Origin of the sequence: Thiomonas sp. UBA7699 (assembly GCF_002482605.1) — a bacterium.
Taxonomy (GTDB): Bacteria; Pseudomonadota; Gammaproteobacteria; order Burkholderiales; family Burkholderiaceae_C; genus Thiomonas; species Thiomonas arsenitoxydans.
In genome coordinates this window covers 57,531-113,888 of the sequence record NZ_DLGH01000013.1, presented here as the reverse complement: position 1 = coordinate 113,888, position 56,358 = coordinate 57,531, and the positions used below count along the sequence as shown (strand labels likewise).

Sequence of the window (56,358 nt, the reverse complement as noted above, 5' to 3'; positions counted from 1 at the left end):
TGGGGCTGTCGTCGGTCTTCGTGCTCGGCAACAGCCTGCGGCTCAAACGCCTTTCCCCCTGGCAGGCGCCGCAAGTCCATTCCTCGGCACAATCAGCCCCACTTTCTGCCTTGATCCACACCCCCTAAAGGAGCTTTGACATGCCCTCCATCGTGTTTTCCGCCCAAGCCTGCTGCGCCTTCGACGACGCCATCACCCGCACCACCGAGGCGCTGAAAGCGCAGGGTTTCGGCATCATCAGCGACATCGACGTATCGGCCACGCTCAAGGCCAAGCTCGGCGTTGACCGCCCGCCCTATCGCATCCTCGGCGCCTGCGCGCCGGGCTATGCCATGAAGGTGCTCGACTTCGATCCGCACATTGGCGCGCTACTGCCCTGCAATGTGGTGGTGCGTGAAGACGTGACCAACCAGCAGATCGTGGTCGACTTCATGAACCCCACCTCGGTGCTCGGCCTGATCGACAAACCCGAAGTGCACGCCATTGCCAAGGAAGTCTGCGAAAAGCTGATGAAGGTACGCGACGCCCTCGCCCAACCCGCCTGATCTGTAGCCACCACAATAGGAGAAAAACTCATGAACACCGTGCAACTTCAAGTCACCGGCATGACCTGCGGCCACTGCGTCGCCGCCGTGACCAAGGCGCTCAAATCCGTCCCTGGCACGCAGGACGCGCAGGTCGATCTGGCCAGCGGCCGCGCCACTGTGCAGGGCAGCGCCGCACCCGAAGCGCTGGTCAAGGCCGTCGCCGATGAGGGCTACGGGGTGACGCTCAAAGATTGAATCCGCGTTTCACGCGTTTACCGCAACTGCCTGTGGCTCAACAGCGGCGGACGCTGGACGGCCGAGCAGGAAGAAGCCTTGCACGCGGTCGGGCGCATGGCAACGCAATTGGCTACCGGTTAAGAGAACCTCTCAAGGAAACGCCGGGCCGCCCGAAGTTTCCTTGACCCACGAGTGGGGTGGAATGGGGTGGGGATTGCCCGGCCCTGGAGGCGCTCCGAACCGTCAACGCGTTCGACCGATCACACCCCGCGCGCCCGGTCGGCGTGGAACTGAGCGACGAAGGCGTCGAAAGCCTCGGCGTCGAGCGCGGTGCGCATGTCGCGCATGAGTTGCAGGTAGTAGTGCAGATTGTGCGTGGTGGCCAGCATGCCGAACAGCATCTCGCCGCAGCGGTCGAGATGGTGCAGATAGGCGCGAGAGAACTGTCGGCAGGTGACGCAGGTGCAGGTGTCGTCAAGCGGTCGTTCGTCCTGCTTGAAGCGGGCGTTGCGGATGCGCAGATCGCCGAAGCGGGTGAACAGATGGCCGTTGCGCGCATTGCGTGTGGGCATGACGCAATCGAACAGGTCGATGCCCGTGCTCACGCCGTCCACCAGATCTTCCGGCGTGCCCACACCCATGAGGTAACGCGGCTTGTGGGCGGGCAGGCGCGGCGCGGTGTGGCGCAGCAGGCGCAGCATGTCTTCTTTGGGCTCGCCCACGCTCAGGCCGCCGATGGCGTAGCCGGGCAGATCGAGCGCGGTGAGGCCGTCGAGCGAGGCGTCGCGCAGCGGCTCGAACATGCCGCCCTGCACGATGCCGAACAGAGCGTTGGGGTTTTCCAGCCGCGCGAATTCGGTCTTGCAGCGCGCGGCCCAGCGCAGCGACAGTTCCATCGATTCGCGCGCCTCTGCTTCGGTAGTGATGTGTTTTTGCCCGGCGCGATCGACGTCGTAAGGCGTGCATTCGTCGAACTGCATGACGATGTCGGAGCCCAGCACGGTCTGGATCTGCATGCTCACCTCGGGGGTGAGGAACAGCTTGTCGCCGTTCACTGGTGAGGCGAAACGCACGCCTTCCTCGCTGATCTTGCGCATCGCCCCCAGGCTCCACACCTGAAAGCCGCCGCTGTCGGTGAGGATGGGCGCGTCCCAGCCGATGAAGCGGTGCAGGCCGCCGAACTGCCGCACCACGTCGAGCCCTGGGCGCAGCCAGAGGTGAAAGGTGTTGCCCAGAATGATCTGCGCACCCGCCGCTTTCAAGCCCTCGGGCGTGATGCCTTTGACGGTGCCGTAAGTCCCCACCGGCATGAACTGCGGGGTGTCGATGACGCCGTGATTGAGGGTGAGCGTGCCGCGGCGGGCCTGGCCTGCGGTGTGGTGAACAGTGAATTGCAGCATGGGCGGTATTGTTTCAGACTTGCCGTGGCGCGCTTCGTCCGATCCGCTAACCTATGCACGCCATGACCGCCTCTTCAACCGCCTACGCCCCCGCCACCCTGAACTGGATGGCGCAGGAGGACGCGCCTGAGCGGCGCGTGTGCCGCCTGCAGGGCGCGTGGAATGCGCAAGGCCTTGCGCGCGAGCCGAACACCCATCTGCCCGCAGGCACGCGGCACGTCACCCTCGACGCCAGCGCCACCACACTCGACACACCCGGCGCGCTGCTGCTGGTGCGCAGCATGGCGCAGTGGCAAAGCGCCGGGGCCACGGTGGACGTCAGCGGCCTGAGCCCGCCGCAGCAGCAGTTGCTCGATCTGGTGCGCCAGCGCGCGCTGGCGTTGCCGCCCGCCGCGCGCCGCCTCGGCTTGCTGGGCGACATCGGCCGCGCCACGCTCATTGCGCTGGACGAACTGCGCGCGCTGCTGGCCTTCGTCGGCGAACTGGTGTGGCGTGGCGCGCCGCTGCTGCTGCAGCCCTGGCGCGTGCGCTGGCGCGAAGTCATCCACGAAATCGACGCGGCCGGGCTGCGCGCCATCGGCATCATCGGCCTGCTGTCTTTTCTCATCGGCATGGTCATGGCGTATCAGGCCGGGACCACGCTGGCGACCTATGGCGCCAACATTCTCATTGTCAATCTGGTGTCCATCATCACCCTGCGCGAACTCGGGCCGCTGCTCACCGCCATTCTGGTGGCCGGGCGCACCGGCTCGTCGTACACCGCGCAGATCGGCACCATGCGCATCACCGAAGAGGTGGATGCGCTGCGCGCGCTCGGGCTGTCGCCCTTTGAGATGCTGGTGCTGCCCAAGGTCATCGCCCTGGTCATCACCCTGCCTCTGCTGGCGCTGTTTGCCGACGTAATGGGGCTGGCGGGCGGCGGGGTCGTGGCTGCGGTCGGCTATGGCGTGCCGCTGAGCGAATACGTCGCGCGCATTCCGCAGGTGGTGGGGCTCAAGACCCTGGTGCTCGGCCTGGTGAAAGCGCCGGTTTTCGCCGTGGTCATCGCCCTGGTGGGCTGCATGCAGGGCCTGCGCGTTGCGGGCAGCGCGGCAGCGGTGGGGCGCGCCACCACGGTGAGCGTGGTGCAGGCCATCTTTCTGGTGATCGTGATCGACGCCAGTTTTTCGGTGCTCTACAACCTGCTGCACCTATGAACGCAGCCGATCTGGTCATCGACGCGCAAGGCATCGTCAACCGTTTCGGCGACGTGGTGGTGCACGAGGGCCTGAACCTGGCCGTGCCGCGCGGCGCCATCATGGCGCTGGTGGGTGGCTCGGGCTCGGGCAAGACGGTGCTGGTGCGCAGCCTGCTCTTGCTGCGCGCACCCAGCGGCGGCACGCTCAAGCTGTTCGGGCAGGACGCGCTGGCGGCCGACGAAGCGCAGCGGCAAGCGCTGCGCCAGCGCATCGGCGTGCTGTTTCAGGGCGGCGCGCTATTCACCGGCCTGACCGTGCTGGAAAACGTGCTGCTGCCGCTGCGCGAGCAAGGCCTGGTGGACAAACGCCTGCTGCCCGAACTGGGCATGCTCAAAATCGGTCTGGCCGGGTTGCCCGCCGATGCGGCGCACAAATATCCGGCTGAACTCTCGGGCGGCATGGTCAAGCGCGCCGCGCTGGCCCGCGCGCTGGCGCTCGACCCCGAACTGCTGGTGCTCGACGAGCCGACCTCGGGCCTCGACCCGATCGGCGGCGCGGCGTTCGACCAGCTCATCCGCGAGCTGCGCGACCTGCTGGGGCTGACTATTCTGCAAGTCACGCACGATCTCGACTCCATCTGGCACGGCAGCGACACGGTGGCGTTTCTCGCCCGCAAGAAAATGCTGGCGGTCGGCCCGGCAGCGGAACTGGCGCAGCGCGACGAGCCCGAACTGGTTGCTTATTTCCGCGGCAGCCGTTCGGCCGCCTATCTGCACGAAACCCTTTCGAGGTAGGACATGGAATCGAAAGTCAATTACACCGCCGTCGGCCTGTTCGTGGTGCTGCTGGGCGCGCTGCTCGGCGGCCTGGGCTGGTGGCTGGCCACCGGCGGCAAGCAGACCGCCACCCGGCCCTATCTGATCTACGCCACCGACAACGTCAGCGGCCTGAAAACCGACAGCAATGTGCTCTACCGCGGCGTCACCGTGGGCAAGGTGGCGAGCATCGAGATCGACCCGAAAAACCCGGCCCTCATCCGCATCAAGGTCGAGATCGACAGCGCGGTGCCGGTGCGCAACGACACCGTGGCGCAGCTCAGTCCGCTGGGCGTCACCGGGCTGTCGGCGGTGAACCTGATCGGCGGCGCCTCGTCGACACCACTGCCCACCCCGCCCGGCGAGCCTGACCCGGTCATTCCCTACAAGCCCTCGGTGTTCACCCAGATCGAGGGCGGCATCAACGACGCGGCCATCACCCTGGCGCGCATCAGCCAGCGGGTGGATGCGCTGCTCAGCCCGGCCAATGTGCAGTCGATCAGCGACACGCTGCGCAATCTGCAGACCCTCTCCGCCTCTCTGGCGGCCAATCAGAACAATATCAATCAGATGTTTGCCAACGCCCGCCAGACCAGCGCCAATCTGTCGCAGATGAGTGCGCAAGGCAGCGCGCTCATGCAGCAAAGCCAGGCGCTGGTGAAGCGGCTCGATGGCGTATCGGCCCAGCTTGGCGGCTTGATGCCGCAGATCGGCGCCGCCGCCAACAGCGTTGCCCAGGCCGGCGACACCACCACCGCTTTCACCCAGGCTGGCGTGCAGGCCATGACTCAGCTTCAGACCCGCACCCTGCCCGAAGTGGACGCGCTGGCGCGCAATCTGCAGCAGCTCAGCAGCCAGCTCGGCGCGCTGACCGAAAACCTCAAAGCCAACCCCAGCCAATTGCTGTACGGCCCGGCCTTGCCGCCGCCGGGCCCGGGAGAAAAACCATGACCGTCTCTTTTGTTTTGCGGCTGCGCCGCGCCGCCCTGGCCGCTTTGCTGGGCCTGGCCAGCCTGACCCTGGCCGCCTGCGCCCTGCCCGTCAACCGTGCGCCGGTGCAGCAAACCTACCGCCTGACCACCACTGAGATCCGCACCGCGCCGCTGCCGCAAGCCACGGTGATTCAACTCCTGCCGGTCCGCGCCGCTGCCGGATTTCAGTCGCCCGCCATGATGTACAGCCGCAGCCCCGACACGCTGGAACCCTACCGCGACAGCCGCTGGCTCGCTCCGCCGGCCCAGCTGGTGGGCGAAGCCATCGACCGCACCCTGAGCCGCCAGCCGTGGGTCAGCGCCGTGCAACAGCAGGCCGTGCTGGTGAACGCACCGTGGACGCTGCACTGCAAGCTGAACCGGCTGGAGCACGATGTGCATGCGAATCAGGGCACCGTGCACTTGGATCTGGTGTGCGATCTGGCGAACCAGCGCACCAGCCGCATTGCGGCGCATTGGCATTTCGACGGCCGCCAACCCATCGCGGTGAACGACGCCGCGCACTTCGCGCAGGGCGCGCAGACCCTGCTGGATCAGGCGCTCAAAGGCATCATGGAGAACACCCGCTCCGCCGTGGCGGCAGCGCAGTCCTGAAGCATCTGAGACACATCAGCACTCTTCGCGCTCGCTCCAGGCCACGGCCTCGAAGTCGCTCAGACTCAGGTATTGCGGCACATACTCGCCGCGATGCCGCTGCAGATGGCGGAAGAACGCGCGCAGATGATTGCGCGAGCCGCGCTCCAGGTCGTCGTAAACCGCCAGAATTTCCGGCTGACGGGCGCGGCTGCGCGCTTCGACCAGATCAAAAATATCCAGCTCTTCGATCAGCAGCCCAACCTTGATGGCGTCGAGCTCGCTGCGCAGGCCGCGTTCCACCAACTGGTTGTACAAGCTCTGAAAGTCGGGCGTGCGAAACTCGCCCACCGCCAAACCTTGCGCCGGATCAGGCAGGTCGTAATGCGTTAGCAGCGCGGCAATGGCGTCCATATGCGCCTGCTCGGCCCCGCTGATGTTGACCAAAGGCCGCAGCGCCCAGCGCTCGCCGAGTTGCAGATAGACATCGCGGGCGATTTTCTCTTCTTCGCGCATGTGCAGCAGGTCATGCTCTTCCTCGGCGCTGAGCGCCTGGGCGGTGTGCGACTGAATGCGCTGGCGAATGGCCGCCATATGCTCGGTGCGGTGTTGATGCCGGTCCTGCATGAACCGGGGGGAGAGGATTTGTTCCATGATGGCGTTCAGTTTGAAATGGTTTTTCATTCTGGGCGCATGACGCTAGCATGGGTTTGCGTCAGCGCAAATCCTGACGGGTCAGCCACATGGCATCTCCGTAGCTGAAAAACCGGTAGCGCTGGGCAATGGCATGGGCATAGGCGGCGCGGATGGTGTCCATGCCGGCAAAGGCGGACACCAGCATCAGCAAGGTGGACTTGGGCAGATGAAAATTGGTCAGCAGCGCGTCCACCACGCGAAAGCGATATCCCGGCGTGACGAACAGCGCGGTGTCGCGGGCGCCTGGTATCACCGTGCCGTCTGGCGCCCCGGCGGCTTCCGCCGCCAGCGCGGCCGATTCGAGCGCGCGCATGGCCGTCGTGCCCACCGCAACCACCCGCGGGGCGGCGTGCAGCTGGCCTGCCGCGCGCGCCTGCGCTTGCCGCATCCGCACTTCAGCAATCGCTTGCGAGGTCGCCTCGGGCACGGTGTACCACTCGCTGTGCATTTGGTGCTGCCGCAGATCGTTCACTCGCACCGGCTGAAACGTGCCCGCCCCCACGTGCAAGGTGACGGCAGCGCGCTGCGCGCCTATCGCGTCGATTGCCTCCAGGATGGCCTCGTCGAAGTGCAGCCCCGCCGTGGGCGCCGCCACCGAGCCGGGGTGCTGCGCATACACCGTCTGGTAGCGCTGCACATCGTCGCTGCCCGGCGCGTGGGTGATGTAGGGCGGCAAGGGCACCGCACCGTACTGCTGCAACAAGGCCAGAGGCTCGGCTGGAAACTCCAGTTCGAACAAGCCACCATCCGGCCCGGCCCGGCCCACGGTCGTCACGGCGAAAAGCGGCGCCGATGCGTGCGGCTCGTCGCCTGCCGCGGCATCGGGTCGAGCCGCGCCCAGCCACAACACCTGGCCCGGCTTGGGCGATTTGCTCGCCCGCACATGCGCCCAGACCCGGTTGTCCGCCCGCACCCGCTCCACCAGCACTTCCACCGCGCCGCCCAAAGCGGCACCGGCTTCCCCCGCCGCCTTGAAGCCCCACAACCGCGCCGGAATCACCCGGGTGTCGTTGAACACCACCAGATCGCCTGCGCGCAGCAGACCGGGCAAGTCGCGAAACCCACGGTCGATCAGCGCCGGCGGACTGCCCGCATCGAGCAGGCGACTGTCGCTGCGCCGCGCGGGCGGATGCTGGGCGATCAGTTCGGGCGGCAGATGGAAGTCGAAATCGTCTGCGGTGAGGCCGTGCGACATCGCGCCCGACTCGACCGCGGAGCCACGGGGAAGGGAAACAGTCATCAGTGGGAATTAGTTTGAAGCCAGGTTGAAGCCAGGTTGAGGCCAAGTAGCCGGTTGCGCCCGCCGACTCGCCGCGCGCCGGGCGGTTCAAGCGCGTACGCGCCGCAGCAGGTTGAGCAGCCCGGAAGGCAGCATGATCTTAAACAAGGTGCGCAGCGTTTGCCCCCTGAAGGTGTGATAGACAAAGACGCTGCTGGCCAGCAGACCGAAAGCCGCCTCGGGCTGAAGCTCGGCCAGCACGTCGGCCGCGCCGAGGCTGAGCGCACCCAGGTGACGCAGCGAACGGCGATCACGGCGCTGGCCGGGTTGGCTGTCGCGCGCATAGATTTTCTTGGCTACCGCAAGTGAATCCAGCGCCGTGCGTGGGCTGGAGGAAATCTGGGTGGGGCTGCGGCGGTAATCGAGCAAGGGAATGTCGAGATGCGCCACGGGCCCGGCTCGAGCCACGCGCACGAACCATTCCCACTCGCAGACGATCTTGATCTCGGGATCGAACATCCCGGCGCGCTGCAGTGCGTCCCGCCGGAACATCACCGTGGGGGGATGGATGAAATTGCCTTGCACCAGTTCGTCGTAAACCTCTCCCCAGTAAACCGCGATAGAGGCTTGGCCGTTCTGCCGCGCGGTCTCCTCCGGTAGCAAGGCAAAAGTTTCTGCCTGCGGATACCGCGCCCTCAGGCCGCCCCGTTGCGGGCTACAGCGGGAGTAATAGACGCCGCAATACGAGGCGGGCGCCAGGGGCCCGGTTTCGTCGAAGGCGCTGAAATCGGAACTGCAGAGCAGGATGTCGGGGTGCGACTGTAGGTAGCGCAGTTCAATCGCGATGCGATCCGGACGGCACAAATCGTCGGCATCGAGCAGCGCGATGAAGTCGCCCCGAGCCGCCTGCACGCTCGTATTCCTCGCCGCGCCTATACCCGCATTGGTCTGCCGGATCGTCCGCACCCGCCCTGCATAAGCCTCCAGAACTTCCGCCGTGCCATCGGTGGAGCCATCGTCCACGACCACGATGTCGAGATTGCGGTGCGTCTGGGCGAACAGGCTGTCGAGGGTTTGCGCAAGGGTATTGCGGGCGTTGTACGCAGGGATGACCACGGAAACCAAGGCTTCCGGGTCGGTAGTCCCTGACCTGCTCGAATCGGCGTTCATGGGCTCGGCTACTCGGCTACGGGGTGTGCGGTGAGCTTCGTTTCCGCAACGACCATGTCCTCGGCAGGTGCTGCCGAAGCGCGGTTTGCAGCAAGCCTGGCCTTGACTCGGTAAAGCCAGTGAATCAAGCCCGGGCGGTGAACCCGCAAGCCAAAAGTCTCGCGGGTTTGCTGAAAGAAATGCCGCTTGTGGCCGTAGTCGCCCTTAAGCGTGTCAAAGGTCTTGCACCCTTCGCCGATGGCCTGTTCTATCGTATACGCCATCAAGAGCTGACCTGGGCTCAAGCCAGCATGCGCGGGATCGAACCCGCCCTGAAAGTGGTAAAAAGTATCGCCCCACCTGAATCCGTACAACATGGCGATGGTGCTGCCCTCAAGTTCAAGCGCAAACAGCCGCAACCGGCCACGGGCCTGCAGCGCATGCATCACACCTCGATGGAAACCGAGATACCGATCGGAAGTAAAACTCAGTTCCTGCGTCCGTCCCTTCCAACGCAGTTGATGCAGTAAAGCAAGCCGGTCAAACGCCGCATCGACCTCTTTAGCCTGCGTTACCTGATGGAAACGCGCGCCTGGCAACTGCTCGAATTTGCGTCGATACCGTGCCAACGCCTGACGACGATCACGGCTAAGACTGTGGCGATAACGCTCCCAGTCCGGCGGCAAATCGCCGTAGATGATGCGGTTCACCGGCGTGCGCTCGATCGAGCCTGAAATCTGTGTGCTTTGCTGCGTCCAGCAAGCCAGCAAGGCCGAATCGGCGGGCAGATCGACGAGATCTAGTAGTTGCCAACCGGGGACTTTGTTCAGCACATGATCGACGAACGCTCTGGCAACGACCTGTTCGTGGACCGGATCGAACAACATGCCCAGATCGTCGGGCGCGGTATCGCCTCCGGAGCCGATGGGCCTGAGCTTACGCACGCGCAGGATCTTGAAAGCGCGGTGCGTTTCCAGATACAGCGGAAAAATGCCCACGGCCTGACCGCCAAAACGCGCCACCAGAATCCGCAGTTCTCGTCCCTCCCCATACTGCGACCACCACAGACGCTGCCAATCCCAACTGAGAAACAGACTGTTTCGCGGGGTCAGCCCCTCGATGGCGCGCCACTCGGGCTCCAGGGCGTCGAAGGCCCGCGTCGTGGTGATGAGTTCAATTTGCATGGATCAGGCCTGGCACGAAGCGGGGCGGCAATGCGCGAATTCAAGTCTCTCAGGCCCAAGGTCGATGCATGCGCCAGGCCAGTAGGGGAAGATGCGATGTCACAGGAATGCGCGGAATTGCGATTGGATCGACCGCGGCCGACACCATGCCCTCTTCAGTCGTCACGGCCGCGCGGTAGATCGACCGGGCGACCTTCCGCACTCGCTCATCCGTCGAACCGTTGGGGTAGCAAAACAAATCGACCCTTCGGCCCAGCTCTGTCTCGAGTCGCTCACGGCTGTCCTGCAACTCGTGCTGGATTTCATCTTCCGTCAGCGTGGGCAGGATGGGGTGGGTCATGGTGTGCGAACCTATCGTCAGGCAGCCGCGGTCGCAGGCGCGCACCTCATCCCAGCTCATCATGTCGTAAGCCTCGTGTTCTGCAGGGGTGGATACGAAGCGCGGCGTGCAATCGCGCAGAACGTCCTGCGCATGTTGTCTTTGCGGCAGGGACAGAGTTTTCATCCAGGCAATGAAGCCTTCGAGGTGATGCGCAGGCGAATTCAAGGTCTGCGCACACTCCATCAGCCCTTCATTTGATAAACGCTTCAACCGGGCGCGCGCCTCGTGGTTCCACATCCACTGCCTGGCATCCACCAGGCCAGGACAGACAAAAATCGTGGCCGGTATCTCAAGTTGCTCGAGGATGGGGCGGGCGATGCGGTACTGATTGCACAGCCCGTCGTCGAAGGTGATGGCGAGCTGGCTGCGGCCGGCCCCAGCGGGCGCGGGCACACCGTCCAGAATCTCTCGAACCATGAGATCGAGCGGCACGATGGCATAGCGCTGCTTCAACCACGCCAGCATGCGGTGGAAATCTCCCGGAGGCATCGTGCTTCCACCCACGCCGTGCAGCATGAGGATGCGGCGCACAGGATGGCGATGCGCTAGCCAGTGCGACACCCCACTGCCGAGCGCCACCGCTAAAGCGGAGGTGCGCGCGTAGCTTTTGAGTGCGCTTGGAGCCGCGGGAGGGGAATCAGCCATGCGATTCTGGAAAGTTGCTGTACAGATTGTCTTAAGCCCAAAAAAGGCTCGAAATCGTTAAAACCACTATACAAATAATTACGACTGTGAAGAAACCCGCCCCCCTGAATGAATGGCGGGATAAGTACGCCCTTCACCAAGGCTAGGTCGTACGTACGAAAGAACGGCACAAACACGGGAACAGTGAGCCATCATTTCATACAACACCCGATAAAAACAGGAAATAAGTCACCAACTTGCGTCTTGAAGTTGAACCCTGCTGAACCTTCAACCATTTGAACGGCGTCGCAGCAAGGCGCCAATCCGGCTTTTGCCTAGTTTTACTCAATCAATCGAATTAGAACTTTTAATTGTTCTTTTCAATTATTGCGGCCTAAGCTGCAACGGTCGCATCAAGCACCTCGAAGCGATGACAACCTCAAGGAGTCAACCATGTCGAACGATTTGAAATGCCCGGTGGCGCACAGCACCCACACCAAGACTGTCGCTGGGGCGATGGGCAACGCCAATTGGTGGCCCAACCAGCTCAACCTCAAAATGCTGCACCAGCACGCGCCAGCGTCCAATCCGATGGGCGAGGCGTTCAACTACGCCGAAGAGTTCAAGACCCTCGATCTCGACGCCGTGATCCAAGACCTCAAGGCGCTGATGATCGACTCGCAGGACTGGTGGCCTGCGGACTACGGGCACTACGGCCCGCTGTTCATCCGCATGGCTTGGCACGGCGCGGGCACTTACCGCATTGGCGACGGGCGCGGTGGCGCGGGCAGCGGCTATCAGCGGTTCGCGCCGCTCAATAGTTGGCCTGACAACGTCAATCTCGACAAGGCGCGTCGTCTGCTGTGGCCGATCAAACAGAAGTACGGCCGCAAGCTGTCGTGGGCCGATCTGTACATTCTCGCGGGCAATGCGGCCCTCGAATCGATGGGTTTCAAAACCTTTGGTTTCGGTGGCGGGCGCGCCGATGTGTACGAGCCGGAAGAAGATACCTATTGGGGTTCGGAGAACACCTGGCTGGGCGATACGCGCCACGGCACGCAACAGACCGAACTCGAAAACCCGCTCGCCGCCGTGCAGATGGGGCTGATTTACGTCAACCCGGAAGGGCCGGGCGGCAAGCCCGATCCGCTGGCTTCGGCGCAGATGGTGCGTGAAACCTTCGCGCGCATGGCCATGAACGACGAAGAGACCGTGGCGCTCACCGCCGGCGGTCACACCTTCGGCAAATGCCACGGCGCCGGGCCTGCCACGCATGTCGGCCCAGCGCCCGAGGCGGCGCCGGTGGAGGAGATGGGACTGGGCTGGATCAGCAGCTACATGAGCGGCAAGGGCGGCGACCAGATCGGCAGCGGCCTGGAGGGCTCCTGGACGCCCACGCCGACGCAGTGGGACATGAGCTACTTCGAAGTGCTGTTCGGCAATGAATGGGAAAACGTCAAGAGCCCGGCGGGTGCGCATCAATGGGTGCCCAAGCAGAACACCGACAAGAACATGGCCCCGTCAGCGGCGGATGCGTCGAAGAAGGTGCCCATCCTCATGACCGATGCCGACATGGCCATGCGCGTCGATCCGATCTATGAAAAGATCTCGCGCCGCTTCATGGCCAACCCGGACGAGTTCGCCGACGCCTTCGCCCGCGCCTGGTTCAAGCTCACGCACCGCGACATGGGGCCGCGCACCCGCTACCTCGGCAAGCTCGTACCCAAGGAAGATCTGATCTGGCAAGACCCGGTGCCTGCGGTCGATCATCCGCTGATCGACGCGGCAGACATTGCGGCGCTCAAGGCCAAATTGCTCGCCTGCGGCCTGTCCATCCCCCAACTGGTCGGCACCGCCTGGGCCTCGGCCTCCACCTTCCGCGGCAGCGACAAGCGCGGCGGCGCCAACGGCGCGCGCATCCGCCTCGCACCGCAGAAAGACTGGGAAGCCAACCAGCCTGCCGAGCTGGCCAAAGTGCTGTCCAAGCTCGAAGCCCTCCAGGCCGAGTTCAACGCGCAGGCCGCGGGTGGCAAAAAAGTGTCGCTGGCCGACCTGATCGTGCTGGGCGGTTGCGCCGGGGTGGAAGCGGCGGCGAAGAAGGGCGGGGTCAACGTCGAGGTGCCGTTCTCACCCGGCCGCACCGACGCCACGCAGGAACAAACCGATGTGGCGTCGTTCGCCGTGCTCGAACCCAAGGCCGACGGCTTTCGCAACTACACCCGCAAGGGCTATGCCGGTTATGCCGCTGAATTGCTGGTCGACCGGGCGCAGTTGATGAACCTGAGCGCGCCCGAGATGACGGTGCTGATCGGCGGCATGCGCGCGCTGAACACCAACGTCGGAGAGTCGCACCACGGCCTGTTCACCCAGCGACCGGAAACCCTGAGCAACGACTTTTTCGTCAACCTGCTCGACATGGGCACGAAGTGGGAGCGCACCGCAACCGAAGGCGTGATGGAGGGCCGCGACCGCAAGACCGGGGCGCTGAAGTGGACGGCCACCACGGTCGATCTCATGTTCGGCTCCAACGCCCAGCTTCGCGCCATTGCCGAGGTGTATGCCGGCAGCGATGCGCAGCAAAAATTCGCGCACGACTTCGCCGCGGCATTTGGCAAGGTGATGAATCTGGATCGATTCGACCTGGCCTGAACCTTGAGGAAGCCGGTCGAGGCGCAAGCCGAGACCGGCTTGGCTGGACTTCGCCGGGAAGGTTTTTATCCCGGCTTTTTTGTGCGCGCGCGCAAACCCGCCTCTGCGTCGCGCCAGTTAGCCCGCCGCACAAATGCCGCTCTTTCAACCCAGATTTTCCATGGGGACACGGGTTGATGGCGCGGCGGGTTGGGGATCCCCCTCCCGACCTCCCCCACGGCGTGGGGGAGGTGAAATCACTCCCTCCCCACTTGTGGGGAGGGTTGGGGTGGGGTGGGGTGGATTTGGCCCTGCGTGACAAGCCCATCGCCATCGCTATGGGCGCGAAGCGCGGGGGCAAAGACGCCCTGGATTCTCAAACTCGCGCCCGCCAGCGCCCGTGTAGGGGCGAAGCCCCGCCTGATGGAAGATCTGGGTTCAAGGTGAGTAAACTGCGCAGCCCGCTGCATCGCGTGCAGCACTGCGGCAACCTCACTTTTGTTCATGATGTCCCCTCTACACGGCACGCTCGGCATTGATTTCGGCACCTCCAATTCGGCGGTGTCTTGGGCGGAGCCACACGGACTGTCGCGTCTGATTCCGTTGGAGGGCGAAGCGCTGGCCATGCCCACGGCGGTGTTCTTCAATGCGGAAGACCACCGCACGCACTTCGGGCGCGACGCCGTGCGGCAATACCTCAGCGGCTCGGAAGGGCGGCTGATGCGTTCGCTCAAAAGTCTGCTGGGCAGCCCGCTGCTGCTGGAGAAGACGGAAGTCAACCACCAGCAGGTCAGCTTTCAAGACATCGTGGCGACCTTCCTTGCCGAGTTGCGCCAACGTGCGGCGCAGGCGCTGGGCCGCGCGCCCACGCGGGTGGTCATGGGCCGACCGGTGCACTTTGTCGACGACAACCCGCAGCGCGACGCGCAGGCGCAGCGCTCGCTGCACGAGGCTGCCCTGGCGGTGGGGTTCGAGCAGGTGACGTTTCAACTGGAGCCCATCGCAGCGGCGCTCGACTACGAGCGCCGTCTGTCGCGCGAGAGTCTGGTGCTGGTGGTCGATGTGGGCGGCGGCACGTCCGACTTCACCGTGGTGCGACTGGGCCCGCAGCGCAGTGCGCAAGCCGACCGCAGCGCCGACGTGCTCGCCACTACCGGGGTGCACATCGGCGGGACCGATTTCGACCACAAGCTCAGTCTGGAGCGGGCCATGCCCCTGCTGGGCTACCGCCACCTGGGGCCGCAGCAGCGCGAGGTGCCCAGCCGCGTGTTTTTCGATCTCTCGACCTGGCACCTGATCCAGTGGCTGTATCTGCCGCGCGCGCTGAGTCAGGCGCAGGCGCTGCGCGAAGACTATGCCGACCCCCGCTTGCACGAGCGACTGATGACGGTGCTGCGCCACCGCGAGGGGCACCGGCTGGCGCATGAGGTCGAGCAGGCCAAGATCCGCTGCTCGCAGGACGATGCCGATACGGCCATCATGCTGTCGTTCATCGAGAAGGGGCTGCAGGCCTCGCTCACCCCCGCCGATCTGCGCGATCATCTGGCGGATTTGCTCTCGCGTACCGTGGCCTGCGCCCGCGACTGCGTGCAGCGCGCGGGCCTGGGCGACGGCGCACTCGATGCGATCTACCTCACCGGTGGGTCGAGCGCGCTGCGCCCGTTTCAGCGCGCACTGCAGGCCGAGTTCGACGGCGTGGAGCTGGTGGTCGGCGACCTGTTCGGCGGCGTGGCCTCGGGCCTGGCGTACAGCCGCGGTTGATTCGTTGCGCAACTGGCGCGCCTGCACGCGGTACCGCCGGAAAAAAGGCGGGTGCGTTGGCCATTCCGAAAAACAGGCTGCGCTGTGACATTTTTCCGAGACGCCTGCCGCCGAGTTCGGGAACAATGTTTACATTTCCCTCATGAGAAAACGCCGGGCCGCCCCAAGTTTTCTCATCCCCCTCGGGGGGCCTGACGCGAACGCGGCAGGTCTGGGGGCGCTCTCAGCCACCTGATTTTTGCCGTTGCGCACATGACCCCCTGGCCTCGCCGCAGTCTTGAGCCCCGTTCTGCCACCAGCGGCAGCGAGTCGGCACGCCTGACCGGCGAAGCCTCGCCACCCATCGGCCGGCTCGGCCTGTTTCTGCGCAGACAGGACGAGCACGCCTATGTGCATGATCTCTGGCCCGATATCGCCGCGCGGTTGCGCCTGCTCGGGCTGTTGGGCGGTCTGGTGTGTTTGCTCGGCAGCATCGTCGACTGGACCCAGCTGCACGATAGCCCCCCGTTCTTCTGGCTGCTGGCCGTGCGGCTGGCCGTGTTGGCGCTGGGCCTGTATCTCTGGCGCGTGGCGCGACCCGGCGCTGTCGCGCGTCCGGCGCAATTGCGCACGGCGCTGATTCTGTTTGAACTCGGAGCCATCGTCGCCTTGCGTCTGGTCAATTTGGGCTATGGCGAGTTCTCACCCTATCAGGGACTGACCGGCCTGCTCATAGTGGCGTCGGCTTATGCCTTCGTGCCCATGCTCAGCCCGGTCAACTTCTGGCTGTTGCCGCTGGGCACCGCCAGCCTGTTCATTCAGGCCTACGGGTGGCATCACGCCTCGTGGCGCGACCTGAGCGCGCTGCTGGTCATCGCGCTGTATGTGCACATTCTGGGGTGGATGACTGCCGCCCACAACGCCCGCTCCGGCCGCCAGCTCTGGCTCGAACGCCAGAGGCTGGAAAAAGAAATGCGGGAGCGCCGCACCGCAGAGGGCAATCTGCGCCATCTGTTCGAGGTCTGCCCGGTGCCGCTGGTCCTGAGCCAGCAAGACAACGGCTCGGTGTTGCGATTCAACCGCGCTGCTCAGGCCCTGCTCGACCCGGAACGGCGCCACACTGAACCGGGCTCTGCCTATGCCTCGAATTTTTACGCGGACGCGCGCACTCGCAGCGCCGTGACCGATGCGCTGAAAGCACGCGGCGAGGCGGGCCCTGTGGATGTGCGCATGCTCACCTCCAGCGGCAATCACATCCACGTCATGCTGGCCGCCAGCAGCCTGCGCTTCGACAACAAGGCCGCGGTGCTCACCAGTCTGGTGGAAATCACCGACCGCAAGCAGCGCGAGCAGGCGCTCACCCGCATGACCCAGACCGACGCGCTGACCGGGCTCTACAACCGCCGGGGCTTTTTTGAGCGCGCCAATGCCTTGCTGCAATCCGCCCGCGACCAGGCGCCCAGTCTGCTGCTGATCGACGCCGACCACTTCAAGCGCGTCAACGACACGCACGGTCACGCCGTGGGCGATACCGTGCTGGTGCAGCTGGCCAATCGCATGAACGCCGCGCTGCGCCAGGGCGACGTGATCGGGCGGATCGGCGGCGAGGAGTTCGCCGTCTTCCTGCCCGCCACTAGCCTGGAAAACGCGTATGAACTGGCTGATCGCATCCGCCTGTCGGTGTCGCGACATGCGCTACGCATCCAGGGGCTGCGGGTGCCGATGACGCTGAGTATCGGCGTCACCGTTCTGCAGCCTGGCGAGAGCACTCTGGAAGCCGCGCTGGGCCGTGCCGATACGGCCATGTACCAGGCCAAACAAAACGGCCGCAACCGGGTGGAGCTGGCGGCGGCCTCGGTTTTGTAGGCGTCTGACGCTGCTGCGCGCCCGAGGGGCGACCCGGCGTTTGCTCATGCGCTGATGCAAGCCTGAGGGATTGAGCGGCAAGACGCGCGATCGAGGCTGGTTTGAAGCAGCGCCATTCGCCGCCTTGACGGCAAAACACCGCCGTCCCTTATGCGTGCAGACCCAACACACTTCCTTCTATGCTGGGCGCTGGGCGATTTTTCGAGGGAATGCATCATGGAGAGCAAGCAGAGGAAGGCGGCGTTGCTGACGGTGTTCGCGCTGGTTCTGGCGCTGGTGTGGTGGCGTCCGCTGCAAGCCACGGCGCAACGGTCTGTCGAGTCGGGACTGCAGCGCGCGCTGGTGACGTTTGCTTCGGCGCGGGCGCTCAACGGCGTGCTCAGCGTGGCCAAGAGTGCGTCAGTGAGTTTTCAGATCGGCGCGGGCGCTTCGGTGCAGCCGGGCGCGGCACTCGACCCTCTGGACGATCTGGTCGAGCAGTTTTCCACCGTCATGCTGGTGGCGACTTTGTCGTTTGCCATGCAGCAAGTGCTGATCTCGGTGTTCAGCGCCTGGCCGCTGGCGGTGGTGCTCTCCGCCTTGTTTCTGGCCTGGGCTGTGCTGGTGCTCAGAGAGCGCCGCGCACCGCCCTGGCTGGCGCGGCTGTCGGTTGGCCTGTTGGTGCTGAGCCTGAGCGTGCCGGCCGCCTCGCTGGCCAGCGAGCTGACCTATTCGCTGCTGATGTCGCGCGACTACGCCGCCGCTCAGCAGCAGGTCAGCCTGTCCACCCCCGCGGCCTCTGAAGCGCAGACGGCGGCGCAGGCCGACGGCGGGGCCTTGGACAAGCTCAGACAACTGTGGTCGCAGACGCAGGACATCGGCCAGCAGGTGCAGGCGCTGCAGGCCAAGGCGAGCGGTATCGTGTCGCACCTCATCACCCTGGCGGCCGTCTTTCTGATACAGACCGTGGTGCTGCCCCTGCTGTTTTTCTGGGGGATGATGCGGCTTTACCGGCTGCTGCTGGGAAGAACATGGCCGGGCCGGGCGCCCGCCGTAAGATGATTTGCCCCTGATTGATTTCTCCTGCAAGGAAAACCCATGGCCTCCTCCAAACCCGCGTTTCAATGGGACGATGCGCTGCAGCTCGACGCCCAACTCAGCGCCGACGAACGGGCGGTGCGCGACGCCGCGCAGGCGTATTGCCAAGACCAGCTCGCGCCGCGTGTGCTCAGCGCCTTCCGCCATGAAACCACCGACCCGACGATCTTCCGCGAAATGGGAGCGCTCGGCCTGCTCGGCCCGACGATTCCCGAGGCCTATGGCGGCGCGGGGTTGAACTATGTGGGTTACGGGCTGATCGCGCGCGAGGTCGAGCGGGTCGATTCGGGCTATCGCTCGATGATGAGTGTGCAGAGTTCGCTGGTCATGCTGCCGATCTTCGCCTTCGGCTCCGAAGCGATGAAGCAGAAGTATCTGCCCAAGCTGGCCCGCGGCGAATGGATCGGCTGCTTCGGGCTGACCGAACCCGATCACGGCTCCGACCCCGGCGGCATGAGCACGCGCGCCCGTGCCGTGCCCGGCGGCTATGCGCTCACTGGCAACAAGATGTGGATCAGCAATAGCCCGATCGCCGATGTGTTCGTGGTCTGGGCCAAGGACGACGCGGGCGAGATTCGCGGCTTCGTGCTCGACAAAGGGGCAAAGGGGCTGAGCGCACCGGCCCTACACGGCAAGGTCGGCCTGCGTACCTCGATCACCGGCGAGATCGTGATGGACCAGGTGTTCTGCCCCGAGGAAAACGCCTTTGCGCAGGTGCGCGGACTCAAAGGCCCGTTCACCTGCCTGAACAGCGCGCGCTACGGCATCGCCTGGGGCGCGATGGGCGCGGCGGAAGACTGCTACGCCCGTGCGCGGCAGTATGTGCTCGACCGCAAGCAGTTCGGCCGTCCGCTGGCGGCCAATCAGCTCATCCAGAAAAAACTGGCCGATATGGCGACCGACATCAGCCTGGGGCTGCAGGGCGTGCTGCGCCTGGGGCGCATGAAGGACGAAGGCACGGCGGCGCCCGAAGTCACCTCGCTGCTTAAGCGCAACAACTGCGGCAAGGCGCTCGACATCGCCCGCACCGCGCGCGACATGCTCGGCGGCAACGGCATTTCAGACGAATTCGGCGTGGCCCGCCATTTGGTGAATCTCGAAGTGGTCAACACCTACGAGGGCACGCACGACATCCACGCCCTCATTCTCGGCCGGGCGATCACGGGCATCGCGGCGTTCTGAGTCTCACGCCACCGTCCGCGACGCGGCGCATTCCCGCTCAGGCGGCGACAAACTCCCAAGCGTCCATGCTGAGGTTGCCGTAGTGCACGCCCCCGGCATGATGACGCGGCGTGGCGCCCTCGCCAGCGGCGCCCAGCGCCCAGAACAGGGGCAGCAGATGCTCGTCGGTGGGATGCGCGCGTGCCGCATGCGGCGCTCTGCGGCGGTAGTCGAGCAGCGCCGGGGTGTCGCCGCGGTCGATCATGCCGCGCATCCATTCGACGAAAGCCTGCACGTAGGCGGCCGGTGGATCGTCGGTGCGGGCGGACGGGTGAAACTCGTGCAGATTGTGCGTCAGGCTGCCAGTGCCGAACAGCAAGACGCCTTGCTCGGTCAGCGGCGCCAGCGCCGCGCCCAGGCGGTAGGCGAGCGCGGCGTCAAGCGGCCAGGGCATGGCCAGCGGCATCACCGGAATATCCGCCTGCGGAAGCATCAGGCGAAGCGGTGACCAGACGCCGTGATCGAGCCCGCGCTGCGCGTCTTCGTGCACGCCCCAGCCGGCTTCGCGCAACAGTGCTTCTATCCGCGCAGCCCACTGCGGCGCGCCGGGCGCGGGGTATTGCAGGGCATAGAGCGCGCGGTCGAAACCGCCGAAGTCGTGCAGGGTCGCGGGCCGCGTGCTGGTACCCAGAATGGGCTGCCTCGCCATCCAGTGCGGCGAAAAGGCGAGGATGATCTCGGGCCGCGGCAGAGCCTGCCCGAGCGCCTGGAGCATCGGCCCGGCGCTGCCCGGCTCCAGCGGCAGCATGGGCGAGCCGTGAGAGACAAACAACGTGGGCATGCGCTGATCGGGCATGTTCAGCTCCTCATGATGGGGTGCGCACGCCTTCGATCTCCACGCGCACTTTCACCTCATGGCTCAGGCCGGCGGCGAAAGCGGTCATGCCGTAGTCCATGCGGTTGATCGTGGTGGTGGCGACGAAGCCGCTGAGATAACCGCCCCAGGGTTTGGGCAGATAGGCCACATCGCCTGCGCCTTCCAGCGTCACCTCGAAGGTCGCCGGGTGGGTCACGCCGCGCAGGGTGAGGTTGCCGTAGAGCTTGCCGTGGGTCTTGTTCTGCGGCACATAGCGCGTGCCGACGAAGCGGATGTCGGGGTGCGCAGCGGCATCGAAAAACGGCGCGGCCAGCAGATCGGTATCGCGTTGCGGCAAAAAGGTGTCCAGACTCTGCACGGGAATGACGATATCGGCCTTGTCTTTGGCGGGGTTCGCAGGGTCGAAGGTGTAGCTGCCGGTCACCCGTTTGAGCACCCCGGTAAAGCGCCCGACACCCGCGTGGCCGATGGTGAACTGCACCCCGGAATGATCAGGATCGACGCGGTAACTCCCCGCCGGATCGGCATGCTTGTGAACATAGGCCTGCGGCGCCGTGGCTTCGGCGGCCCAGGCCGGTGCGGCGCAGAGCGCCATGGCCACGGCGGTTGAAAGCGCGGGGGCCAGAAGTGAGCGGGAGCTTGAACGCAACATGGTGAAGTCCTTTCAGAGAGAGTGTGGTGTGCGGTAAGTCAGTTGTGTCAGTTATGTCAGTTGTTATTGCGGAGAAACGACCAGATGCACCTGCACCGCAATGGCGGCGGCCACCACGCTGGTGTCCGCCCACGAGCCGGTGCCCAGGCCGAAGGCGGTGCGGTCGAGCGTGAAGGCGGCGTCCATGATCAGGTCTTTGCCGTCGGGGTGGGTGCTCACCTGCACGCGCAGCGGCTGGCTGTGGCCCTTCACGCTGAAGGTGCCGCTAACCCAGTAGCGTCCCGGTCCATCGGGGGTGAATTGGCTGGAGACGAAACGGGCCTGCGGATCGGCTTTGGCCGCCAGCCAGTCGGCTCCGGCGAGCAGGGCGTTGGTCTGGGCGCTGCCCGCGTCCACGCTGGCCGACTGCACCGCAACCTCGACATTCGACTTGGCAAGGTCGCCCGGCATGAAGTCGATCTGCGCGGTCAAGGTTTTGAAGTGGCCTTTCATCGGCACGCCCATCTGGGTGGCGCTGAAGCTCACGCTCGACGCAGGCAAAGCGTGGGTGTAGGCCGCAGCGGGAAGGGGCTGCGCCCAGGCTGCAGCGCAGATCGACAGCAGGGCGCCGCCGCACAGCGTTTTGATCGAGAGTGGCGACATGGTTGATTTCCTTTTCCAAAAAAGCGCATGCGGCTCGAGAGTCTTGAGCCCATCAGCGGCGCGGGCGTGGCAACGAACGCGGCAACAGACGCGGCAGCATGCGCAGCAGCACGCCGTCGTGATCGATGAACTGGTGCTTGAGCGCCGCCGCCATATGCACGGCAACCAAGGCGGCCAGGGTGTAGTTCAACGTGGCATGCACTAGTTCGAGCAGATGCGCCATCGCCGGGTTGGCGGGCAGCAGATTGGGCAGCTTCCACACGCCCCACCACACCACGGGCACACCAGCCGCCGAACTCAGCGCCCAGCCGCTCAGCGGTATGCAAAGCATCAGCAGATAGAGCAGTTCGTGCATCAGGGTCGCAGTCGCCTGCTGCCAGGGCGGAATATCGCCGGGCAGCGGCGGTGGGCGATGTGTGAGCCGCCAGCCGATGCGCAGCACCACCAACAGCAGCACGGTGATGCCGAACCATTTGTGCCACGAATACAACTCGATTTTGCGCACTGAAAGCGGCAGCCCGTGCATATAAAGCCCCAGCGGAAAGAGGCCGAAAATCAACAGGGCAATCAGCCAGTGCAGCAACTGCGCGGGCAAGGTGTAGCGGGCCACTTCGGCAGCCGGGGTGGAGCTCATCTCTCCCCCTCCTGAGTACCCGCGTGAGCGCCCGCCTGCTCCAGCGCCTGCCGCAGACTGTGCAAGGCCTGCTGCGACGCGATCAGCTCGGCAGCGCTCAGTTTTGAGAACGCCTGCGCCAGATGCGCCCCATGCGCAGGAAACACTTGCTCGAACACCTTCTGCCCCCGCGTCGTCAGCCGCACGATCTGCCCACGGCCATCGCTCGGATCGGGCAGACGCTGCACCAAGCCCTTGGCCAGCAGGCGATCGACCACGCCGGTCAGCGTGCCCTTGGTAATCAGGGTCTTGTCGCCCAGCTGCTTGGGGTTCATGCCCTCGGTGTTGCCCAGCGTGGCCACCACGTCGAATTGCGCCGGGGTCAACCCCAGGCTTTGCACATGCGCCGCGGAGTAACGCTCGAACGCCTGATAGGTGCGCACGAGTTCGCGCAACAAGGGCAGAAAGGGGGGCGGGGAAGTCACGGCGCAACCAGGGAAAAGAACATGCTGCGCATCTTAGTTCTGATTAGAACTATCTCTGCGCGCAGGGTCATTGCGGTTCCGCGCCACCGGCACGCGCATCGCGGCCTGAAGTTCACGCTTCGAGGCCGCCCCTCCTACCATGTCGGCATGAACAGCGCTGCTATTTCTTCGCCCCCGCCCGGTATCGCCTGCGACGTGCTGGTCGTCGGCGGCGGCATCAACGGGGCGGGCATTGCGCGCGATCTGGCCGGGCGCGGCCTCAAGGTGGTGCTGTGCGAACGCGACGACCTTGCGGCGCACACTTCCTCGGCCTCCACCAAGCTGATTCACGGCGGCCTGCGCTATCTGGAGTATTACGAGTTCGGCCTGGTGCGCAAGGCCTTGCAGGAGCGCGAAGTGCTGTTGCGCAGCGCGCCGCATCTGATGTGGCCGCTGCGCTTTGTCATGCCGCACGCACCGGCCATGCGCCCGGCTTGGATGATTCGCGCCGGGCTGTTTCTCTACGACCATCTGGCGCGGCGCGAGTGGCTGCCGGGCTCAAGCAGCATCGATCTGCGCACCCATGCCGCAGGCGCCCCGCTGAAGGCCGAATACACCCGCGGCTTCATGTATTCCGACGGCTGGGTGGACGACGCCCGGCTGGTGACCCTGTGCGCGGTGGACGCAGCGGAACATGGCGCCACCGTGCTGGCCCGCACCACCTGCACCTCCGCCACGCGCCACGGCACGGGCTGGCAAGCCACGCTGCGCGATGCCGCCGGTCACGAGCAGCGGGTGAGCGCCCGCGCCCTGGTCAACGCGGCAGGCCCGTGGGCCGAACAACTGCTCAAGCGCACGGTGCACAACGCCGACGGGCAGCCGCCGCGCGAGCGCCGCTCGCTGCGGCTGGTGCGCGGCAGCCACATCGTCGTGCCGCGCCTGTTCGATCATCCGCACGCCTACATCTTTCAGGCGGACGATGGCCGTATCGTGTTCGCCATTCCCTACGAGCGCGACTTCACCCTGATCGGTACCACCGATGTCGAAGTGTCCGACCCCGACAGCGCCGAGACTTGCAGTGAGGCCGAAGCCGCCTACCTCTGCGCCGAAGTCAACCGCTACTTCCGCACCGAGTTGCGGCCCGAGCAGACCGTCTGGCGCTACGCCGGCGTGCGCCCCCTGCTCGAAGATCACGCGGGCGATGCCAAGGCCGCGACCCGTGACTACAAGCTCGAACTCGACCGCGAAGGCGCGCCGCTGCTCACCGTGTGGGGCGGCAAGATCACCACCTTCCGCAAGCTCGCCGAACAGGCCGCCGACCAGCTCTGCGCCGCCCTCGGCGAAGCACGCCCGGCGTGGACGCACGGCGCCTTTCTTCCCGGTGGCGATCTGTCGGGCTGGATCGGCCCCGCGCAGCGCCCCGACACCGACTTCGCCCGTTTCGTTCAAACCGTGCAGCAACGCTATCCGTGGCTGCCGCCCGACCTAGCGCAGCGTCTGGCCCGCGCCTACGGCAGCCGCATCGACCGCGTGCTGCAAACCACAGGTGGGCAAAGCGCGGCACGCCTGCAAGACCTCGGCGCCGAGATCGCCCCCGGTTTGTTCGAGACCGAGCTGCGTTATTTGCGCGACACCGAATGGGCCGCCAGCGCCGACGATGTGCTTTGGCGCCGCAGCAAACTCGGTTTGCACCTGCTCGCCGATCACCCGGCCTCCTCCCATCCTCACGCCGTATCCGACTGGCTCGCCAGCCGCTGATTACGCGCTGCGCCGTCGCGCGGGAAAATACCCGGATGGGTATAGGGGCAACACGTCTCGTTACCCCTTGCGCTTGATCTAAGTCAGACAATTTCTTCGACTTTCAGAAATTCCTGAAACTTCGATCAAACCACTTATGCAACTCCCGGAACTCACCCAGCGCTTCGTGCTGCACTTTGGCGAAATGGGCAGCCGCTGGGGCATCAACCGCACCGTCGGCCAGATTTATGCCCTGCTGTTCGTCAGCGAGCGCCCGCTCAATGCCGACGAAATCGCCGCCGCGCTCGATTTTTCGCGCTCCAACGTCAGCATGGGGCTCAAGGAGCTGGGTGCCTGGAACCTGGTGCGCATGCAGCACCTGCCCGGCGACCGGCGCGATTATTTCTCTGCGCCAGAAGACGTGTGGGCTATTTTCCGCACCCTGGCCGAGGAACGCCGCAAGCGCGAAATCGACCCCACCCTGTCCATGCTGCGCGACGCCCTGCTGTCTCAGCCCGAGGGCGCTTCCGAGCAATACGCGCAGCAGCGCATGCGCGAAATGCACGATCTCATCGAACTGGCCACGCAGTGGTTCGACGATATTCAGCGCATGCCCAGCGAAGACGTGCGCCAGCTCATGCAACTGGGCGGCGCGGTGCAAAAGCTCATCGCCCTCAAAAGCCGCGTCAAGCAGGTGGCTACGCGCAGGCGGGGCGACAAAGTCGCCGCGCTGCAAGTGGTGGAGAACTGAGATGTGCACCGCCTTCTGCTGGACTTTGCGCATTGACCTGCCGCCGCCGCAGAGCGTCACCCCGCTGTAACGCGTCCCGCTTATCGTTGGCTCAACCCGCCGCCCTGCGCGGCAAGGCCCGCCAACCGACATCCCCCTCTTCAGGAGTGCATCATGGATTGGCTTCAAAACCCTGAGTTCCTCGCTCGGGCGCAGTTTGGCTTCATTGCGATGTTCCACATCATGTGGCCGCCGCTCACCATCGGGCTGGCGCTGGTGCTGTTCGGCATGGAAGCCGCGTGGGTGAAGACCAAAAACGTCTTCTACTTTCACCAGGTCAAGTTCTGGACCAAGCTGTTCCTCATCAACTTCGGCGTCGGCGTCATCAGCGGCATTCCGATGGAGTTTTCCTTCGGCACCAACTGGGGGCCGTTCTCCACCTCGGCCGGCGACTTCATGGGCAACATCCTCGGCTTCGAGACGGCGATGGCCTTCATGCTCGAAGCCGGGTTTCTCGGCATCATGCTGTTCGGCTGGGGCCGCGTCGGCCCCAAGATGCACCTTTTCGCCACCGGCATGGTGGCCTTTGGCAGCACCTTGTCGGCCTTCTGGATCATGGTGGCCAATTCGTGGATGCAAACGCCCGCCGGGGTGAAGCTGGTGGACGGCAAGTTCGCCATCACCAACTGGTATGACGCGGTGTTCAACCCCGATCTGCCCTATGGCTTCGGCCACATGTTCACCGCCGCGATCGAGCTCAGCCTGGTTGTCATGGCCGGGGTGAGCGCGTATTACCTGCTCAAAAAACGCCATGTCGATTTCTTCCGTCCGGCGTTCAAGTGGGCGGTGATCTCGTTGTTCATCGTCGCACCGCTGCAGATTTTTATTGGCGATTCTGCGGGGAGCTCGCTGGCCGAGACTCAACCTGCCAAGCTCGCCGCCATCGAGGCGCACTGGCATACCAACAAGCCCGGCGAGGGCGCACCGTGGGCGCTGCTGGCTATTCCTAACCAGAAAGAGCAGAAAAACGACTGGGCGCTGGAAATTCCCGATGGTCTGAGCATGATCGTGACCAAAACGATGATGGGCAAAGTCGTCGGCCTGGATCACTTCAAGCCACAAGACCAGCCGCCAGTGTGGATTCCGTTTTACGCCTTCCGCGTCATGGTGGCCGCCGGGGTGTTTGTCGCCTTCATGGCCTTCTGGACGCTGTGGATGCTGTGGCGCAAACGTGAGCGCATGACTGCGGCGCGCATCAGCGAAAACAAATGGCTGCTGCGTGGCTGGCTGCTCGCGGTACCCGCCATCTACGCCGCGGTTGAAGCCGGCTGGATGACCCGCGAAGTAGGCCGCCAGCCGTGGATCGTCTACGGCATGATGCGCACCAGCCAGGGCGTGAGCAACCTGCCGGCCGACACCGTGCTGTGGTCACTCGCCATGTACATGCTGTTCTACGGCGTGATCGGCGTCACCGCCTTCGTCTTTGCTGCACGCATGATCCGCAAAGGCCCGAGCTTCGAAGACCCGCCCGGCGCACCCGGCCAGGGTGGTAAGCCGGAACACGCTGCTGCGCCCAAGCACGTCCCCTTCACCCCGCCTGTCGCACCGATTGCGCCCGCCTCGGTCAGCGCCAAGCTCGCGGTGAAAGGAGGGCAGTGAGATGGACTTCGGCAACCCGCAGGAACTGCATCACGTTCTGGCCACCGTTTGGTTCCTCATCATCGGCCTGTTCATGGTGTTTTATGTGGTGCTCGACGGTTTCGACCTCGGCGTGGGGGTGCTCTCGCTGTTCGTCGGCGAGCGCCGCCGAAAGGTGATGATGGCCAGCCTGGGCAGCATCTGGGACGCCAACGAGACCTGGCTGGTGGTCATCGGCGGCACGCTGTTCGGCGCCTTTCCGCTGGCCTACGGCACCGTGCTGCATGGGCTCTACATTCCGATCATCCTCATGCTGCTGGGCTTCATGCTGCGCGGCGTGTCGTTCGAGTTTCACGAACTCTCCGAGCGCAAAGCCTTCTGGGGCGCCATGTTCGGCCTCGGCAGCCTGCTGGCCAGCATCGCCCAGGGGTTTGCGCTCGGTGGCTTGCTCAATGGCGTGAAGGTGGTCAACGGCGTGTTCGTGGGCAGCGTGTGGGACTGGCTCTCGCCCTTCAGCGTCATCGTGGTGCTGGGCGTGGTGGCCGGTTACGCCATGCTGGGTTCGACCTACCTCATCATCAAGACCAAAGACGACATTCAGGCCGGTTGCTACCAGCGCGGCCAGCTGCTCGCCTGGATCATGCTCGCCGTCGGCGCCGTGGTCACCGTCTGGACGCCGCTGCAATTCCCGCAGATCTTCGCCCGCTGGCTCACCACCCCGAACATCTACTTCTTCGCCGTGCTGCCCGCGCTGGCCTTACTCAGCTTCGTCATGCTGCTGCGCGCCCTCAAGCGGCAGGCCGAAGTGGCGCCGTTTGTCTGGACCATGCTGATCTTCCTGTTCTCTTTCGCCGGACTGGCCGCCACTTGGTATCCGTACATCGTGCCCGGCTCGCTCACCATCGACCAGGCCGCCTCAGACAGCGGCACCCTGGTGTTCATGCTCATCGGCATCGGCATGCTCATCCCGGTGATGATTACCTACAACGTCTATCAATACATCGTCTTTCGCGGAAAAATCGACCCGGACGCGGAGCACGCTTATTGAGCACGCCACTTCCGGGCCAGCCGGATGTGAAAACCGTTCGGAGTTGGGTTGGCCGTATTCACGCCAAATGCTATTGATCTAGATCTGCCCCTCAGCTTTTTCCTAACGTCTGACGTGAGGGGTGGGCAAAGCCGCGAAGCTGCGAAGGGTATCTGCAAGCGCAGCTTGCAGACTGTCACCCTCGACGAAATTATTAGGCTGGGGCATAGATACCTTCAATAGCATGATCTGGTATCCATGTTTCATATTGACCTGGAGTTCCGAATTTTCGAATAACCAGATAGCCCATAAAGATATAGCCGTGACGTGGAGGCGCCTTCGTGTTGCTGCTTTGAGCCATGCGTGCGTATCTCTGTGCATATTCGGAATTGCTCATTTGGGTGGCTCTCACGAATTTTCCGTAGCGTAAAGCAACCTCCGAATCAGTCGCACGAAATTCAAGCAGACTGCTGGCATCAACAAATGGACGATTAAAGTCATACCCAGACATCTCGGTATTTCCGCTGAGTTTACCTAACGATCAAGCTGTGCGGCTCAAACGAAGCGCAGCGTAGTATGCGTCCGAACAAGCGACTTATTATACGTTTTGTAGCTGCTTGAGCTGAACGCCATCTTTATTCACCCATGCTGTTAACCCATTGGCACTACCACCATGAATCGTTGCCGCTGCGGAACTCGGACTTGTGAATTCAACATCTTTCACGAAAACGTATGCGCCGTCTTTTGCGACGAGCGCACCCTCTTCAATAAGTTTATTCCGCTGCGCCAGCACGCTTGGCCATTTTTGGGCAGAAGCCCGCTCTTCCAAAACCGCCTGAGATCCTTCAAGTACAACAATTCCATTTGGAGTCAAATAGCCTGTGGCGGTTAGCCCTTTAATGTTACAACTAAGCAGTTCCCTCTCCTGCTTACTATGCGCAGTAGATGACGTTTTATCTAAGAACGCCTCAACTCCGAGAACTGGAAGAACCTGCTGCATTTTTTCTAGAAATACCTCCATATCTTCGCGATCTGACTCTGGAAGTCTTGCTCCGCTACCTTGACCGTTCATGACAATAGCCCGTTCGGTTGCTCGCGCGATATTAATCAATTTCCCTTCGAGATACTTTATATGAGCCTTAGTAAGGTTCTCATCTTTCGTAACAAAGAATGTAATGTTGTTCCAGAAATCTCTCGATAGATGCGATTTAACGCGATCCTTGATGCACTCGGCTTCACCGATATAGATTGCGCTCCTATTAGTTTCTGGGTCGGTTCCAGTTAGAAAGTAGACGCCAGACCCAATTGACTCCTCGCGCTCTAACACTTTTTCAAACTCACTCCTTGGTCCAGAAACAGCCTTTCCAGTCCAATTTGATAGCTCAGCAGTTCGCAGCCTCTTCGGATCGCCGTATGCAAGAAATATTTTAAGAGTAGCTGTTGGCACGAATTATTCCTACGTATAACTTAATGTAGATCATCGGATAAATTGGAAATCCGATGTTATTCGACATAATATCCTATGCGCATTACCCTTGCCCTGAGATGGCCGACCCTCTGGAAGCCGCTTGACAACTGGCCTGCGGGCTATGTTTTGTTTATAAAAACAGCAGTCAAAGTCGTAATGAACCCGGTCGCCTATCCTCCCAAGTCCCCACGCCTACGCGATCAATTGAGCATGGTCATGCGGTCCAGGCACGAGTGGCTGAGGAGTACAAATGCAACACCCACGGGACATGTGCGCTGCGGAGATACAACTATCCCGCTGGACCGCCTGCTCGTCAACTCAATCCTGGGTCATTCTGCGTCTGAGCAAACAAAAACCCGCACAAGGCGGGTTTTTGTAAGCAGCAAAGCGCGAAAAGGTATCAGCGCTTGGAGAACTGCTTGGCGCGACGGGCGCCGCGCAGGCCCACTTTTTTCCGCTCCACTTCGCGTGCGTCGCGGGTGACGAAGCCTGCCTTGGAGAGCGCGGGTTTGAGGGTGGCCTCGTAGTCGATCAGCGCGCGGGTGATGCCGTGACGCACCGCACCGGCCTGGCCGGTTTCGCCGCCACCGTGGACGTTGATCTTGATGTCGAAGCTCTCGACGTTCTCGGTGAGAACGAGGGGTTGCTTGACGATCATGATGGAGGTCTGACGGCCGAAATACTGCTCGACGTCTTTCCCGTTGACCGTGATTTTGCCGGTGCCCTTCTTGATGAAGACGCGGGCCACGGAGCTTTTGCGACGGCCTGTGCCGTAATTCCAGTTTCCGATCATCGCCTGTCCTTAGATGTCGAGAGTCTTGGGCTGTTGGGCGCTGTGCGGATGCTCTGCACCCCCATAGACCTTGAGCTTCTTGATCATGGCGTAACCGAGCGGGCCTTTGGGCAGCATGCCCTTGACTGCCAGTTCCAGCGCACGGCCGGGGTGACGCGCCTGCATATCCTTGAATTTGGTGGCGTAGATGCCGCCGGGATAGCCGGTGTGACGGTAGTAGGTCTTGTCGTTGGCTTTGTTGCCGGTCACACGAATTTTGGAGGTGTTGACGACAATGATGAAGTCACCGGTATCGACGTGCGGGGTATAGATGGGTTTGTGTTTGCCACGCAGACGGAGGGCCACTTCGCTGGCGACCCGACCGAGAACCTTGTTCTCTGCGTCAATCACGAACCACTCATGCACGACTTCGGCCGGTTTGGCGCTGAAGGTTTTCATGGTTGTTCCTATGAACGATGTTTGAGCGAGATATGAATGAGCCCACCAGTGATGTGCGGCAGCGGGCCTCAATGTCGAGATGTTCTTCAACGTTGAGACGCTCTGCCCCGCGCCCGCCGGCATGGGTTTTCTGGCCCCCGCTCGAAGCCAAACGCGTCATTATAGACAGGTGAGCGGGTTTGTCACTGGCAAGTGCTTGATTTTCATGCGCGTTGTGGCGGCAAGGGCGCGGCAATGTCCCTGTTCCTTGTGTTTGCAGGGGCAGCGCCTAAACTATGTGACCTATGCTGCATTGCAGCAATCTTGCTTCTATTCGATATGACTCAGCCTCCCGAGACCGCTCCCTTACAAGCCACAGGCAGCGCGTCGGCCGTCCCGCCCCGCGCTCGGCATCTGTCCGCGCCGATCATCCCGATTCGCCCGATCGGGCCGGAACATCGCGAGCAGTTGCTGCGGCATTTTCTGGCGCTGGGGCCGGATGATCGCTATCTGCGCTTTGGCTACGCCGCGAGCGACGAGCGCGTGCGTCTTTACGTCGATTCCATCCGCTTCGAATCGGACGAGATTTTTGGCGTGTTCAACCGCAAGCTGGAGTTGCTGGCGGTGGCGCATATCGCCATCGAACCGGGGCAGACGGAGCGGGCGGAGTTTGGCGTCTCGGTGCTGCCCAAAGGCCGCGGGCTGGGCATCGGCACGCGCTTGTTTGCACGCGCGGCGGTGGACGCGCGCAACCGCGGGCTGCGTGTGCTTTACATGCAGTGCCTGAGCAGCAATGCCGCGATGCTCAAAATCGCGCGCCGGGCCGGCATGAAAGTGCATAACGAGGGCGGCGAAACCGAAGCGTATCTAGAGTTGCCGGAAGACAACTACCAGAGCCACTTCAATGCGCTGATGGAAAACCAGACCGGTCAGATCGACTACTGGGTAAAGGCGGCGATGCGCCAATGGCGTTGTTTCTGGCTGTTCGGTCGCTGCAGCGACACGGCCTGAACCGACCTCACGGCAGCCAGCGGGCGACGGCCAGGGTGCGCCAGCCGTTGAACTGCTGCCACACGGCCATGGTGCTCCCCACCGCATCGACGGCCAGCGCGGGAAAGCTGGCCTGCACCGTGGCGCTCGGGTCGGACAAGGTCTGCGGCGCCTGCCAGCGCTGCTCGGCCGGGTTGTAGCGCGCGGTCTGCACCTGCATTCCGCTGGGCCCGTCTTGATACCAGGCGCAACGCACATTGCCCGCCGCATCGGTCACCAACACCGGGTTGCCCGCGCTGCGCAGCGCGGGGTCGTCGATCTGCTGCGGCGGCGACCAGCGAGCCGAGGCGGCATCCGCGCCAGCATCGCGCCGGGCGGCGAGTATGGCGTATCGCACCGGGCCACCCTGCGCCGACTTGGCCTGTTCCCACATCAGCGTGAGATCGCCCGCGGCATCGGCGGTGAGCGCGGGCGAAAGCGCCGGGCCGGTGAAGGCCGTGCTGTGCTGAATCTGCGGCGCGCTCCAGCGAAACGCAGCGCCGCTGCCCACGGGCAGAAGCTGGCTGACGGCAATGCGCTGCAACGCATCCCGACCTTGCACCCATGCGGCGACGATGGCCTCTTGCGGTGTAGCCGTGAGCGCAGGGCTTGTGGCGGCGATGCCCTCTGCGCTGAGACGCCGTGGCGCATCCCACGACTGGCCGGAAGGCTGCAACGCCGCGGCAAACACCGCCTCGCGCCCGGAAGTCCCCTGCTGCCAGGCGGCTACCACCTGCCCTTGCGGCGTGGCGGCAATCACCGGGTTGTACGCATTGGCAGGGCCGCGATCAACGGGCTGCGCGGGCAGCCAGCGCAGCGCTGCCTGTTGCCAATGGGCCGCATAAATGGCGGTGTGGCGGCCGTCGGGCTGCTGCCAGACCACGGTGACATTGCCCGCGGCGTCGGCGGCGAGTTGGGGATTGGTGGCGTTGCCGGGCAGCGCGGGTTGATCGAGCCGCTGCGGGGCCTGCCACGCGCCGCCATCGCTGCGCGCCGCAAATACGGCGTTGCGGCCATCCACCGCCTGAAACCACACGACGGTGAGGCGCCCCTGGCGATCCGCCGTGATGGCGGGAATGCTCGACGCCCCAGCTTGCGGCCCTTGCAGATCGATGGCTTGCGGGCGGCTCCAGACCTGCGTGTCCGGGTTGAAGCGCGTGGCCAGAATGGCGCGGCGGCCCGCATCGTCCTGAAACCACACCGCGACAAAGTCACCGTCGGCCGTTGCCGCCACTTGCGCGCCGCTGACGGGCAGATCGACTTGGTGCGCTGTACGGCTGTCGTCGATCTGCACGGGCGCACTCCATGCGCTGCACGCGGTGGTGAAGCGGCTGCGCACGCGCTCTGGCGCGTTCAGCAGGAGGGTGTAGGTGGTGCAGCCAACCAAGGGCACGGTGGGCTCGAACACTGCGCGGTCGCCGGAGGTGCGCACCAGGCCGCGAACCGCAGCCCCGTCCGGGGCGAGCAACAGCAAGCGGTCTGCCGTGATGGCGGCCGCCTGCGCCGGGGCGGCAAAGCGAAGCCCGGGCGTCACTGTGCGGGCCACATCGCTGGCGCCGGAGGCTGGCAAGGGCTCGGGTGCGCTTTGCGCGTTCGCCGTACCCGCAACGGTGCACAGCGCCACGATGACCGCAAATTGCTCGACCCAGCGCCTGCGCATCACAGTCTCCCCATGAACTTCATCAGCCAGCGGGTACGCGGCCCGTAGGGCGGCGCGGCCAGGCCGACGCCAGAGAACCGCGTCTGAAAAAGTACGGGCTTGAGCTTGCTGAAGGTATCGAATCCCCAGCGGCCGTGATAGCTGCCCATGCCGGACGCCCCAACGCCGCCAAAGGGCAACTCGTCTTGCGCAAAGTGCAGCAAGGTATCGTTGACCGTCACGCCGCCGGCATGGGTGTGCAGCAGGGCATCGGCGGTGCGCTGGCGGTCGTGGTCGAACCAGTACAGCGCCAGCGGGCGCGGCTGGCTGCGTAGATGAGCCAGCGCCTGCGCCAGATCGTCATAGGCCACCACGGGCAGCAGCGGACCGAAGATTTCTTCGTTCATCAAGCGCACCGAGGCCGGGGCGTCGCACACCAGCGCGGGCGCGAGGCGGTGGCGCAGATCGTCGGCCTGCACGCCGTCGAACAGGGCATGCACCTGCGCGCCGGCGGCGCGAGCTTCGCCCAGTAGCCCGAGCAGACGGCTGTATTGGCGATGGTCGATGATGCTGGTGTAGTCGGGGCTGCGCAGGCCGTCGGGATAGAGTTTTTGCGCCGCGGCGCGGCAGGCGGCAACCCAGTCAGACTGCTGCGCACGCGGCACGAGCACATAGTCGGGCGCGATACAGGTCTGCCCGGCGTTGAGCAGCTTGCCGTAGAGGATGCGCTGGGCCGCGTGCGCCAGGTCGTAACCCGGCGTGATGACGGCGGGCGATTTGCCGCCGAGTTCCAGCGTGACGGGAGTGAGGTTGGCCGCCGCCGCCGCCATGACGCGCTTGCCCACCCCGGTGGAGCCGGTGAACAGCAGGTGGTCGAACGGCAAGGCGCTGAAAGCGGCGCCGATTTCTGCATCGCCCTGCACCACCGCCACTTCGTCGGGCGCAAAGGTTTGTCCGGCCCGCTGCGCGAACACCGCGCTGAACGTGGGCGTGAACTCGGAGAGCTTGACCATCGCCCGGTTGCCCGCAGCCAGCGCCGCCGTCAGCGGCGCCACCGCCAATACCAGTGGGTAGTTCCACGGCGCAATGACGCCTACCACGCCCAGCGGCTGGGGCAGCACCCGCGCCCGGGCGGGAAAAAACCAGGGTGAAACAGAGGCGGCGCGCGGACGCATCCAGCCTTTGCCGTGCTTGAGCGCATCGGCGATGCCCGTCAGGCTGGGCACGAGTTCGAGCATGCCGGTTTCGGGCGGCGGGCGGCCGCCGAAATCGGCGTCGATGGCCTCGGCGAACTCGGCCGCATGAGTGCGCAGCAAGGCCTGCAGTCGTCGCAGCCGGTCGCGTCGCAGCGTCCAGTCGGGATAGGGCGCGGCGTCGAACGCCGCTCGCAGCACGCTGAAAGTCTGCTGGAGTGAAGCGGCGAAATCAGGGGCGCGATCCATGGCTTTGGCGGCAAACTGAACATGCAGCAAAGCATGGTAAGTCGGATGCCGCCAGCATGAAAAATTGGTTTGCCATGCCCCGCTCGACAAAACCCCTTCGCTGAATCGGGTATCAAAAAACAACTCAGGCAGTATTTGCCTAAGCAATAAACTGCGCGGCATGAATTCTTCCGCCCCCACTCCCACGACCGCGCCGCGTTTCTACGACGGCTCGGAGTATGCCAAGGACAACTCGGTCGGCTTTCTGATGAAAGTCGCGCTGGCGGTGCTGGTGCGCAATCTGGAGCATCAACTGCAGGGGCTCGACCTCACCGGCTCGCAATGGCATCCGCTGCTGCATGTGCACCAAGGCTGCGACACCGTGGCCGCCTGCGCCCGCGAAATGCAGACCGATGCCGGCGCCATGACCCGCATGCTCGACCGCCTGGAAGCCAAGGGCCTGTTGGTGCGCGAGCGCAGTTGCAGCGACCGCCGCGTGGTCAACCTCTCGCTCACCCCGCGCGGCAGCGAGGTGGCGGCGCAAATTCCGCATGTGCTCTCCGAGGTGCTCAACGACCATCTGCGCGGCTTCAGCCCCAAGGAGTTTGCCCAGTTGCTCGACCTGCTGCGGCGCTTCATCGCCAATGGCGAGGCGCTGGCCGAAGCCAACAAGGCAGCCCCCGGCCCGCAACTGGTGGTGCAGGAACGCGACCCCGAAGAAAACAACGACAACAACCCCTCCTGACCCGTTCTCATCATGCTCAACAGACCTTTCGTTCGATCCGCCACGCTGGCCGCGCCGCTCTTGGCAGCCCTGCTACTGGCGGGCTGCGCCAGCACCGAAGGCATCGCGCCCACGGCCCAGCTCACTCGTCCGCAGCAACTCGGCTTGCAGCCGGTGCAGACCGCCTTTCCCAAGAAAGGCTGGTGGGCCGACTTTCACGATCCTGAACTCGACCGCCTGATCGCCACCGCCCTGGCCGACAACCCCAGCCTGCAAGTCGCGCAGGCGCGGCTCGAACAGGCCCGTGCGCAGGTGCAGGGCGCAGGCAGCGCGCTCAAGCCCAAGCTGGGCGCCGCGGTGAGTTCCACTCGCCAGCAGTTCAGCAACAACTACATCTACGGCCCCTACGGCAGCAACTGGTATTACGACAATTCGGCGCTGCTGCAAGGCAGCTGGGAGTTGGACTTTTTCGGCAAAAACCGGCAAACGCTGCAAGCCGCCATCGGCGAGGCCCACGCCGCCGCCGCGCAGGAGCAGGCCGCGCGGGTGCTGCTCGCATCCAACGTGGCCAGCGCTTATGTGAACCTTGCGCGGCTGATCGCCATCCAGAACGTGCTTCAGCAAACCCTGCAGCAACGCGAGCACATGCTCAAACTGGTGCAGGACCGCGTGCGCGCCGGTCTGGAAACCACGGTGCAGGAGAAGCAGGCGCTGGCCGAAGTGCCGCAGATCCGTCTGCAGCTCGACCAGACTGCGGTGCAGATCACGCAGGCGCGCAATCTGCTGGCCGCGCTCACCGGCCAAGCCCCGCAGGCCACGGCCACGCTCGCCCCGCAGCTCTCCGCCCTGCCGACCATGAACCTGCCCGACACGCTGCCCGCCTCGCTGATCGGCCGCCGCGCCGACATCGTCGCTGCGCGCTGGCAGGTGGAAGCCGCGCTGCACGGCGTGAAGGCGGCCCGCGCGGCGTTCTATCCCGACGTCAATCTCACGGCATTCGCCGGGTTCTCTGCGCTGGGCTTCAGCCAATGGCTGACCGGCGGCAGCCAGACCTTGGGCGTCGGCCCCGCACTCACCCTGCCGATCTTCGAGGGCGGCGCGCTGCGCGCCCAGCTTCGCGGCAAATCGGCGCAGGCGGACGCCGCCATCGCGCAATACAACGGCACGCTGGTGGACGCAGTGCATGAGGTCGCCGACGCCATCGCGGCGCGGCAATCCATCGGTCAGCAGATCGCGCAACAGCAGCAGGCGCTCGATGCTGCGCAGGACGCGCTGCGCCTGGTCGATCAGCGCTACAAGGCCGGGCTGTCGAACTACCTCACCGTGCTCACGGTTGAGTCGAGTGTGCTCAAGCTGCAGCAGGCCGGGGTGGACTTGAAAGCGCAGGCGCTGGCCGACGACGTGGCGCTGATTCGCGCCCTGGGCGGGGGCTACAACGCGCCGAAGATGCCCGAGCAGGCTCCTGCGAAATCCTCCTGACCCACGCTTTGACTTCTCCTTCTAAAAACGAATCGAATCCCAACGGAGCGCATCCATGAGTACCCCAGACAGCAATAAAACAGAAGGCGCGGCCCAGCCCGCCGAAAATGGCAACGGAAGCGGCAACGGCAAGGCCGCCAAGCGGCGGCGGCTGATGCTGCTGGCCATCGGCTTTTTCGTTATCGTCGGCGCCGTCTATGGCGGCTATCACTATTGGGAATCCCTGCGCTACGCCTACACCGATGACGCCTATGTGCAGGGCAATCTGGTGCAGGTCACGCCGCAGGTGGGCGGCACGGTGACCGCCATCGACGCCGACGATACCCAGCTGGTCAAGTCCGGCCAGCCGTTGGTGCAGCTCGACGGCGCCGACACCCATGTGGCGCTGCAACAGGCCGAGGCCCTGCTGGCGCAGGCGGTGCGTCAGGTGCGGGTGAGCTTTGCCAACAACGGCACCCTGGCTGCCCAGGTTGCCGTGCGGCAGACCGATGTCAGCGTCGCGCAGGCCAATGTAGCCAAGGCCCAGGACGCGCTGCGCCGCCGCCAAGAGCTGGCGGGTACCGGCGCGGTGGGCGCTGAGGAACTGCGGCAGGCACAGATTGCCTTGCAATCCGCCCAAGCCGCGTTGACCACCGCGCAGGCCGGGGTGAAAGCCGCGCAGGAGCAACTCGCCGCCAGCGAAGCGCTGACCGCGGGCACGGTCATCGCCAACAACCCCTCGGTCAAGCTGGCCGCGGCCAAGCTGCGCGAGGCCTATCTGGCGTATGAACGCACCACCATTCCGGCGCCGGTCAGCGGCGTGGTGGCGCGGCGCACGGTGCAGCTCGGCCAGCGCGTGGCGCCCGGCCAGCCGCTGATGTGGGTAGTGCCGTTGAACGATGTGTGGATCGACGCCAATCTGAAGGAAACCCAGCTGCGCGACGTGCGCATCGGCCAGAAGGCCACGGTGACTGCCGACACCTATGGCGGCAGCTTCACCTACACCGGCCATGTGGTCGGACTGTCGGCGGGCACCGGCGCGGCGTTCTCGCTGTTGCCCGCGCAGAACGCCACGGGCAACTGGATCAAGGTGGTGCAGCGCCTGCCGGTGCGCGTGGCGCTCGATCCCAAGCAGGTCGCCAGCCACCCGCTGCGCGTGGGCATGTCCACCGAAGTGACCATCGACATCAGCGACCACAAAGGCCCGCTGGTCATGGACGAGCCGCCCACCAAGCCCGCCGCCCGCACCGACGTTTACGCCGCCGACTGGCAGAAGGCCGACGCCCTGGTGAACGCCATCATCGCCGCCAACGCCGGCGGCAAGCGCTAAAGAGGCCAACATGAAACAGCCCCCTCGCTCGCTTTGCTCGCTGCCCCCCACGGGGGGTGTCAGCTCCTTCGGAACGGCCGTGCGGAGCAAGATGAAACGACCCCCTCGCTCGCTTTGCTCGCTGCCCCCCACGGGGGGTGTCAGCTCCTTCGGAACGGCCGTGCGGAGCTGACATGGCCACTACGCAAGAAATTGAAGAAAGCGCGGCCGGCGCCTTGCCGAGTCCGGCACCCGCCAAAACCACGCCGACGCACATGACGCCCTTGACCGGCAGCGCGCTGGTGCTGGGCACCATCGCCCTGTCGCTGGCGACCTTCATGAACGTGCTCGACACCTCGATTGCCAACGTGTCGATTCCCGCCATCGCGGGCGACCTGGGGGTGAGTTCGTCGCAAGGCACCTGGGTCATCACCTCGTTCGGGGTGGCCAACGCCATCGCCGTGCCGCTCACCGGCTTCGTCACCCAGCGCTTCGGCGCGGTGAAGGTGTTTCTCACCAGCATTCTGCTGTTCACCCTGTTCTCGTTTTTGTGCGGGCAGGCGCCGAGCATCGAAATTCTCATCCTGTTCCGCGTGCTGCAGGGCGCCAGCGCCGGACCGATGATTCCGCTCTCACAAACCCTGCTGCTCTCCAGCTACAAACCCGCGCGTGCCGGCATGGCCATCGCCATGTGGTCGATGACCACGCTGATCGCCCCCATCATGGGGCCGCTGCTCGGCGGCTGGATCACCGACAACATCTCCTGGCCGTGGATTTTCTATATCAACGTGCCCGTGGGTCTGCTAGCCGCTGCGGTCACTGCGTCGATCTACCTGCGACGCGAAACGCCCATCCGCAAGCTGCCGATCGACTGGACCGGGCTGGGGCTGTTGGTCATCTGGGTGGGCTCGCTGCAGATCATGCTCGACAAGGGGCAGGAACTCGACTGGTTCTCCAGCCCGGTCATCATCGCGCTGGCCGCAGCGGCCGTGGTGGGTTTCGTGCTGTTCCTGATCTGGGAAATCTACGACGAGCATCCGGTGGTCGACCTAACCCTGTTCAAGATCCCGACCTTCACCATCGGCACCATCTTGCTGGCGCTGGCCTACGGCATGTTCTTCGGCAGCCTGGTGCTGCTGCCGCTGTGGCTGCAGGAGTTCATCGGCTACACCGCCACCGACGCGGGCGAGGTGCTGGCCTGGGTGGGCTTGTTCGCGCTGATTCTCTCGCCCATTATCGGGCGCTATCTGCCCGTGCTCGATTCGCGCTGGGTCACCACGTTTTCCTTCCTGGTGTTCGCCGTCGTGTTCTATATGCGCTCGCAGTTCACCACGGGCGACAGCTATTGGGAATATTCCATCCCCACGGTGATTCAGGGCATCGCGACGGCGACTTTCTTCATCCCGCTGCTGGGCATCATCCTCGGCGGACTGCCGTCGCACCGCATCGCGGCGGCGTCGGGGCTATCGAACTTCGCGCGCATCACCGCAGGTTCGTTCGGCACTTCGATCTACACCACCTTGTGGACCGACCGCGCCGATCTGCACCATGAGCAGCTGGTCACGCACATCTACGCGGGCAACCCGGTGGTCGAGCCCGTACTGCATGGCATGCAAGCCCAGGGCTTCAATTATGAGCAGGCTTTGGGTGTAATCAACCGCCTGATCGACCAACAGGCGTACACCCTCGCTGTGGACGACATGTTCCGCCTCAGCGCCTGGCTGTTTGTCGCCATGATCGTGCTGGTCTGGTTCATCAAACCCTCCAAGAGCAGCGCCGGCGGTGAGGCCGCAGCAGGCGCGCACTAAAAACATCTTTTCTCAAGAACCCCAAAGAGGTCTGCGATGCAAAACCCAACTTCTCAAAATTCCCATCGGCCCAAGCAAGGGGCGAAGCGGCCCGGGCTCACCACGGCGGCGCTGCGCCGCGCGGCCCTCGCCGCCGCCCTGCTGTTCACCGCAGGTCTGGCGCCAGCGCAGGCCACCGAGCTTTCCGCGCTCTGGGGTATCGACAAGGGCCACAGCTACAGCAATGCCACGCTGGCCCTTCAATCCGGCCCGCTGTGGCAACACGATTTCGCGCATAGCCGCCTCGACGTGGTGCTCGAAGCCTCGTTGGGACAAGTGAGCAGCTCGGAAGGCCCCGGCAGCCGTCACCTCACCCACGTCGGGCTCACGCCCTTTGCGCGCTGGTGGTTTGCGCCGCAGACGGCGATGGAATTCGGCATCGGCGCCAACCTGTTTTCGGGCACGACCCTCGGTGCCAAGCGAATCTCCACCGCCTACCAGTTCGGCGATTCCATCGGCCTGCTGCATCGCTTCGCGGGCACGCCTTGGACGCTGGGCGCGCGCCTCACCCATTACTCCAACGCCGACATCAAGCGCCCCAACCCGGGGCAGGACTATCTCCAGGTACGCCTCGGCTACAGCTTCAATTGACCACCCGCAATGGCCGCCCCCCCGCCCGATCAGCGTCCCCAACCCTGGCTTCGTAACTTTTTCGCAGACGAGGGAAGGGCCTGGCTGTTCGTCGCGAAATGCCTGCTCGCCATGTATGGCGGGGCTTGGCTAGCCATGCGCCTGCACCTGGAACAACCCTCGACCACGATGCTCACGGTGGCCATTGTGATGCACCCGCAAAGCGGCATGGTGCTGGCCAAGGGCTTTTACCGCGCCATCGGCACCCTGGCGGGCAGTCTTGCGGGCTTGCTGCTGATTACCGCTTTACCCCAGCAGCGTGAGCTGTTTCTGCTGGGGCTCTCGCTGTGGATCACGCTGTGCGCCAGTGGCGCCGTGCTGTATCGCAACTTCATGGCCTACGGCTTTGTGCTGGCGGGATACACAGCGGCCATCGTGGTCTTACCCATCGTCAACGACCCACTGGCCGGATTTCAGTCGGCCCAGATGCGGGTCAGCGAAGTGCTGCTGGGCATTCTGGTCGCCAGCGTGGTGAGCGATGGGGTGTTTCCCCAGCGTCTACGTGTGGCCCTGCGCCGCAGTGCACGTGCGCAGGTCGATCACTTCTTCGCCTTCGTCCGCGACGGTCTGGGCGGCGACGTGCCGATAGCCCGCATGGAGGAAGCGAACCTGGAATTCGTGCGCGCGGCAGTTCAGCTTGAAAATCTGCGCGCTTCGGTGATTTTCGAAGACCCGGAAGTCCGTGCTCGCAGCAGCCACATGCGCCTTCTAAACCATCGCTATATGGCGGCTGCCACTACGTTCCAGTCGCTGCTCCATCTGGTCAACCGTCTGCAGCGCAAAGGGCAGACCGAAATCGTGACTGCCTTGACCGCGCTTTACCAACCGCTGCCAGCCGTGCTGACGCTCCCCGCCCGCGCGCTCAGCTCGAGCGACATGCTGGCGCAGCGGCTCGACCGCTATCAAAACGACCTTCCGGAGCAGATCGCCGTGCAACGCAATGCACTGCCGCAGCGATCTGACCCGCTCGAATTCGCAACCGGGGCCGCCCTGCTGCAGCGCTTCTCCGCCGAGCTGTACGACTTTGCCCGCACCGAAGCCGCCCTGCGAGGCGGGGTCATCCGCCCCGACCAGGAACGGGTGCATTTCCGCCGCAGCAACATCTGGTCCGATGCCGGACTCACCGGGCTACGGAGCTTTCTCACTATGACGGTTCTTAGCATGCTCTGGATCCAGAGCGGTTGGGCCTTCGGTGCAACCACCATGCTGCTGGCCACCGTGTTCAGCGGCCTGCTGGCCGCAGTGCCGAATCCGGTCGCCGCCGCGCTCAATACGTTGTATGGATTCGCCGCGGGCATAGCCGCCGCGTCGTTCGTGGTGTTCAGGATGCTGCCGATGGGTGACAATTTCCCTTGGCTCATCGCCGCCACACTGCCTTTGCTTTTGCTGGGACCCTACCTGAGCACGCGGCCACAATTTTCCGGTTTCGGCGCGGGCTACACCACCAGCATGGTGCTCAACCTCGCGCTGAGCCAGCCCATATCTTACAACCCGGAACTATTTTTCAACAGCGCCCTGGCGCAACTCGCCGGGTTGGCGGCCGCCGCTGCTGCCTTCATGCTGCTGCCGGGGCAAGTAAATCTACAGCGCCAACTGCGGCGCCTACGCCAACTGGTCGGCATGGCGGCAAGCGCACGGCTGGAAGGGCTGGCCTGGCAGTTTGAAAGCCGATGCCGGGATCTGGTGCAGCAAGCCGTTCTGCATACGCCGCCAGGCAGTGCGCAGGCACGCACGCTGACGGCCTGGTCGCTGGCCGTGCAGGAGAGCGGTCGCACGCTGATCGAGCTGCGCCAGGACCTGGCCGCAGGCACTCTGCCGGATGCGGCGCTCATGCTTATCGATACCGCAGTTCACGCGATCAGCGCGCTTTATCGCACACCCAATGCGCCGCATTGGCAACAGGCCGATGCGGCCGTGAAAGCGGCAATTTCGGCCATGCCGGATGGACTGGTCCGCAATCATCTCTACCAACTTCACAGCGCGTTGCATGACACTGAATCCCCGCTAGTCGGCCTGACTGCGCCCAACCCTATCGTGAGTGCCACGTATGCCGCGTGAGATCGATCTGTTCGGTGTGCTGGTTCCCGGCATACTGGTGATTTTTTTCGGCAGCCTGCTCATCGCTGGCCTGATCGACGGCCTGCTGGGAAGCCTGGGCGGGTATCGCTATGTCTGGCACCCCGCCCTGTTCCGACTTGCCGTGTTTCTTGCCCTGTTCGCTGCGACAGGCCTGTTGCTGCTTTGACCGTCACATGAAGACCCAGTCGCTCCAATCCCTTCTTCGCGTCGCTATCACCCTGGTCGTGGTAACAGCGGCCCTATTGCTGGCCCGTATGCTGTGGCATCAGGACGCCGAATCCCCCTGGACACGCGACGGCCGCATCCGCGCCGACGTGGTGCGCGTTGCGCCTGATGTCTCCGGACTGATTCGCACCGTGGCCGTGCACGACAATGAGTTCGTGCATCGCGGCCAAGTGCTTTTCATCGTCGACCCCGCACGTTTCGAAAATGCGGCGCAGCAGGCCCAAGCGGAAATCGCTTCCGCGCAGGCGGCGCTGCAGGTCGCGCAAGCCGATATTCGAGCGGCGCAGGCGGGCGTGGCTGCCGCAAACGCGCAGTCAGGCAGCCTGCGCGATAAGGCGCAACGGCGGGACCATGCTGCGCCTGGCGTGGTCTCCACCGAAGAAAGGACGGATGCCGCAGCAGCCGCCGCCATCGGACAGGCCCAGGTTCTGGAGGCACGGGCCCGTCTGGGCCAAGCGCAGGCTGAGCGCAGCAAGGCACTTGCTGCGGAGCAACTGGCCCGCGCGCACCTGGCGCTAGCTCAGCTCAATCTAGCGCGTACGCAGGTGCGCGCGCCTTCGGACGGCACCATCACCAATCTCAAACTCGAAGCAGGCGACTACGCGGCGGCTGGGGCCCCGCGCGTGGCCCTGGTGGACAGCGATAGCATGTATGTGGAGGGATATTTCGAGGAAACGAAACTGCCACAAATTCGTGTAGGCGACCCGGTGGATATTCGCCTCATGGCAGGCGGAGTGCATCTGCGCGGCACGGTCACCGGCATCGCGCGCGGCATCGCATCGCGCGAAAACCCGATGGGCAGCGACCTGCTCTCCGAGACAAACCCTATTTTCGACTGGGTCCGTCTGGCGCAGCGTATTCCTGTGCGCATAGCCATCGACCGCGCCAGCCTGCCGCCGCACCTGCGCCTTGCGGCCGGCATGACGGCCACGCTGCGCATCCAGCTGGGAATCCTGCCTCTCGGCAAAACCTGAGAGCATCCCAAGCCCCTGGCGGCGCCCGGCTTTCGCGAAGAGACGATCTTGCGCTACAAGGTGAACGGCAGTGCCGAGATGACCGACAAGTCATTGGTGCGAGTCTGCGGCGTTGTAGGACGCTGCGAGGTGAGCCCGCTCGTGAGCCTGGTCCGGGAATCGTCGGCGACAGTGGTGAGCACAGCGATGTGCATCCCGTTTGAGAGATTGAGTCGAATTCGACGACTCCCATGGCGCTGCCATTCGTTGACAATCTTGGAGCAAACGATGGCGATGCGCAAGCGAGATGATGATCTGGTCTTCCCTAACGCGGCGGGTATTGACGTAGGAGGGTCGAGCCACTGGGTGGCCGTGCCCAGGCACTGCTGTGACGAGCCGGTACGAGAGTTCGGTGCGATGACCGACGATCTGCACACCCTGGCCGACTGGCTGCTCGCGTGCGGGGTCGATGCGGTGGCGCTAGAGTCCACCGGGGTGTACTGGATCCCCGTTTTCGAGGTGCTGGAGCAGCGCGGCCTGAAGGTCTGGCTGGTCGACGCGCGTCAGATGAAATACGTGCCCGGACGCAAGAGCGATGTGCAGGACTGCCAGTGGTTGCAGAAGTTGATGAGCCTGGGGTTCTTGCGCGCGGCGTTCCGACCGACCGATGAGGTCTGTGTGGTGCGAGCTGTGGCCCGTCAGCGCGACGTGCTCCTAGCCGAGCAGGCCAGTTGGGTGCAGCGCATGCAAAAGGCGCTGGTGCAGATGAACATCCAGCTCACCGAGGTGCTCACTGACGTGATGGGCATGACCGGCCAAGCCATCATCCGCGCCATCGTCGCTGGCGAGCGCGACCCCAAGACGCTGGCCCGGTATCGCAACGCTCGTGTCAAGGCCAGTGAGACGGAGATTGCCAAGGCCTTGACGGGCAACTGGCGCGACGAGCACCTGTTCGTGCTGCGCCAGGCGCTGTCAATGGATGACGACATCGCCCGGCATCTGGGCGAATGCGATGCCAAGCTGCAGGGGCTGCTGAGCGAGCTTGGCTCAGCCCAGGTCGATCTGGGCAAGACGCCTCGTGCGGGCAGCAAGCTGCGCGCGCAGTTCGATACGCGCCAGATCTTGGCCAACTGGGCGGGCGTCGACCTCACCCGCATCAACGGCCTGGGTCTGTCTGCGGTGATGACGATCCTCTCGGAAGTTGGCCCTGACCTGAGCCGCTTCGCCAACGTCAAGCATTTCTGCTCGTGGCTGGGCCTGAGTCCGGGCACGAAGATCAGCGGCGGCAAGGTGCTGTCGGCCAAGACCCGGCGATCCGCCAACCGGGTGCGCCAGGCGCTGAAGATGGCGGCGATGAGCCTGTCGCACAGCGACTGCGCGCTGGGTGCGTTCTATCGCCGACTATCGGGTCGAATGGACAAGCCGCGTGCCAACACCGCCACCGCGCACAAACTGGCCCGGATGGTGTACTTCATGCTGACGCGTGGCGAGGCGTTCGTCGATCAAGGCCAGCAGCGCTATGAAGATCAGCAGCGCGAGCGCTCAATCGCCACCCTCAAGCGCCGCGCCGCTGCCCTAGGCTTCCAGATCCATCCCAACCCGGTGCCAGCATGAAACCGGCCTTCAACCGTTTTGTTTCTTGAGAGGGTGTGAACAAATCCCAAATCCGCTATGCCCGCTTACCGCATTCTCTGAGTACGAAGGGCTGCGGCACAATGCGGGCACCATGCTCGACAACCCGCCCGAACCCACCCGCATCATCGCCATCCGTCATGGTGAAACCGACTGGAACGCCGCTTCGCGCATCCAGGGTCATACCGATATTGCGCTGAACGCGCGCGGGCTGGAGCAGGCCCGGCTGGCCGCCCGCGCCTTGGCCGATGAGCCCTTGGCCGCCGTGTACGCCAGCGATCTGCAACGGGCCTGGCAGACGGCGGAAGCAATTGCCGCGCCGCACGGCCTGAGCGTCATACGCGACCCCGGCCTGCGCGAGCGCTGCTTCGGCGCGTTCGAGGGCTACAGCTTTGCCGCGCTGGAACCGCTGCACCCCGAACTGTGCGCCCGCTGGCGTCACCGCGACCCGACCTTCGCCGCCCCCGGCGGAGAAACCCTGCGCGACTTCGCCGACCGCGCCCAGACTGCCTTGCGGCGCATTGCCGCGCGCCATCCCGGCCAGCTCATCGTCGTCGCTGTGCATGGCGGCGTGCTCGACGCCTTCTACCGCGCCGCCACCGGGCAGGAACTGCAGGCGCCGCGCAGCTTCGAACTGCGCAATGCCGCGCTCAACCGCCTGCTCTACGCCCAAGGCCAGCTCACCCTGGTGGGTTGGGGCGATACTGCGCATCTCGATCGCAGCCTCAACGAAGGCGTGCAATAGTGCCAGCTTCACCGTTTTTTCTGCGCTGAATCCATCAAGAAAAGGGTCAAGAGTCGCTAGACTGCGGCTTTTGCTCCTGTTCGCTCTACCCCGCCATGGCTGCTGCTCGTACCCGCCTGTTTTCATCCCTCTTGGGGCTCACCCTTGCGCTGAGCAGCCTTTCGGCCCAGGCCGGGCTGGGCCGTCCGTTGTCAGAAGCGGCCCAGGACGGCAATCCGGTGAGTCAGGTGCAACGTGTCGCGGCGCAGGCGACGTCTGGCCCGACTGCAGCCAGCAATGCGTCGGCCGTTCAATCGCAAACCGTGCAAACGCCGCAGGGCGTGACGGTCACGGAATATGCCAACGCGGCGGGCACGGTGTTCGCCATCACCTGGAAGGGGCCATTCAAGCCCAATCTGCAACAACTGCTCGGCAGCTATTTCGCCCCCTACGTCCACGCCGCCCAGACGCAGACGCAACAGCTCAATGTCTCGCAGGTGGCGGGCAGCGACATCGTCGTGCACAGCGCGGGCCGCATGCGCGGCTTTCTTGGCGTAGCTTGGGTGCCCTCGCTGGTTCCTGCCGGCTTCGACCCCGCCAGCCTTCAGCCCTGAGGCTGCGCCGCCATGTTGACCGGACTGCGCTCCTGGCGCCTTAGCGGCCGTTTGATGCGTCTGGCCGCCCCCGCTGCGCTGGTCGGCCTGCTGTTGACCGGCTGCGGAGGCGGCGGCAGCAGCGCGCTGCCATCGCCACCATCTGTCACCCTGAGCAGCCCCGCAACGGGCAGCAATGTGGCGGCGGTCAGCATTCGCCAGTTCCAGAGCGCCCCCAGCATCACGGCGAACACGCCCTATGTCGATGTGAAGGTCTGCGATGCCAGCGGCAACTGCCAGACCATTCCCGACGTGATGGTGGATACCGGCTCGGCCGGGCTGCGGCTTTTTGCCAACAAGGTCGCACTCAATCTCCCTGGCATTGCCTCGGGCGACGGCACGCTGGCCGCCTGCGCCCAGTTCGCCTCGGGCTATGCCTGGGGCAGCATGCACCTGGCCACGGTGCAGATCGGCGGCGAAGTCACGACCACGGCCATCCCCGTTCAGTTCATGAACGACCCCGCCCTACCCACCGCGCCTTCGACCTGCGCCGCACAGGGCATCGACTTCGCCACCCGCTTCGCCCCGGTGGCCAACGGCATTCTGGGCATCAGCAATTTCATTCACGACTGCGGCGCAGGCTGCACCGCGGCCACACCAGCCGCCGACCGCCCTGCGATGTATTACCGCTGTGCGAGCGGCGCTTGCAGCCAGACCAGCGCCGAACTTTCGCAACAGGGCGCCAACCCCATTTCCGCGTTTGCCGTGGACAATAACGGCAGCATTCTCACACTGCCCGCCGTGGCGCCCGGTGGCGCTGCCAGCGCGACCGGCACGCTGGTTTTCGGCATCGGCACGCAGGCCAACAACGCGCTGCCCGCGGGCGCCGAAATTTTCCCCATCGGGCAAGATGCCTACATCGACGGTCGCATCGATGGCGTGATGGGCCGCGGCTTCATCGACAGCGGCTCCAACGGCTACTTTCTCGACCTCGACCCCAGCGTCACCCGCTGCACACCCAACGCCGCATTCAGCTGGTACTGCCCCAGCAGCCCGGTTGCGCTCACCGTTCAGCTCAGCGGCGCCTCCAGCGCGCAGACCCTGGTCATCGGCAATGCGCAGACCATGTTCGACCAACAGTTCACCGCCCTGCCCGCTCTGGGCGGCACCGCCGCCATCGCCCAGTTCGCCGATCTCGGCCTGCCCTTTTTCTACGGCCGCCCCATCGCCACTGGGTTGGAGGACAGCAGCAACGCCAGCGCGCCCTACGGCTACTGGGCGTTCTGAAGCCGATGGACACTGTCATCTGAGCTGCGGTTCAATGGTTTGGCGATGAACCCCGACTTGTATTTGACCTAGCCCCGAGGCCGCAACCATGCTGCAAGCAAGCCGATCCGCCGTTTACCACACGCTATCCGTCATCGCGGCTTTGAGCACAGCGCTGCTGCTCGCTGCCTGCGGAGGAGGCGGTTCAAGTAGTGGCACCACCCCCTCAGGCAACGTCGTCCCCGTCAGCATTCGCCAGCTCGGCAGCAACACCACCACGCTCACAGCGAACACGCCTTACGTCACCGTCACGGTCTGCGCGCCAGGCGGCAGTCCTTGCCAGTCCATCCCAGACGTGCTGGTGGACACCGGCTCGCAGGGGCTGCGGCTGTTTTCCGCTGCACTCAACAACGCTCAACTGAGCGCTCTACCCCAAATCACCAACGGCAGCTCCACCTTGGCGGCCTGCGCGCAGTTCGCCTCGGGCTATGCCTGGGGCAGCATGCGGCAGGCCATCGTGCAGATCGGGGGTGAAGCCACCACGACCGCGATCCCGATCCAGATCATGGATGACCCCGCGCTGCCCGCCGCGCCCAGCAGTTGCAGCGGCTCGGGCGGGGTCGATTTCGCCAGCAATTTTTACGGCATCGCCAACGGCATTCTGGGCGTGAGCAATTTGAAGTACGACTGCGGCAGCGCCTGCGCTCAAAGCGCCAAACCGGGGGTGTATTTCGCCTGCACCGGCAGCACCTGCACGGGGACGACGGTGGACACTTCGCTGCAAGGCATCAACCCCATCGCGGCATTCGCCACGGACAACAACGGCAGCATCCTCGCCCTGCCCGGCGTGCCGCTGCCCCTTGGCGCGCCCAGCGCAAACGGAACGCTGATTTTCGGCATCAATACGCAGACCAACAACACGCTGAGCGGCGCGCAGCTTTATCCGCTCGACAGTGCTGGCAATCTGTCTCTGACCCTGAACGGAACGGCGATGTCGGGCTTCGTTGACAGCGGCTCCAACGGTTATTACCTGGCGCTCAGCGGCGTGCCGACCTGCTCGCAGACCTCAAGCTTTTACTGCCCTTCGCAGGCGTTCAGCCTGGCGGCCAGTCTGCAGTTGGCTGACCGCTCCTATGGGCCGACGCAGAACATCGTGATCGGCAATGCGCAAGAGATGTTCCAGACACAAAACGCCGCCCTGCCCGCGTTGGGCGGAACGGCGGCCATTTCGGGTTTCGTGGATCTGGGGCTACCGTTTTTCTACGGCCGTTCAATCGCCACGGGCCTGGAAGGCACCAACGCCAGCGCGCCCAACGGCTATCTGGCGTATTGAGCTCGCCGGACCTCAGCCGCCGAACAGATCGCCACCCGGGCGCTGCGGCGCGGCCAGGCCGAGATGAGCGTAGGTCGCCGCGGTGGCGATGCGCCCGCGCGGGGTGCGCTGCAAGTAGCCCTGCTGGATGAGGTAGGGCTCGATCACGTCTTCGATGGTGTCGCGCTCTTCGCCAATGGCCGCGGCCAGATTGTCCAGCCCCACCGGCCCGCCGTCGAAACGGTGCACCACCGCTTCGAGCAGCTTGCGATCCATTACGTCGAAACCCAGCGGATCGACGTCGAGCATGCGCAAGGCGGCATCGGCCACTTCGGCGCTGATTCTCCCGGCGGCTTTCATGTCGGCATAGTCGCGCACCCGGCGCAGCAGGCGGTTGGCGATGCGCGGCGTGCCGCGGGCGCGGCGGGCAATCTCGACCGCGCCGTCCGGGTCGATGACCGCCCCGAGCAACTTGGCCGAACGCAGCACGATGCGAGTCAATTCCTCGGCGGTATAAAACTCCAGCCGGGCGACGATGCCGAAACGGTCGCGCAAGGGGTTGGTCAACATGCCCGCGCGCGTGGTGGCGCCAACCAGGGTGAAGGGCTGCAGGTCGATTTTCACACTGCGCGCGCCCGGTCCTTCGCCGATCAGAATGTCGATCTGATAATCCTCCAGCGCCGGATACAGAATCTCCTCGACCACCGGCGAGAGGCGGTGAATCTCGTCGATGAACAGCACGTCGTTGCGCTCCAGATTGGTCAGCAACGCGGCCAGATCGCCCGCGCGTTCAAGCACCGGGCCGGAGGTCGAACGCAGGTTCACGCCCATTTCCCGCGCCACGATGTGCGCCAGCGTGGTCTTGCCCAGACCCGGCGGGCCGAACAGCAGCACGTGGTCGAGGGCTTCTTCGCGCTTGCGCGCCGCGCCGATGAAAATGTCGAGCTGCTCGCGCACCCGCGCCTGGCCGACATAGTCGTCGAGCTGCTGCGGGCGCAGCGCACGCTCGGCCACGGCCTCCTGCGGCGACACGGCCGCAGCATCGATCACCCGCGCGGGGCTGGCAGCAAAGGCATCAGGTTGTATGGGCACGGCAGGCGGCGCGAAGAACTGGAAATCCGCACAGCATAGATCAACCGCGAAGCAGCGCTTCTTCCGCCACGGCCAGCGCATCGGGCAGGCCGGAAAGCACCACGGTATCGCCCTCTTGCAGCAGCAGGGTGGGAGCGGGTTTGAGCACCTGACCGTTGCTGCGCCGCACCTGCGTGACGCGCGCGCCCTCGCGGCTGACCGCACGCAGCATCTGCCCCACGGCGGCGGCTTCGGCAGTAAGGGTGATCGATTGCAGACGCGGCTGATCGGCGTCGTCCAGCGAGGCATCGTCGCTGCCGTGAAACCAGTCGCGCAGCAGGCCATAGCGCTGCGCGCGCGCATGTCGCACCCGTTTGAGCACGCGCGGCAGCGGCACGCCCACCAGAGCCAGAGTGTGAGAGGCCAACATCAGCGAGCCTTCGAGAATTTCGGGCACCACCTCGGCAGCGCCAGCCTGGCGCAACTCTTCGAGCGGACCGTCGTCCATGGTGCGCACCACCACCGGCACATGCGGCGCATGCTCGCGCATGAGATGCAAGATGCGCAGCGCCGAATGCGTCTCGACATAGGTGATGACCAGCGCACTCGCCCGCTGCAAGCCGGCCGCCTGCAGCGTGGCCAGCCGGGTGGAGTCGCCGTACACCACGTTCTGCCCGGCGGCCTTGGTCTGCGCCACCCGGTCGGGATCGAGGTCGAGCGCAAGGTGCGCAATGTGCTCGGTATCGAGCAGACGCGCCAGATTCTGCCCGCAGCGGCCGAAGCCGCAGATGATGACGTGGTTCTGCGCCTTGATGGAACTGCGCGCGATATTGGTGAGCTGCAGCGAGGCGAGCATCCAGTCGGCCGATGACACCTTGAGCACAATGCGGTCGATGTGCTGTCCCAGCAACGGGGTGTAGAGCATGGAAATGACCATGGCCGCCAGCACCGGATTGAGCACCTCGGGCGGAATGAGCGTGTTGCCCGACGCGATATTGAGCAGCACGATACCGAATTCACCCGCAGGCGCCAGCCACAGCGCCACCCGCAGGCTCAGCCCCGGCGGCGTTTTTCGCAGACGCTCGATGCCGAACACCAGCGCCGCCTTGACCAGCGGCGGCAACACGGCCAGCAGCAGCACCAGCCACCACTGCGCCAGCACAAGCCGCCAGTCGAGCAGCATGCCGATGGTGATGAAAAACAGCCCGAGCAGCACGTCGCGGAAGGGGCGAATGTCCGCCTCCACCTGCGCCTTGTAGGGCGTTTCGGCAATGAGCATGCCGGCCAGAAAAGCGCCCAGCGCCAGCGACAGCCCGGCCAGCTCGGTGATCCAGGCCAGCCCCAAGGTGAGCAGCAGCAGATTGAGCATGAACAGCTCATCGGACTTGCGCTTGACCACGATGCGCAGCCAAGGCTGCAGCAAGCGCCCGCCTGCCAGCAAAATGACCGCCAGCACCAGCACCGCCTTGATGGCAGCAAACAGCAGCAGCCGCGGCAGATCGGCGCTGTGCGAAGCCAGCGCTGGAATCAGGATCAGCAGGGGCACCACCGCCAGATCCTGAAACAGCAGCACACCGATGATGTGGCGACCATGCTCCGAGTCGAGTTCAATTTTTTCCGCCAGCAGCTTGACCACGATGGCCGTGGAGGACATGGCGAACGCGCCGCCGATGGCAATGCCCGCCGCAATCGCTTGCGACCAGAACTGTGGCATGAACCCGGCAAACGCCAAACTGGCCAGCAGCACCACCGCCAGGGTCGAGAGCATTTGCGCCGCGCCCAGCCCGAACACCAGCGAACGCATGGCCTTGAGCTGGCCCAGGCTGAATTCCAGGCCAATGGAAAACATCAGGAACACCACGCCGAATTCAGCCAGATGCTGCAACCCGGCGGTGTCTCCGGCCAGCGCCAGGGTGTTGGGGCCGATGACCACGCCTACTGCCAGATAGCCGAGCATGGGCGGCATGGACATGGCGCGAAACACAGCCACGCCAATCACGGCGGCAGCGAGGTAAAGCAGGGTGAGTTCGAGGCCGGTCATCTTGGAGAAAAAGGCTGGCGAAAATTTTGTATCTACCCGGCGCAGCATAAGTCATGCCCAAGTTCCAAACGTGGATCACACGTCGAGCCAGAAACCAATTACAATCAAATTCGTAGTAACGCAAAAGTAGGTCGTTTTGAAGAAGATCGTCGAAACCCAATCCGTCTGTTCTGCAGCGGTTTGCGGCCTGATTGAATTCCCCAAGTGATTTCTGGCGTGTTTCTGCACTGCGCTGGCATGTTGCTGCGCAGCTCATTCACTTTTTAGGAACTCAAAAATGGCTATGCAAACTGGCGCCGTCAAATGGTTTAACGAAAGCAAGGGCTTTGGCTTTATCGCCCAGGACGGCGGCGATGCCGATCTGTTCGTGCATTTCAGTGAAATTCAAGGCAATGGCTTCAAGACCCTGGCAGAAAACCAGCGCGTGCAATTCGAAGTCAAGCAAGGCCCCAAGGGCCTGCAGGCTTCGAACGTGACGCCGCTGTAATCATGATCTGATCCCGCAAGGGCTCAAACAAAAAACCGCAGCCTTGGCTGCGGTTTTTTTATTCCCGATACGGGACAATGCACACAACAAGGAGCGTCATCATGCCCAAAGGTCAGCAACGGACGAACAAGGAAGTCAAAAAGCCCAAGGCGGACAAATCTCCGCCCAAGCCAATTTCGCCAGACGCGGTGCGGCCGGAAATCGTCACCTTCGTGCCGGATCGTCACAAGAAAAAATGAGCGCCACGCGCGGCTGCGCGCGCTTTTCAGGGTTTGGGCTTGAGGCTCAGAATCCATTTCGCCAGATCGAGCGCCTGATGCGGGTTCAGGTAGCCGTCCGGGGCGTAAGCGGGCATCGGAATCACGCCCCATGTGCCTTGATGGCCGTTGAGAATCGCGTCTTGCAGAATGGCCGCAGCGTTGGGGTTGTGAGCGTAACGTTGCGCCACCGCGGTGTAAGCCGGCCCGACCTTCTTGTGGTTGATCGCGTGGCAGGCAAAGCAACCCTGCGACTCGGCCAGTTTTTGCATATCGGAAGCAGAAGCGGCCCACGCGACGGCAACCGCTCCCCAGGCGAGCGCGCCGCCGATGACGATTCGACGCAGCCCAATCACTTGAATTGCTGCCCCATGGTGGCGCCCTTGGAGAGCTGGGTGAGATAGGCCACGAGGTCGATCATTTCCGGGCTGTTATACGCCGGGGGCTTGCCGACGATGCCGGCGCGCACGCAATGCACAATCTGCCGCTCCAGGGTGTAGACCGCGTGCTTCTTGGCCTTGAATTTCGGATAGTTGGCCGCTGCGCCGATCAGACTGGGCAGATGGGCGCCCGCCGGGGTCGTGCCCTCGGTTTTGCCGCCGTCCGTGTGGCAGGCGGCGCAGGTCATGAGATGGCTGCTGAAGGCGTTGGCCGGCACCCAGGTCTGCTTGGTGCCGAAGGTGTCGTTGGCGAAAATTTGCGCGCCTTGCGCTGCGGCCTCGTCGATCGACGAGACTTTGGCCGTGGCGGTGAACTTGCCCGCCGGTGCGGTCGCGGCAAAGGCCGAGCCTGCTGACAGCGCCAAGGCGGTCATGCAGAGTGCGGGAATGAGCGATTTTGATGAACGCTTCAGTTGGAACATCGTTGTCTCCTCGCGCGGTTGCGCAGTTGCGTTTTTTGATTGTGCTGCGACTGCAAGCCGACAGCGGTGAGAAGATGTGACAAGGTGCTTGCAGAGGTGTGCGCGGTGTCATCCAAACCCAGAACATGCGCTGCTAATCTTTGCGCATTCCGGCCATCAGCGAGCGCCCGTGCCCCTTCCCGAACAACCTGATGAGAAAACGCCGGGCCGCCCCCAGTTTTCTTGTCCACCTGGCGGCTTGCAAGCCGCTCGGGGGGCGGCCGCTGCAAAGCGGTGGCCTGGGGGCGCTCTCTGGCATGCACGCGAAGCGACTGACGCGCTGGCGGCCTTGCAAAGCGATGCGCAGCGCGGCCTGAGCGCGGACCAAGCCAGGCGACGCCTGCGTGAGCAGGGCCCCAATAGCCTGCCCGCCCCGCCCCGGCGTGGCCCTTTGCTCCGCTTCGCGCTGCAATTTCATAATCCGCTGATTTATGTGTTGCTCGCCGCAGGGTGGGTCACTTTGCTGCTGCGCGACTATGTGGACACCGCGGTCATCTTGGGAGTGGTGCTGATCAACGCCGTGATCGGCTTTGTGCAGGAGGGAAAGGCTGAGCAAGCGCTGGCCGCGGTGCGCGCCATGCTCGCCAGCCGGGCCACCGTGCTGCGCGACGGGGTGTATGCCGAGTGCGACGCGTCCGAGCTGGTGCCCGGTGACCTGGTATTGCTGGAATCCGGCGCCCGGGTTCCAGCCGACTTGCGCTTGCTGCAGGTCAAAAACCTGCGCATCGACGAATCTGCGCTGACGGGCGAATCCGTGGCCACCGAGAAGGACACCGCCGCAGTCGACCAGGCAACGCCCGTGGCGGAGCGCCGCTGCATGGCCTACGCCGGAACCGTAGTGCGATACGGCCAGGGGCGGGGTGTGGTGGTGGAAACCGGGCGCACGACGGAAATCGGCCGCATCGGCGACATGGTGCGCGAGGCCGCCGAGCTGGAAACCCCGCTGACGCGCCGCCTCGGCCGCTTTTCGCGCCAGATCACCTGGGTGATTCTGCTGTTGAGCGCCCTGACCTTCGCCTTTGGGGTTGCCGTGCGGCACATGCCCATGTTCGATGTGTTTCTCGCCGTGGTCGGGCTCGCGGTTGCGGCGATTCCCGAGGGCCTGCCAGCCATCGTCACCATCGTGCTGGCGATCGGCACGCGCAATATGGCGCGTCAGCGCGCCGTGCTGCGTCGCCTTCCCGCAGTCGAAACCCTGGGCTCGGTCACCGTGATCTGCACCGACAAAACCGGCACGCTCACCCGCAACGAAATGACCGCGGTGCGCGTGATGCTGGCTAGCTGCGAACTCGCCGTCAGCGGCGCGGGCTACGCGCCGATTGGCGTGTTCACTTCCGCGGGCAAGCCGATCCATCCGGCGCAGCATGACCCGCTGCAGGCGCTTGCCACCTGCGCCTTGCTGTGCAACGACGCGCAATTGCAGCAAGATGCGCAGCAGCAATGGCAACTCGTCGGCGATCCCACCGAGGGCGCGCTGCTGGCGCTGGCCTACAAAGCCGGTCTCGACGGGGCGGCGCTGCGCGCGCAGTTTCCGCGGGTCGATGCCATCCCCTTCGAATCCGAACTGCGCTACATGGCCACGCTGCATCGCGACCCGCAGGGCAAGGCGTTCATCCTGCTCAAGGGCGCGCCGGAACAGGTGCTGGCCTTGTGCACGCTGGAGGCGAATGGCGCGCCGGTGGTGCAGTCCGACTGGCTCGCGGCCATCGAGCGGGCAGCGCAATCGGGCTTGCGCGTGCTGGCGCTGGCACGCTGCGAAGCCGCCTCAGATATGGCGAAACTCACCGTCGCCGACATCACTCCGCGGTTCACCCTGCTGGGCCTGGCGGGCCTGATCGATCCGCCGCGCGATGAGGCCGTTGCCGCAGTGGCCGAGTGCCAGCGGGCCGGACTGCGGGTGAAAATGATCACCGGCGACCACGCCGCAACCGCCGCAGCCATCGGTGCGCAGATCGGGCTGAATGCCGCGTTGCCGCTCGACGGCGCACGCATCGACCCACTCGATGAGGCCGCCTTGCGCCGCGCCTTGCTCCAGACCGACGTCATCGCCCGCGCCAGCCCGGAACACAAACTCCGGCTGGTGCGCGCGCTGCAGGCCGACGGCGAACTCGTCGCCATGACCGGCGACGGCGTGAACGACGCACCGGCGCTCAAGGCCGCCGACATCGGCGTGGCGATGGGGCGGCGAGGCACAGACGCCGCGCGCGAGGCCGCCGATCTGGTGCTCACCGATGACAACTTCGCCACCATCGCC

Annotated in this window: 54 protein-coding genes (2 of these 54 running past the window's edge); 33 read left to right on the top strand and 21 right to left on the bottom strand. The window is 64.5% G+C overall.

The annotated features are described in order from the left end of the window. The 3 genes in view from B3H47_RS05275 to B3H47_RS05265 are tightly spaced (at most 30 nt apart) and all read left to right on the top strand, a layout consistent with a single transcriptional unit that may run on beyond the window. A protein-coding gene (locus B3H47_RS05275) for an HAD-IC family P-type ATPase (RefSeq protein WP_286986336.1) crosses the window boundary here: on the top strand, window positions 1-128 show its 3' portion. 1,198 nt of this gene lie to the left of the window's left edge; only the last 128 of its 1,326 coding nucleotides appear in the window; the start codon falls outside the window, past its left edge; it ends in the stop codon at window positions 126-128. 12 nt (window positions 129-140) lie between these two features. Continuing rightward, a complete protein-coding gene (locus B3H47_RS05270; protein ID WP_286986335.1) occupies window positions 141-545 on the top strand; it encodes a DUF302 domain-containing protein in 405 nt (134 codons plus the stop codon). A 30-nt stretch (window positions 546-575) separates the two neighbouring features. Further along, on the top strand, window positions 576-782 hold the full coding sequence (locus B3H47_RS05265; protein ID WP_286986334.1) for a CopZ family metallochaperone: 207 nt from the start codon (window positions 576-578) through the stop codon (window positions 780-782). Window positions 783-1,024: 242 nt separating this feature from the next. On the opposite strand, the gene tgt is transcribed toward B3H47_RS05265, so the two are convergent. Further along, window positions 1,025-2,164: a tRNA guanosine(34) transglycosylase Tgt gene (tgt, locus tag B3H47_RS05260; RefSeq protein ID WP_286986333.1), complete on the bottom strand. Its 1,140-nt coding sequence runs from the start codon at window positions 2,162-2,164 to the stop codon at window positions 1,025-1,027. Window positions 2,165-2,226: 62 nt separating this feature from the next. Here tgt and B3H47_RS05255 point away from each other — a divergent pair, with 62 nt between their 5' ends. Genes B3H47_RS05255 through B3H47_RS05240 form a run of 4 tightly spaced genes read left to right on the top strand, consistent with a single transcriptional unit; the run spans window position 2,227 to window position 5,743 of the window. Next, window positions 2,227-3,360 (top strand): MlaE family ABC transporter permease, encoded by a 1,134-nt coding sequence (locus B3H47_RS05255; RefSeq protein WP_286986332.1) that lies wholly within the window; start codon window positions 2,227-2,229, stop codon window positions 3,358-3,360. After that, window positions 3,357-4,136, top strand: coding sequence for an ABC transporter ATP-binding protein (locus B3H47_RS05250; RefSeq protein ID WP_286986331.1), 780 nt, complete (start codon window positions 3,357-3,359; stop codon window positions 4,134-4,136). Before B3H47_RS05255 ends, B3H47_RS05250 begins: the two co-directional genes overlap by 4 nt. A gap of 3 nt (window positions 4,137-4,139) precedes the next feature. Then, window positions 4,140-5,108, top strand: a complete 969-nt coding sequence (locus B3H47_RS05245; RefSeq protein WP_156054077.1) for an MlaD family protein — start codon at window positions 4,140-4,142, stop codon at window positions 5,106-5,108. Beyond that, window positions 5,105-5,743: an ABC-type transport auxiliary lipoprotein family protein gene (locus B3H47_RS05240; RefSeq protein ID WP_286986329.1), complete on the top strand. Its 639-nt coding sequence runs from the start codon at window positions 5,105-5,107 to the stop codon at window positions 5,741-5,743. Before B3H47_RS05245 ends, B3H47_RS05240 begins: the two co-directional genes overlap by 4 nt. 15 nt (window positions 5,744-5,758) lie before the next feature. Here B3H47_RS05240 and B3H47_RS05235 read toward each other — a convergent pair whose 3' ends face one another. The 5 genes from B3H47_RS05235 to B3H47_RS05215 form a co-directional block, all read right to left on the bottom strand. After that, window positions 5,759-6,406 carry a DUF2202 domain-containing protein gene (locus B3H47_RS05235; protein ID WP_013122048.1) on the bottom strand — a complete coding sequence of 216 codons (648 nt, stop codon included), beginning with the start codon at window positions 6,404-6,406 and terminating at the stop codon, window positions 5,759-5,761. Window positions 6,407-6,437: 31 nt separating this feature from the next. Next, on the bottom strand, window positions 6,438-7,658 hold the full coding sequence (queA, locus tag B3H47_RS05230; protein WP_414718229.1) for a tRNA preQ1(34) S-adenosylmethionine ribosyltransferase-isomerase QueA: 1,221 nt from the start codon (window positions 7,656-7,658) through the stop codon (window positions 6,438-6,440). A gap of 87 nt (window positions 7,659-7,745) precedes the next feature. Beyond that, window positions 7,746-8,807, bottom strand: a complete 1,062-nt coding sequence (locus tag B3H47_RS05225; protein WP_286986328.1) for a glycosyltransferase family 2 protein — start codon at window positions 8,805-8,807, stop codon at window positions 7,746-7,748. Between the two features lie 8 nt (window positions 8,808-8,815). Then, a complete protein-coding gene (locus tag B3H47_RS05220; RefSeq protein WP_286986327.1) occupies window positions 8,816-9,970 on the bottom strand; it encodes a GNAT family N-acetyltransferase in 1,155 nt (384 codons plus the stop codon). Between the two features lie 49 nt (window positions 9,971-10,019). After that, window positions 10,020-10,997, bottom strand: coding sequence for a polysaccharide deacetylase family protein (locus B3H47_RS05215; RefSeq protein ID WP_286986326.1), 978 nt, complete (start codon window positions 10,995-10,997; stop codon window positions 10,020-10,022). A gap of 432 nt (window positions 10,998-11,429) precedes the next feature. Here B3H47_RS05215 and katG point away from each other — a divergent pair, with 432 nt between their 5' ends. The 5 genes from katG (at window position 11,430) to B3H47_RS05190 (ending at window position 19,469) form a co-directional block, all read left to right on the top strand. After that, entirely contained in the window at window positions 11,430-13,625 is a 2,196-nt protein-coding gene (katG, locus tag B3H47_RS05210; RefSeq protein WP_286986325.1) for a catalase/peroxidase HPI, read from the top strand. A 483-nt stretch (window positions 13,626-14,108) separates the two neighbouring features. Continuing rightward, entirely contained in the window at window positions 14,109-15,365 is a 1,257-nt protein-coding gene (locus B3H47_RS05205) for an Hsp70 family protein (protein WP_286986324.1), read from the top strand. Between the two features lie 252 nt (window positions 15,366-15,617). After that, on the top strand, window positions 15,618-17,210 hold the full coding sequence (locus B3H47_RS05200) for a sensor domain-containing diguanylate cyclase (RefSeq protein WP_286986323.1): 1,593 nt from the start codon (window positions 15,618-15,620) through the stop codon (window positions 17,208-17,210). Between the two features lie 216 nt (window positions 17,211-17,426). Beyond that, a complete protein-coding gene (locus B3H47_RS05195) occupies window positions 17,427-18,251 on the top strand; it encodes a hypothetical protein (protein WP_286986322.1) in 825 nt (274 codons plus the stop codon). A gap of 36 nt (window positions 18,252-18,287) precedes the next feature. Further along, on the top strand, window positions 18,288-19,469 hold the full coding sequence (locus tag B3H47_RS05190; RefSeq protein WP_286986321.1) for an acyl-CoA dehydrogenase: 1,182 nt from the start codon (window positions 18,288-18,290) through the stop codon (window positions 19,467-19,469). 37 nt (window positions 19,470-19,506) lie between these two features. Here B3H47_RS05190 and B3H47_RS05185 read toward each other — a convergent pair whose 3' ends face one another. From B3H47_RS05185 to B3H47_RS05165, 5 genes are all read right to left on the bottom strand, one after another. Beyond that, a complete protein-coding gene (locus B3H47_RS05185) occupies window positions 19,507-20,304 on the bottom strand; it encodes a dioxygenase (protein WP_286986320.1) in 798 nt (265 codons plus the stop codon). A 10-nt stretch (window positions 20,305-20,314) separates the two neighbouring features. Beyond that, window positions 20,315-20,977 (bottom strand): YceI family protein, encoded by a 663-nt coding sequence (locus B3H47_RS05180; protein WP_286986319.1) that lies wholly within the window; start codon window positions 20,975-20,977, stop codon window positions 20,315-20,317. A 63-nt stretch (window positions 20,978-21,040) separates the two neighbouring features. Then, complete coding sequence (locus B3H47_RS05175) at window positions 21,041-21,619, bottom strand: YceI family protein (protein ID WP_286986318.1); 579 nt, start codon at window positions 21,617-21,619, stop codon at window positions 21,041-21,043. Between the two features lie 52 nt (window positions 21,620-21,671). Then, the gene (locus B3H47_RS05170) at window positions 21,672-22,253 is read right to left on the bottom strand and encodes a cytochrome b (protein WP_286986316.1); all 582 of its coding nucleotides are present in this window, start codon (window positions 22,251-22,253) and stop codon (window positions 21,672-21,674) included. Then, a complete protein-coding gene (locus tag B3H47_RS05165; protein WP_286986315.1) occupies window positions 22,250-22,717 on the bottom strand; it encodes a MarR family winged helix-turn-helix transcriptional regulator in 468 nt (155 codons plus the stop codon). Before B3H47_RS05165 ends, B3H47_RS05170 begins: the two co-directional genes overlap by 4 nt. A 147-nt stretch (window positions 22,718-22,864) precedes the next feature. On the opposite strand from B3H47_RS05165, the gene glpD reads away from it, so the two are divergent. The 4 genes from glpD to cydB all read left to right on the top strand — a co-directional run bounded on the left by glpD (window position 22,865) and on the right by cydB (window position 27,849). Further along, complete coding sequence (gene glpD, locus B3H47_RS05160; RefSeq protein WP_286986314.1) at window positions 22,865-24,454, top strand: glycerol-3-phosphate dehydrogenase; 1,590 nt, start codon at window positions 22,865-22,867, stop codon at window positions 24,452-24,454. Between the two features lie 136 nt (window positions 24,455-24,590). Continuing rightward, window positions 24,591-25,184 carry a GbsR/MarR family transcriptional regulator gene (locus tag B3H47_RS05155; RefSeq protein ID WP_013122032.1) on the top strand — a complete coding sequence of 198 codons (594 nt, stop codon included), beginning with the start codon at window positions 24,591-24,593 and terminating at the stop codon, window positions 25,182-25,184. Between the two features lie 153 nt (window positions 25,185-25,337). After that, complete coding sequence (locus tag B3H47_RS05150; RefSeq protein WP_286986313.1) at window positions 25,338-26,822, top strand: cytochrome ubiquinol oxidase subunit I; 1,485 nt, start codon at window positions 25,338-25,340, stop codon at window positions 26,820-26,822. Window position 26,823: 1 nt separating this feature from the next. Then, window positions 26,824-27,849 carry a cytochrome d ubiquinol oxidase subunit II gene (gene cydB, locus B3H47_RS05145; protein WP_286986312.1) on the top strand — a complete coding sequence of 342 codons (1,026 nt, stop codon included), beginning with the start codon at window positions 26,824-26,826 and terminating at the stop codon, window positions 27,847-27,849. A gap of 193 nt (window positions 27,850-28,042) precedes the next feature. Here cydB and B3H47_RS05140 read toward each other — a convergent pair whose 3' ends face one another. From B3H47_RS05140 to rplM, 4 genes are all read right to left on the bottom strand, one after another. Then, window positions 28,043-28,339, bottom strand: a complete 297-nt coding sequence (locus B3H47_RS05140; RefSeq protein WP_286986311.1) for a hypothetical protein — start codon at window positions 28,337-28,339, stop codon at window positions 28,043-28,045. Between the two features lie 87 nt (window positions 28,340-28,426). After that, complete coding sequence (locus B3H47_RS05135) at window positions 28,427-29,275, bottom strand: GIY-YIG nuclease family protein (RefSeq protein WP_156054042.1); 849 nt, start codon at window positions 29,273-29,275, stop codon at window positions 28,427-28,429. A 421-nt stretch (window positions 29,276-29,696) separates the two neighbouring features. Then, a complete protein-coding gene (rpsI, locus tag B3H47_RS05130; RefSeq protein ID WP_013104414.1) occupies window positions 29,697-30,089 on the bottom strand; it encodes a 30S ribosomal protein S9 in 393 nt (130 codons plus the stop codon). 9 nt (window positions 30,090-30,098) lie between these two features. Continuing rightward, complete coding sequence (gene rplM, locus B3H47_RS05125) at window positions 30,099-30,527, bottom strand: 50S ribosomal protein L13 (protein ID WP_013104413.1); 429 nt, start codon at window positions 30,525-30,527, stop codon at window positions 30,099-30,101. Window positions 30,528-30,845: 318 nt separating this feature from the next. Here rplM and B3H47_RS05120 point away from each other — a divergent pair, with 318 nt between their 5' ends. After that, a complete protein-coding gene (locus tag B3H47_RS05120; protein WP_286986310.1) occupies window positions 30,846-31,517 on the top strand; it encodes a GNAT family N-acetyltransferase in 672 nt (223 codons plus the stop codon). Window positions 31,518-31,524: 7 nt separating this feature from the next. On the opposite strand, the gene B3H47_RS05115 is transcribed toward B3H47_RS05120, so the two are convergent. Then, window positions 31,525-33,195, bottom strand: coding sequence for an Ig-like domain-containing protein (locus B3H47_RS05115; protein WP_286986309.1), 1,671 nt, complete (start codon window positions 33,193-33,195; stop codon window positions 31,525-31,527). Beyond that, window positions 33,195-34,616, bottom strand: a complete 1,422-nt coding sequence (locus tag B3H47_RS05110) for a coniferyl aldehyde dehydrogenase (RefSeq protein WP_286986308.1) — start codon at window positions 34,614-34,616, stop codon at window positions 33,195-33,197. Before B3H47_RS05110 ends, B3H47_RS05115 begins: the two co-directional genes overlap by 1 nt. A gap of 160 nt (window positions 34,617-34,776) precedes the next feature. Between B3H47_RS05110 and B3H47_RS05105 the strand changes: the two genes are divergently transcribed. From B3H47_RS05105 to B3H47_RS05045, 13 genes are all read left to right on the top strand, one after another. Further along, window positions 34,777-35,340, top strand: a complete 564-nt coding sequence (locus B3H47_RS05105) for a MarR family winged helix-turn-helix transcriptional regulator (RefSeq protein WP_286986306.1) — start codon at window positions 34,777-34,779, stop codon at window positions 35,338-35,340. Window positions 35,341-35,352: 12 nt separating this feature from the next. After that, window positions 35,353-36,798: an efflux transporter outer membrane subunit gene (locus B3H47_RS05100; protein WP_286986305.1), complete on the top strand. Its 1,446-nt coding sequence runs from the start codon at window positions 35,353-35,355 to the stop codon at window positions 36,796-36,798. 55 nt (window positions 36,799-36,853) lie between these two features. Beyond that, on the top strand, window positions 36,854-38,107 hold the full coding sequence (locus tag B3H47_RS05095) for an efflux RND transporter periplasmic adaptor subunit (RefSeq protein ID WP_286986304.1): 1,254 nt from the start codon (window positions 36,854-36,856) through the stop codon (window positions 38,105-38,107). Between the two features lie 173 nt (window positions 38,108-38,280). Further along, window positions 38,281-39,894, top strand: a complete 1,614-nt coding sequence (locus B3H47_RS05090) for a DHA2 family efflux MFS transporter permease subunit (protein WP_286986303.1) — start codon at window positions 38,281-38,283, stop codon at window positions 39,892-39,894. Window positions 39,895-39,930: 36 nt separating this feature from the next. Beyond that, entirely contained in the window at window positions 39,931-40,524 is a 594-nt protein-coding gene (locus B3H47_RS05085; protein WP_286986302.1) for an acyloxyacyl hydrolase, read from the top strand. A 9-nt stretch (window positions 40,525-40,533) separates the two neighbouring features. Continuing rightward, window positions 40,534-42,621: an FUSC family protein gene (locus tag B3H47_RS05080; protein ID WP_286986301.1), complete on the top strand. Its 2,088-nt coding sequence runs from the start codon at window positions 40,534-40,536 to the stop codon at window positions 42,619-42,621. Beyond that, complete coding sequence (locus tag B3H47_RS05075) at window positions 42,611-42,808, top strand: DUF1656 domain-containing protein (RefSeq protein WP_286986299.1); 198 nt, start codon at window positions 42,611-42,613, stop codon at window positions 42,806-42,808. Before B3H47_RS05080 ends, B3H47_RS05075 begins: the two co-directional genes overlap by 11 nt. A gap of 7 nt (window positions 42,809-42,815) precedes the next feature. Next, window positions 42,816-43,841, top strand: a complete 1,026-nt coding sequence (locus tag B3H47_RS05070; protein WP_286986298.1) for an HlyD family secretion protein — start codon at window positions 42,816-42,818, stop codon at window positions 43,839-43,841. A 267-nt stretch (window positions 43,842-44,108) separates the two neighbouring features. Continuing rightward, window positions 44,109-45,434: an IS110 family transposase gene (locus tag B3H47_RS05065; protein WP_286986297.1), complete on the top strand. Its 1,326-nt coding sequence runs from the start codon at window positions 44,109-44,111 to the stop codon at window positions 45,432-45,434. Between the two features lie 112 nt (window positions 45,435-45,546). After that, a complete protein-coding gene (locus B3H47_RS05060) occupies window positions 45,547-46,197 on the top strand; it encodes a histidine phosphatase family protein (protein WP_286986295.1) in 651 nt (216 codons plus the stop codon). Window positions 46,198-46,292: 95 nt separating this feature from the next. Then, window positions 46,293-46,790, top strand: a complete 498-nt coding sequence (locus B3H47_RS05055; protein WP_286986294.1) for a DUF2844 domain-containing protein — start codon at window positions 46,293-46,295, stop codon at window positions 46,788-46,790. 12 nt (window positions 46,791-46,802) lie between these two features. After that, the gene (locus B3H47_RS05050) at window positions 46,803-48,056 is read left to right on the top strand and encodes a DUF3443 domain-containing protein (protein ID WP_286986293.1); all 1,254 of its coding nucleotides are present in this window, start codon (window positions 46,803-46,805) and stop codon (window positions 48,054-48,056) included. 88 nt (window positions 48,057-48,144) lie between these two features. Next, on the top strand, window positions 48,145-49,368 hold the full coding sequence (locus B3H47_RS05045) for a DUF3443 domain-containing protein (RefSeq protein ID WP_286986292.1): 1,224 nt from the start codon (window positions 48,145-48,147) through the stop codon (window positions 49,366-49,368). A gap of 12 nt (window positions 49,369-49,380) precedes the next feature. Here B3H47_RS05045 and ruvB read toward each other — a convergent pair whose 3' ends face one another. Both ruvB and B3H47_RS05035 read right to left on the bottom strand, forming a co-directional pair. After that, entirely contained in the window at window positions 49,381-50,439 is a 1,059-nt protein-coding gene (gene ruvB / locus B3H47_RS05040; protein ID WP_276707911.1) for a Holliday junction branch migration DNA helicase RuvB, read from the bottom strand. A 40-nt stretch (window positions 50,440-50,479) separates the two neighbouring features. Continuing rightward, complete coding sequence (locus B3H47_RS05035) at window positions 50,480-52,459, bottom strand: monovalent cation:proton antiporter family protein (RefSeq protein WP_286986286.1); 1,980 nt, start codon at window positions 52,457-52,459, stop codon at window positions 50,480-50,482. Window positions 52,460-52,742: 283 nt separating this feature from the next. Between B3H47_RS05035 and B3H47_RS05030 the strand changes: the two genes are divergently transcribed. After that, complete coding sequence (locus B3H47_RS05030; RefSeq protein WP_041608319.1) at window positions 52,743-52,946, top strand: cold-shock protein; 204 nt, start codon at window positions 52,743-52,745, stop codon at window positions 52,944-52,946. 101 nt (window positions 52,947-53,047) lie between these two features. After that, on the top strand, window positions 53,048-53,185 hold the full coding sequence (locus tag B3H47_RS05025) for a hypothetical protein (RefSeq protein WP_013122011.1): 138 nt from the start codon (window positions 53,048-53,050) through the stop codon (window positions 53,183-53,185). 26 nt (window positions 53,186-53,211) lie between these two features. Here the strand turns inward: B3H47_RS05025 and B3H47_RS05020 are convergent, their stop codons facing one another. Both B3H47_RS05020 and B3H47_RS05015 read right to left on the bottom strand, forming a co-directional pair. Continuing rightward, a complete protein-coding gene (locus tag B3H47_RS05020) occupies window positions 53,212-53,475 on the bottom strand; it encodes a c-type cytochrome (protein ID WP_286986284.1) in 264 nt (87 codons plus the stop codon). An 80-nt stretch (window positions 53,476-53,555) separates the two neighbouring features. Then, window positions 53,556-54,065 (bottom strand): c-type cytochrome, encoded by a 510-nt coding sequence (locus B3H47_RS05015; protein WP_013122009.1) that lies wholly within the window; start codon window positions 54,063-54,065, stop codon window positions 53,556-53,558. 328 nt (window positions 54,066-54,393) lie between these two features. Here B3H47_RS05015 and B3H47_RS05010 point away from each other — a divergent pair, with 328 nt between their 5' ends. Further along, window positions 54,394-56,358, top strand: partial view of a cation-translocating P-type ATPase gene (locus B3H47_RS05010; RefSeq protein ID WP_414718228.1) — the 5' portion only. It continues 669 nt past the right edge of the window; the window shows 1,965 of its 2,634 coding nt (coding positions 1-1,965); it begins with the start codon at window positions 54,394-54,396; the stop codon falls past the right edge of the window.

Bases quoted from the DNA above. Each gene is read 5' to 3' on its own strand.
- B3H47_RS05270 (WP_286986335.1), top strand. From the start codon at position 141: ATGCCCTCCATCGTGTTTTCCGCCCAAGCCTGCTGCGCCTTCGACGAC.
- B3H47_RS05265 (WP_286986334.1), top strand. From the start codon at position 576: ATGAACACCGTGCAACTTCAAGTCACCGGCATGACCTGCGGCCACTGC.
- tgt (WP_286986333.1), bottom strand. From the start codon at position 2,164: ATGCTGCAATTCACTGTTCACCACACCGCAGGCCAGGCCCGCCGCGGC.
- B3H47_RS05255 (WP_286986332.1), top strand. From the start codon at position 2,227: ATGACCGCCTCTTCAACCGCCTACGCCCCCGCCACCCTGAACTGGATG.
- B3H47_RS05250 (WP_286986331.1), top strand. From the start codon at position 3,357: ATGAACGCAGCCGATCTGGTCATCGACGCGCAAGGCATCGTCAACCGT.
- B3H47_RS05245 (WP_156054077.1), top strand. From the start codon at position 4,140: ATGGAATCGAAAGTCAATTACACCGCCGTCGGCCTGTTCGTGGTGCTG.
- B3H47_RS05240 (WP_286986329.1), top strand. From the start codon at position 5,105: ATGACCGTCTCTTTTGTTTTGCGGCTGCGCCGCGCCGCCCTGGCCGCT.
- B3H47_RS05235 (WP_013122048.1), bottom strand. From the start codon at position 6,406: ATGAAAAACCATTTCAAACTGAACGCCATCATGGAACAAATCCTCTCC.
- queA (WP_414718229.1), bottom strand. From the start codon at position 7,658: ATGACTGTTTCCCTTCCCCGTGGCTCCGCGGTCGAGTCGGGCGCGATG.
- B3H47_RS05225 (WP_286986328.1), bottom strand. From the start codon at position 8,807: ATGAACGCCGATTCGAGCAGGTCAGGGACTACCGACCCGGAAGCCTTG.
- B3H47_RS05220 (WP_286986327.1), bottom strand. From the start codon at position 9,970: ATGCAAATTGAACTCATCACCACGACGCGGGCCTTCGACGCCCTGGAG.
- B3H47_RS05215 (WP_286986326.1), bottom strand. From the start codon at position 10,997: ATGGCTGATTCCCCTCCCGCGGCTCCAAGCGCACTCAAAAGCTACGCG.
- katG (WP_286986325.1), top strand. From the start codon at position 11,430: ATGTCGAACGATTTGAAATGCCCGGTGGCGCACAGCACCCACACCAAG.
- B3H47_RS05205 (WP_286986324.1), top strand. From the start codon at position 14,109: ATGATGTCCCCTCTACACGGCACGCTCGGCATTGATTTCGGCACCTCC.
- B3H47_RS05200 (WP_286986323.1), top strand. From the start codon at position 15,618: ATGACCCCCTGGCCTCGCCGCAGTCTTGAGCCCCGTTCTGCCACCAGC.
- B3H47_RS05195 (WP_286986322.1), top strand. From the start codon at position 17,427: ATGGAGAGCAAGCAGAGGAAGGCGGCGTTGCTGACGGTGTTCGCGCTG.
- B3H47_RS05190 (WP_286986321.1), top strand. From the start codon at position 18,288: ATGGCCTCCTCCAAACCCGCGTTTCAATGGGACGATGCGCTGCAGCTC.
- B3H47_RS05185 (WP_286986320.1), bottom strand. From the start codon at position 20,304: ATGCCCGATCAGCGCATGCCCACGTTGTTTGTCTCTCACGGCTCGCCC.
- B3H47_RS05180 (WP_286986319.1), bottom strand. From the start codon at position 20,977: ATGTTGCGTTCAAGCTCCCGCTCACTTCTGGCCCCCGCGCTTTCAACC.
- B3H47_RS05175 (WP_286986318.1), bottom strand. From the start codon at position 21,619: ATGTCGCCACTCTCGATCAAAACGCTGTGCGGCGGCGCCCTGCTGTCG.
- B3H47_RS05170 (WP_286986316.1), bottom strand. From the start codon at position 22,253: ATGAGCTCCACCCCGGCTGCCGAAGTGGCCCGCTACACCTTGCCCGCG.
- glpD (WP_286986314.1), top strand. From the start codon at position 22,865: ATGAACAGCGCTGCTATTTCTTCGCCCCCGCCCGGTATCGCCTGCGAC.
- B3H47_RS05155 (WP_013122032.1), top strand. From the start codon at position 24,591: ATGCAACTCCCGGAACTCACCCAGCGCTTCGTGCTGCACTTTGGCGAA.
- B3H47_RS05150 (WP_286986313.1), top strand. From the start codon at position 25,338: ATGGATTGGCTTCAAAACCCTGAGTTCCTCGCTCGGGCGCAGTTTGGC.
- cydB (WP_286986312.1), top strand. From the start codon at position 26,824: ATGGACTTCGGCAACCCGCAGGAACTGCATCACGTTCTGGCCACCGTT.
- B3H47_RS05140 (WP_286986311.1), bottom strand. From the start codon at position 28,339: ATGTCTGGGTATGACTTTAATCGTCCATTTGTTGATGCCAGCAGTCTG.
- rpsI (WP_013104414.1), bottom strand. From the start codon at position 30,089: ATGATCGGAAACTGGAATTACGGCACAGGCCGTCGCAAAAGCTCCGTG.
- rplM (WP_013104413.1), bottom strand. From the start codon at position 30,527: ATGAAAACCTTCAGCGCCAAACCGGCCGAAGTCGTGCATGAGTGGTTC.
- B3H47_RS05120 (WP_286986310.1), top strand. From the start codon at position 30,846: ATGACTCAGCCTCCCGAGACCGCTCCCTTACAAGCCACAGGCAGCGCG.
- B3H47_RS05115 (WP_286986309.1), bottom strand. From the start codon at position 33,195: ATGCGCAGGCGCTGGGTCGAGCAATTTGCGGTCATCGTGGCGCTGTGC.
- B3H47_RS05110 (WP_286986308.1), bottom strand. From the start codon at position 34,616: ATGGATCGCGCCCCTGATTTCGCCGCTTCACTCCAGCAGACTTTCAGC.
- B3H47_RS05105 (WP_286986306.1), top strand. From the start codon at position 34,777: ATGAATTCTTCCGCCCCCACTCCCACGACCGCGCCGCGTTTCTACGAC.
- B3H47_RS05100 (WP_286986305.1), top strand. From the start codon at position 35,353: ATGCTCAACAGACCTTTCGTTCGATCCGCCACGCTGGCCGCGCCGCTC.
- B3H47_RS05095 (WP_286986304.1), top strand. From the start codon at position 36,854: ATGAGTACCCCAGACAGCAATAAAACAGAAGGCGCGGCCCAGCCCGCC.
- B3H47_RS05090 (WP_286986303.1), top strand. From the start codon at position 38,281: ATGGCCACTACGCAAGAAATTGAAGAAAGCGCGGCCGGCGCCTTGCCG.
- B3H47_RS05085 (WP_286986302.1), top strand. From the start codon at position 39,931: ATGCAAAACCCAACTTCTCAAAATTCCCATCGGCCCAAGCAAGGGGCG.
- B3H47_RS05080 (WP_286986301.1), top strand. From the start codon at position 40,534: ATGGCCGCCCCCCCGCCCGATCAGCGTCCCCAACCCTGGCTTCGTAAC.
- B3H47_RS05075 (WP_286986299.1), top strand. From the start codon at position 42,611: ATGCCGCGTGAGATCGATCTGTTCGGTGTGCTGGTTCCCGGCATACTG.
- B3H47_RS05070 (WP_286986298.1), top strand. From the start codon at position 42,816: ATGAAGACCCAGTCGCTCCAATCCCTTCTTCGCGTCGCTATCACCCTG.
- B3H47_RS05065 (WP_286986297.1), top strand. From the start codon at position 44,109: ATGGCGATGCGCAAGCGAGATGATGATCTGGTCTTCCCTAACGCGGCG.
- B3H47_RS05060 (WP_286986295.1), top strand. From the start codon at position 45,547: ATGCTCGACAACCCGCCCGAACCCACCCGCATCATCGCCATCCGTCAT.
- B3H47_RS05055 (WP_286986294.1), top strand. From the start codon at position 46,293: ATGGCTGCTGCTCGTACCCGCCTGTTTTCATCCCTCTTGGGGCTCACC.
- B3H47_RS05050 (WP_286986293.1), top strand. From the start codon at position 46,803: ATGTTGACCGGACTGCGCTCCTGGCGCCTTAGCGGCCGTTTGATGCGT.
- B3H47_RS05045 (WP_286986292.1), top strand. From the start codon at position 48,145: ATGCTGCAAGCAAGCCGATCCGCCGTTTACCACACGCTATCCGTCATC.
- B3H47_RS05035 (WP_286986286.1), bottom strand. From the start codon at position 52,459: ATGACCGGCCTCGAACTCACCCTGCTTTACCTCGCTGCCGCCGTGATT.
- B3H47_RS05030 (WP_041608319.1), top strand. From the start codon at position 52,743: ATGCAAACTGGCGCCGTCAAATGGTTTAACGAAAGCAAGGGCTTTGGC.
- B3H47_RS05025 (WP_013122011.1), top strand. From the start codon at position 53,048: ATGCCCAAAGGTCAGCAACGGACGAACAAGGAAGTCAAAAAGCCCAAG.
- B3H47_RS05020 (WP_286986284.1), bottom strand. From the start codon at position 53,475: ATGCAAAAACTGGCCGAGTCGCAGGGTTGCTTTGCCTGCCACGCGATC.
- B3H47_RS05015 (WP_013122009.1), bottom strand. From the start codon at position 54,065: ATGTTCCAACTGAAGCGTTCATCAAAATCGCTCATTCCCGCACTCTGC.